This window comes from Roseimicrobium gellanilyticum (genome assembly GCF_003315205.1).
In the GTDB taxonomy this organism is placed as follows: Bacteria; Verrucomicrobiota; Verrucomicrobiia; order Verrucomicrobiales; family Verrucomicrobiaceae; genus Roseimicrobium; species Roseimicrobium gellanilyticum.
Map to the genome: position 1 here is coordinate 115,343 of NZ_QNRR01000001.1, position 56,369 is coordinate 171,711.

Annotated in this window: 52 protein-coding genes (2 of these 52 running past the window's edge); 21 read left to right on the plus strand and 31 right to left on the minus strand. The window is 60.1% G+C overall.

The annotated features are described in order from the left end of the window. From DES53_RS00445 to DES53_RS00460, 4 genes are all read left to right on the plus strand, one after another. Nucleotides 1-8 carry the end of an ABC transporter permease gene (locus DES53_RS00445; RefSeq protein WP_113956240.1) on the plus strand. The gene continues 988 nt to the left of window position 1, outside the view, so 8 of the gene's 996 nt are visible here — the last part of the coding sequence; its start codon lies off the left edge, out of view; the stop codon is at nt 6-8. A 132-nt stretch (nt 9-140) separates the two neighbouring features. Continuing rightward, nucleotides 141-437 carry a hypothetical protein gene (locus DES53_RS00450; RefSeq protein ID WP_113956241.1) on the plus strand — a complete coding sequence of 99 codons (297 nt, stop codon included), beginning with the start codon at nt 141-143 and terminating at the stop codon, nt 435-437. 250 nt (nt 438-687) lie between these two features. After that, complete coding sequence (locus DES53_RS00455) at nt 688-1,899, plus strand: MFS transporter (RefSeq protein ID WP_170156753.1); 1,212 nt, start codon at nt 688-690, stop codon at nt 1,897-1,899. Between the two features lie 55 nt (nt 1,900-1,954). Further along, a complete protein-coding gene (locus DES53_RS00460; protein WP_113956243.1) occupies nt 1,955-2,794 on the plus strand; it encodes an SGNH/GDSL hydrolase family protein in 840 nt (279 codons plus the stop codon). Between the two features lie 26 nt (nt 2,795-2,820). Here the strand turns inward: DES53_RS00460 and DES53_RS00465 are convergent, their stop codons facing one another. After that, nucleotides 2,821-3,723 carry an ROK family protein gene (locus tag DES53_RS00465; RefSeq protein WP_113956244.1) on the minus strand — a complete coding sequence of 301 codons (903 nt, stop codon included), beginning with the start codon at nt 3,721-3,723 and terminating at the stop codon, nt 2,821-2,823. Further along, a complete protein-coding gene (gene metF, locus DES53_RS00470) occupies nt 3,720-4,652 on the minus strand; it encodes a methylenetetrahydrofolate reductase [NAD(P)H] (protein WP_113956245.1) in 933 nt (310 codons plus the stop codon). The genes DES53_RS00465 and metF overlap by 4 nt, the downstream gene beginning before the upstream one ends. A gap of 129 nt (nt 4,653-4,781) precedes the next feature. Between metF and DES53_RS00475 the strand changes: the two genes are divergently transcribed. Then, nucleotides 4,782-6,773 (plus strand): ABC-F family ATP-binding cassette domain-containing protein, encoded by a 1,992-nt coding sequence (locus tag DES53_RS00475; RefSeq protein WP_113956246.1) that lies wholly within the window; start codon nt 4,782-4,784, stop codon nt 6,771-6,773. A gap of 101 nt (nt 6,774-6,874) precedes the next feature. Beyond that, the gene (locus tag DES53_RS00480) at nt 6,875-7,168 is read left to right on the plus strand and encodes a hypothetical protein (RefSeq protein WP_113956247.1); all 294 of its coding nucleotides are present in this window, start codon (nt 6,875-6,877) and stop codon (nt 7,166-7,168) included. Nucleotides 7,169-7,376: 208 nt separating this feature from the next. On the opposite strand, the gene DES53_RS00485 is transcribed toward DES53_RS00480, so the two are convergent. The 10 genes from DES53_RS00485 to kdpF form a co-directional block, all read right to left on the minus strand. Continuing rightward, nucleotides 7,377-8,756: an amidohydrolase gene (locus tag DES53_RS00485; protein ID WP_113956248.1), complete on the minus strand. Its 1,380-nt coding sequence runs from the start codon at nt 8,754-8,756 to the stop codon at nt 7,377-7,379. A 213-nt stretch (nt 8,757-8,969) separates the two neighbouring features. Then, nucleotides 8,970-9,140 (minus strand): hypothetical protein, encoded by a 171-nt coding sequence (locus tag DES53_RS32690; protein WP_170156754.1) that lies wholly within the window; start codon nt 9,138-9,140, stop codon nt 8,970-8,972. Nucleotides 9,141-9,174: 34 nt separating this feature from the next. Then, the gene (locus DES53_RS32345; protein ID WP_147263108.1) at nt 9,175-9,411 is read right to left on the minus strand and encodes a hypothetical protein; all 237 of its coding nucleotides are present in this window, start codon (nt 9,409-9,411) and stop codon (nt 9,175-9,177) included. Between the two features lie 303 nt (nt 9,412-9,714). Then, the gene (locus DES53_RS00490; RefSeq protein WP_113956249.1) at nt 9,715-10,392 is read right to left on the minus strand and encodes a response regulator; all 678 of its coding nucleotides are present in this window, start codon (nt 10,390-10,392) and stop codon (nt 9,715-9,717) included. Nucleotides 10,393-10,430: 38 nt separating this feature from the next. Then, nucleotides 10,431-13,100, minus strand: coding sequence for a sensor histidine kinase (locus DES53_RS00495; protein WP_113956250.1), 2,670 nt, complete (start codon nt 13,098-13,100; stop codon nt 10,431-10,433). Between the two features lie 139 nt (nt 13,101-13,239). Next, nucleotides 13,240-13,674, minus strand: a complete 435-nt coding sequence (locus DES53_RS00500) for a potassium-transporting ATPase subunit C (protein WP_170156755.1) — start codon at nt 13,672-13,674, stop codon at nt 13,240-13,242. Nucleotides 13,675-13,678: 4 nt separating this feature from the next. Beyond that, nucleotides 13,679-14,278 (minus strand): K(+)-transporting ATPase subunit C, encoded by a 600-nt coding sequence (kdpC, locus tag DES53_RS00505; RefSeq protein ID WP_425468374.1) that lies wholly within the window; start codon nt 14,276-14,278, stop codon nt 13,679-13,681. Between the two features lie 34 nt (nt 14,279-14,312). Beyond that, nucleotides 14,313-16,334: a potassium-transporting ATPase subunit KdpB gene (kdpB, locus tag DES53_RS00510; RefSeq protein ID WP_113956253.1), complete on the minus strand. Its 2,022-nt coding sequence runs from the start codon at nt 16,332-16,334 to the stop codon at nt 14,313-14,315. 36 nt (nt 16,335-16,370) lie between these two features. Next, complete coding sequence (kdpA, locus tag DES53_RS00515; RefSeq protein ID WP_113956254.1) at nt 16,371-18,182, minus strand: potassium-transporting ATPase subunit KdpA; 1,812 nt, start codon at nt 18,180-18,182, stop codon at nt 16,371-16,373. 18 nt (nt 18,183-18,200) lie between these two features. After that, entirely contained in the window at nt 18,201-18,284 is an 84-nt protein-coding gene (gene kdpF, locus DES53_RS33990; RefSeq protein ID WP_113956255.1) for a K(+)-transporting ATPase subunit F, read from the minus strand. 448 nt (nt 18,285-18,732) lie between these two features. On the opposite strand from kdpF, the gene DES53_RS00525 reads away from it, so the two are divergent. Further along, entirely contained in the window at nt 18,733-19,197 is a 465-nt protein-coding gene (locus DES53_RS00525) for a flavodoxin domain-containing protein (RefSeq protein ID WP_170156756.1), read from the plus strand. A 38-nt stretch (nt 19,198-19,235) separates the two neighbouring features. Then, nucleotides 19,236-20,309 (plus strand): ChuX/HutX family heme-like substrate-binding protein, encoded by a 1,074-nt coding sequence (locus DES53_RS00530; RefSeq protein WP_113956257.1) that lies wholly within the window; start codon nt 19,236-19,238, stop codon nt 20,307-20,309. 3 nt (nt 20,310-20,312) lie between these two features. Here DES53_RS00530 and DES53_RS00535 read toward each other — a convergent pair whose 3' ends face one another. The 8 genes from DES53_RS00535 to typA all read right to left on the minus strand — a co-directional run bounded on the left by DES53_RS00535 (nt 20,313) and on the right by typA (nt 27,235). After that, nucleotides 20,313-20,882, minus strand: a complete 570-nt coding sequence (locus DES53_RS00535) for a hypothetical protein (RefSeq protein WP_113956258.1) — start codon at nt 20,880-20,882, stop codon at nt 20,313-20,315. A 99-nt stretch (nt 20,883-20,981) separates the two neighbouring features. Continuing rightward, nucleotides 20,982-22,298 (minus strand): RNA polymerase sigma factor, encoded by a 1,317-nt coding sequence (locus DES53_RS00540; protein WP_113956259.1) that lies wholly within the window; start codon nt 22,296-22,298, stop codon nt 20,982-20,984. A 30-nt stretch (nt 22,299-22,328) separates the two neighbouring features. Then, on the minus strand, nt 22,329-22,757 hold the full coding sequence (locus DES53_RS00545) for a YciI family protein (protein ID WP_113956260.1): 429 nt from the start codon (nt 22,755-22,757) through the stop codon (nt 22,329-22,331). 145 nt (nt 22,758-22,902) lie between these two features. Next, the gene (locus DES53_RS00550) at nt 22,903-23,355 is read right to left on the minus strand and encodes a YybH family protein (RefSeq protein WP_113956261.1); all 453 of its coding nucleotides are present in this window, start codon (nt 23,353-23,355) and stop codon (nt 22,903-22,905) included. 87 nt (nt 23,356-23,442) lie between these two features. After that, nucleotides 23,443-23,760: a hypothetical protein gene (locus DES53_RS00555; protein WP_147263109.1), complete on the minus strand. Its 318-nt coding sequence runs from the start codon at nt 23,758-23,760 to the stop codon at nt 23,443-23,445. Further along, complete coding sequence (locus tag DES53_RS00560; protein ID WP_113957141.1) at nt 23,757-24,584, minus strand: DUF899 domain-containing protein; 828 nt, start codon at nt 24,582-24,584, stop codon at nt 23,757-23,759. The genes DES53_RS00555 and DES53_RS00560 overlap by 4 nt, the downstream gene beginning before the upstream one ends. A 263-nt stretch (nt 24,585-24,847) precedes the next feature. Next, nucleotides 24,848-25,294 (minus strand): DUF5069 domain-containing protein, encoded by a 447-nt coding sequence (locus DES53_RS00565; protein WP_113956263.1) that lies wholly within the window; start codon nt 25,292-25,294, stop codon nt 24,848-24,850. 102 nt (nt 25,295-25,396) lie between these two features. After that, entirely contained in the window at nt 25,397-27,235 is a 1,839-nt protein-coding gene (gene typA / locus DES53_RS00570) for a translational GTPase TypA (RefSeq protein WP_113956264.1), read from the minus strand. Between the two features lie 611 nt (nt 27,236-27,846). Between typA and DES53_RS32350 the strand changes: the two genes are divergently transcribed. The 4 genes from DES53_RS32350 to DES53_RS00585 all read left to right on the plus strand — a co-directional run bounded on the left by DES53_RS32350 (nt 27,847) and on the right by DES53_RS00585 (nt 31,352). Continuing rightward, nucleotides 27,847-27,984 (plus strand): TonB-dependent receptor, encoded by a 138-nt coding sequence (locus tag DES53_RS32350; protein WP_147263111.1) that lies wholly within the window; start codon nt 27,847-27,849, stop codon nt 27,982-27,984. Then, a complete protein-coding gene (locus DES53_RS00575) occupies nt 27,981-28,160 on the plus strand; it encodes a TonB-dependent receptor (RefSeq protein ID WP_113956265.1) in 180 nt (59 codons plus the stop codon). The genes DES53_RS32350 and DES53_RS00575 overlap by 4 nt, the downstream gene beginning before the upstream one ends. A 456-nt stretch (nt 28,161-28,616) precedes the next feature. Then, nucleotides 28,617-30,002, plus strand: coding sequence for an MFS transporter (locus DES53_RS00580; RefSeq protein WP_113956266.1), 1,386 nt, complete (start codon nt 28,617-28,619; stop codon nt 30,000-30,002). Between the two features lie 126 nt (nt 30,003-30,128). Next, complete coding sequence (locus DES53_RS00585; RefSeq protein WP_211325400.1) at nt 30,129-31,352, plus strand: sialate O-acetylesterase; 1,224 nt, start codon at nt 30,129-30,131, stop codon at nt 31,350-31,352. A 108-nt stretch (nt 31,353-31,460) separates the two neighbouring features. On the opposite strand, the gene DES53_RS00590 is transcribed toward DES53_RS00585, so the two are convergent. Continuing rightward, on the minus strand, nt 31,461-32,690 hold the full coding sequence (locus tag DES53_RS00590; protein WP_113956267.1) for an aspartate kinase: 1,230 nt from the start codon (nt 32,688-32,690) through the stop codon (nt 31,461-31,463). A gap of 405 nt (nt 32,691-33,095) precedes the next feature. Here DES53_RS00590 and DES53_RS00600 point away from each other — a divergent pair, with 405 nt between their 5' ends. Continuing rightward, nucleotides 33,096-33,524, plus strand: a complete 429-nt coding sequence (locus DES53_RS00600) for an NlpC/P60 family protein (RefSeq protein WP_245958060.1) — start codon at nt 33,096-33,098, stop codon at nt 33,522-33,524. 136 nt (nt 33,525-33,660) lie between these two features. On the opposite strand, the gene DES53_RS00605 is transcribed toward DES53_RS00600, so the two are convergent. Continuing rightward, nucleotides 33,661-34,233, minus strand: coding sequence for a c-type cytochrome domain-containing protein (locus DES53_RS00605; RefSeq protein ID WP_113956269.1), 573 nt, complete (start codon nt 34,231-34,233; stop codon nt 33,661-33,663). Nucleotides 34,234-34,465: 232 nt separating this feature from the next. On the opposite strand from DES53_RS00605, the gene DES53_RS00610 reads away from it, so the two are divergent. From DES53_RS00610 to DES53_RS00625, 4 genes are all read left to right on the plus strand, one after another. After that, the gene (locus tag DES53_RS00610; RefSeq protein WP_113956270.1) at nt 34,466-36,208 is read left to right on the plus strand and encodes a polyprenyl synthetase family protein; all 1,743 of its coding nucleotides are present in this window, start codon (nt 34,466-34,468) and stop codon (nt 36,206-36,208) included. A 76-nt stretch (nt 36,209-36,284) separates the two neighbouring features. Continuing rightward, nucleotides 36,285-37,715: an NADase-type glycan-binding domain-containing protein gene (locus DES53_RS00615; RefSeq protein ID WP_147263113.1), complete on the plus strand. Its 1,431-nt coding sequence runs from the start codon at nt 36,285-36,287 to the stop codon at nt 37,713-37,715. A 62-nt stretch (nt 37,716-37,777) separates the two neighbouring features. Then, nucleotides 37,778-39,145, plus strand: a complete 1,368-nt coding sequence (locus DES53_RS00620; protein ID WP_113956272.1) for an NADase-type glycan-binding domain-containing protein — start codon at nt 37,778-37,780, stop codon at nt 39,143-39,145. A gap of 74 nt (nt 39,146-39,219) precedes the next feature. Continuing rightward, nucleotides 39,220-41,766 (plus strand): CapA family protein, encoded by a 2,547-nt coding sequence (locus DES53_RS00625; RefSeq protein ID WP_211325401.1) that lies wholly within the window; start codon nt 39,220-39,222, stop codon nt 41,764-41,766. 86 nt (nt 41,767-41,852) lie between these two features. Here DES53_RS00625 and DES53_RS00630 read toward each other — a convergent pair whose 3' ends face one another. From DES53_RS00630 to DES53_RS00640, 3 genes are all read right to left on the minus strand, one after another. Beyond that, on the minus strand, nt 41,853-42,785 hold the full coding sequence (locus DES53_RS00630; protein WP_170156758.1) for an archaemetzincin: 933 nt from the start codon (nt 42,783-42,785) through the stop codon (nt 41,853-41,855). Nucleotides 42,786-42,908: 123 nt separating this feature from the next. Continuing rightward, on the minus strand, nt 42,909-43,838 hold the full coding sequence (locus DES53_RS00635; protein ID WP_113956275.1) for a hypothetical protein: 930 nt from the start codon (nt 43,836-43,838) through the stop codon (nt 42,909-42,911). 134 nt (nt 43,839-43,972) lie between these two features. Then, complete coding sequence (locus DES53_RS00640; protein WP_113956276.1) at nt 43,973-45,043, minus strand: sugar phosphate isomerase/epimerase family protein; 1,071 nt, start codon at nt 45,041-45,043, stop codon at nt 43,973-43,975. Between the two features lie 66 nt (nt 45,044-45,109). On the opposite strand from DES53_RS00640, the gene DES53_RS00645 reads away from it, so the two are divergent. Next, the gene (locus DES53_RS00645; RefSeq protein ID WP_113956277.1) at nt 45,110-46,252 is read left to right on the plus strand and encodes a sialidase family protein; all 1,143 of its coding nucleotides are present in this window, start codon (nt 45,110-45,112) and stop codon (nt 46,250-46,252) included. 152 nt (nt 46,253-46,404) lie between these two features. Here the strand turns inward: DES53_RS00645 and DES53_RS00650 are convergent, their stop codons facing one another. From DES53_RS00650 to DES53_RS00670, 5 genes are all read right to left on the minus strand, one after another. Then, complete coding sequence (locus DES53_RS00650; protein WP_113956278.1) at nt 46,405-47,448, minus strand: peptidylprolyl isomerase; 1,044 nt, start codon at nt 47,446-47,448, stop codon at nt 46,405-46,407. 3 nt (nt 47,449-47,451) lie between these two features. Beyond that, complete coding sequence (gene mfd, locus DES53_RS00655) at nt 47,452-50,793, minus strand: transcription-repair coupling factor (RefSeq protein WP_113956279.1); 3,342 nt, start codon at nt 50,791-50,793, stop codon at nt 47,452-47,454. A gap of 372 nt (nt 50,794-51,165) precedes the next feature. Further along, nucleotides 51,166-51,912, minus strand: coding sequence for an RNA polymerase sigma factor (locus DES53_RS00660; RefSeq protein WP_113956280.1), 747 nt, complete (start codon nt 51,910-51,912; stop codon nt 51,166-51,168). A gap of 21 nt (nt 51,913-51,933) precedes the next feature. Then, nucleotides 51,934-52,476 (minus strand): hypothetical protein, encoded by a 543-nt coding sequence (locus tag DES53_RS00665; protein WP_113956281.1) that lies wholly within the window; start codon nt 52,474-52,476, stop codon nt 51,934-51,936. 28 nt (nt 52,477-52,504) lie between these two features. Next, the gene (locus DES53_RS00670) at nt 52,505-54,058 is read right to left on the minus strand and encodes a serine/threonine-protein kinase (protein WP_113956282.1); all 1,554 of its coding nucleotides are present in this window, start codon (nt 54,056-54,058) and stop codon (nt 52,505-52,507) included. Nucleotides 54,059-54,126: 68 nt separating this feature from the next. Here DES53_RS00670 and DES53_RS32700 point away from each other — a divergent pair, with 68 nt between their 5' ends. Further along, nucleotides 54,127-54,603 (plus strand): hypothetical protein, encoded by a 477-nt coding sequence (locus DES53_RS32700; protein WP_170156759.1) that lies wholly within the window; start codon nt 54,127-54,129, stop codon nt 54,601-54,603. Here DES53_RS32700 and DES53_RS00680 read toward each other — a convergent pair. Beyond that, nucleotides 54,597-55,133, minus strand: coding sequence for a hypothetical protein (locus tag DES53_RS00680; protein WP_113956284.1), 537 nt, complete (start codon nt 55,131-55,133; stop codon nt 54,597-54,599). The genes DES53_RS32700 and DES53_RS00680 overlap by 7 nt on opposite strands. Before the next feature lie 117 nt (nt 55,134-55,250). Here DES53_RS00680 and DES53_RS00685 point away from each other — a divergent pair, with 117 nt between their 5' ends. Next, complete coding sequence (locus DES53_RS00685; protein ID WP_113956285.1) at nt 55,251-55,736, plus strand: glycine cleavage system H family protein; 486 nt, start codon at nt 55,251-55,253, stop codon at nt 55,734-55,736. Nucleotides 55,737-55,842: 106 nt separating this feature from the next. Then, nucleotides 55,843-56,369, plus strand: the start of a protein-coding gene (locus DES53_RS00690) for a radical SAM protein (protein WP_113956286.1). It continues 679 nt past the right edge of the window; the window shows 527 of its 1,206 coding nt (coding positions 1-527); it begins with the start codon at nt 55,843-55,845; its stop codon lies beyond the right edge, outside the window.

Below are 56,369 nucleotides of genomic sequence, written 5' to 3' on the forward strand. Positions count from 1 at the left end.
ACGATTAGCCCGGATCCGCATTCTGTGCATTGACACAATGCACTGGCCACTCCACGTTGACGTCCGTCGCAGATCCTATGGCTTCGAAAGCAAAATCCCGACGGACCAAGCTCCAGGCTCGCAAGTGCACAGCTACTCGCATGTGCTCCATCAGCTCCACCGGTGTGGTGTTTCTGAATGCCAGGGCACTCGATGTCTCTTCTGAGATCACCCTCAGCGTCCAGACGAACATTCTTGGCAATGAGCAGGAGTGGACCGTCCACGGCTGGGTGGTGGAGTGCGTGCCCGCGGAGGAGCAGCGGGGGACTTTCAAGGTCACCTTGCTATTCTCCAATCTGCCGAAGGAGCTCCAGCAACTCCTGGCCCTTGCCGAAGGCTGCCACGGGGCCAGCGCTTGCAAGCGTGTGCCGGGTGCGGAGTTGTTTGGGCTGAATTGAGAGCGTTGGCGTCAATTCAAATCGTTGCAGCCCTGGGAGCGCTGGCCTCTGGCCGGCGTCTTTGAAGCTTATACGCCGCAAGCAGGCGGCAGCGAAAATACGCCGACGGGACGTCAGCGCTCCCAGGGCTGCATCCGGCGCATGAGCCGTCATGGTAGTTCTGTGCCGCATCCCGACGGTTTGGTGCTGACCTGGGGCGTACGGACCCTGCGAGTGAATGGACACGGGCGCGGCGGCGTATTCGTGCTCCATGCAAACCGCTCTCAAGGCAAAGCTGTCCTCTTTCATGTTCCTCCAGTACTTCATCTGGGGTTCATGGTATGCGAGCATGGGAACCTACCTGGCGAATACCCTCAAGTTCGGTGGTGAGCAAATCGGTGCGGCGTATGGAGCTTTTGCCATCGGAGCGATGATCTCGCCCTTCTTTGTGGGACTCATCGCTGACCGTTACTTTGCCTCTGAGAAATTGCTCGGCATCTTGGGCATTCTTGGCGGGGTGGTCCTGTGCTGGCTTCCCAGTCTCACTACATTTGGCAGCTTCTATCCCGCGCTGATTCTGTATTGCGCGCTTTTTGTGCCCACCCTCGCTCTGGGCAATTCACTTTCACTCACACATCTTGCCGATGCGCGTACCGACTTTCCGAGGGTAAAAACACTTTCTGCCGTTGGTTGGATCGCAGGTGGTGTGACTCTCAGCTTGCTGAAGGGGGAACAGTCGCCGTTGCAGTTTTACCTCGCCGGCTCGGTCTCGATGGCATTTGGCATCTTCTCCCTCTTCCTGCCGCATACTCCCCCAACGAAGACAGGGGCAAATGTGAGCATGGCTGAAATCCTTGGGCTGGATGCGCTGGCCCTGCTGAAGAAGCCAGCCTTCGCCATCTTCGTCGTGTGCATGTTTCTCATCTGCATCCCGCTCTATTTCTACTTTGTCATGCTGGGCATCTATCTCACGGAACTGAAGTGGGAAAGCATGGCGGCGAAGATGACGCTCGCCCAGGTGTCGGATGTCATTTTCCTGTTCCTGCTCCCGGTATTCCTGAAAAAGTTTGGATACAAGAAGACCATCTTCATCGGCATCCTCGCGTGGGCACTCCGTTATCTTGCCCTTTCTGGCAGCGTGGGTGGTGCTGGCGCCCAGGTGGCGCTTATCTTTGCGGCGATCCTTCTGCACGGAGTTTGTTATGATTTCCTTTTCATCGCAGGGCAACTCTATGTCGACGACGAGGCCGGGGAACGTATTCGTGGTGCGGCCCAGGGGTTCATCGCTTTCATCCTTTGGGGTGTGGGCGCTTTTGTAGGCACGTTGCTCGCAGGCAAGGTGATGGCGGCAAACAAACTCGCCACTGCGCAAGGGACCATTGCTCACGACTGGCAGGCCATCTGGCTGACTCCGGCTCTGGGCGCGTGCGCGGTGCTTGTTGTCTTTTTGATTTTCTTCCGCGAGCCCAAGTCGCGCACCTGATTCTCCGTCTGACTCTCCATCTCCAACACGAATTCCGTTCTTTGACCTCTTTCTTATGAAGTTGCTTCCTCTTCTCGCTGCCCTCACGGTTTCAGCCCTGCTCACCCCCCTCCACGCCGAGCATAACGGCAAGCTTCAGGTCCTGCTCCTGGGGGATAGCACCACGGAAGCGCGCATTCCAAAGCAACACCAGCCCAAGGGACCTCACTTCGAGGACATCATCCGCATCCTGATGGCTGGGGAGAAGGACATGCCGCCCTGCAACGTCATCAACTCAGGGGTGAGCGGTGAGTTCATCCGCCGGTTGCTGGATTCAAAACGTTATGAGCGTGACGTCCAGAAGCTTCCCGGCCTGGACTACATCTTCATCCGCTACGGCATCAACGACCAGAACAAGCGCGAGAACTTCACCGAGAATTTCACCAAGGACTATCAGGAGCTCCTCGCGCTCCTGAAGAAGGATCACCCCAAGGCGCAGATCATCATCATGACGATCATTCCCTATGGCAATCTGGAGAAGAACCAGCAGGTGAATGCCCTCAATGAAAAGGTCGCCAAGGACGCAGGACTCCCTCTCTTCGACATCTTTCCTCGTTACCTGGCAGAGCTGAAGAAGGGCGAGAACATGCTGAACTACCGCCGCATCTCTCTGGACAAGATCCCGCCGCAGTACCTCGATATCGTGAAGCCGTTCACCTTTGAAAATCCGCCTCGCGTGGAAGTCCTGGACAACCAGCTCGACGCCATCCTCGGCCACATTCCCGCCTGGTATGCCGACCGACATCCCAATGCAGCGGGCTACAACGTGATTGCCGATGAGACGGCGAAGTATCTCACGAAGATGATTCGCGAGAAGAAGGGCGCAGCAGCTCCGGCAACAGCAAAAGCTCCGTGAGCGGAGCCTTTTCAAATTGTGCGGACTTATCTCCCCTTCGCCTGCTTCGCCAGCACCATGGCACCGAGCATCCCGGCTTGGTCGCCCAAGCCCGGTGGCACGATGTAGTTATCAATGTCCTGCAGCACCTCATTGGTCTGCACGTAGCCATTGAGCATGCGCTGCACCTCCTCGCGAATCATCGGGAAGAGCTGGGCCTGGTGCATCACACCACCCCCGAGGATGATGCGTTGCGGGGACAGCGTGAGGATGAGATTGGAAAGAGCCAGCGCCATGAGCGTGGAGAATTCTCCCCAGCACTCGTGATCTGCGGGGAACGTCTCCGCAGGGGCCCCCCAGCGAGCGGCGATGGCGGGGCCGCTGATGAGTCCCTCCAGGCAATCGCCGTGGAAAGGGCAGATGCCATCCGGGTTCGGCGCATCTGACTGGATGGCGGGAATGAACAAGTGGCCAATCTCCGGGTGCAGCGAGCCGTGCAGCGGCCTGCCATTCACCAGCACGCCACCACCGATGCCAGTGCCCACGGTAATGTAGATAAGCGGGTCGCAGCCTTCGCCATTGCCCCAGGTGTATTCGCCCAGAGCGGCAGCATTCACATCCGTGTCGAAGCCCACCGGCGCGTGGAAGAGCTCTCCCATGGAGCTCAGCAGGTCCGTATATTTCCAGCCTTCCTTCGGAGTCGTGGTGATGTAGCCGTAGGTGTCACTCTGGCGGTTTAGGTCGATGGGACCGAAGGAGCCCACCCCAATCCCTGCGATACGGCCAAGCTTGGAGGCGTTCTGGAGAAACTCCATCACGTCATGAAGCGTATCTGTGGGGGTGGTGGTGGCGATGCGGACGGAGGCGCGGATGTCATCCGGACCGGTGCCCACGGCGCAGTTGAACTTGGTGCCTCCAGCTTCGATGGCTGCGAACAGATCCGACTTCATGAGGGGCGGGGGTGTGACTGGAATGAATGGGAGTCCTTCAGCCCGAGTTCCGCATAGATTTCCCTCGTAGCCTTGCTCTTGTTTAGCGTATAGAAGTGGATTCCGTCCACCTGATGATCGAGCAAATCGGCGCACTGCTCGGTGGCATAGTGCACGCCAACGCGCTGCACGGCGTCCTCGTCGTTGCCACAGCGGGCGATGGCGCGGAGCAGCTTTGCAGGGAAGCGAGCTCCACCGGCCAATTCGGCCATGCGCTTCATCCCACCGGCGCTGGTGATGGGCATGATCCCTGCCAGGATGGGCACGTGGATGCCGGCCAGGCGGCAGCGATCGCGGAAGTCAAAGAAGTCACGATTGTCGAAAAAGAGCTGCGTGCAGATGTAGTCCGCACCGGCATCCACCTTCGCCTTCAGGTAATCCATCTCCATGAGGCGATTCGGCGTGGAGGGGTGGCCTTCGGGGAAGCCGGCCACACCGATACCAAAGCCACGGCCATCCGGATGCGCGCCATTGCTGCCAAAGCGGCGGATGAAGCGTACAAGGTCCGAGGCGTGTTGGAAGGCGTCCTTCGCCTTTTCGTAGTTGGGCAGGTTGCGCGGCGGGTCGCCACCCAGTGCGAGGATGTTGCTTACCCCGGCTTGCGCATAGCGCTCCAGGATGCTCGCGATGTCCTCCTCATTGTGGCACACGCAGGTCAGGTGCGGTACCGGGTCCAGTGAGGTGGTCTGCTTGATGCGCACGACAAGGTCATGAGTCAGGTCCCGGGTGGTGCCACCTGCGCCATAGGTCACGCTGACGAAGGCGGGTTTGTACACCTCCAGCTCGCGGATGGCTTCAAACAGGGTCTCGGCACCCTCGGGGGTCTTCGGCGGGAAGAATTCAAAGGAGAAGGTCGGCTTGCGCTCGTTGAAGATGTCACAAATGTGCATGAGAAGTGGCCACTGTAGGGACTGCCGCGCTGGTGGCAACAAGGATGCGCAAAACCCTCTGTGAGGTTCGGTGGAGTCTTCGCCTTGCACTTGCGGGCTTTGCGCGCATGCTCCCCGCCCCCCACTCCCATGCTCGCTGCTGAAAATCTCGGTATCTCCTTTGGCCCGCGCCGCCTCTTTGGCGGGCTGAACTTCACCCTGCGTGCGGGAGAGCGCGTGGCTCTGGCTGGTCCGAACGGCGCCGGCAAGTCCACCCTGCTGAAGATCATTGCCGGTGTCGAGCAGAACGACGAAGGACGTCTCATCAAGGCAAAGGCGGTGGAGGTGGGCTACCTGCCACAGGAGGGCGTGGAAGTCCATGGCCGCACGCTGATGGCCGAGGCGGAGACTGCCTTCGAAGGAGCCCTGAAACTTCAGCGTGAACTGGAAGAGACCGGTGAACTGCTGGGCCAACTCGCCCACGACACCCCTGAGTACGCGGATGCGCTGGAGGTCTTTGGGGATCTGCAGCTCCGCCTGGAGCATCACGACGTCTCCACCATGAAGCCACGCATCGAGCGCGTGCTGACCGGCTTGGGCTTCTCCCATGAGGATATGGGCCGTCTCACGGATGAGTTCAGCGGCGGCTGGCAGATGCGCATTGCCCTGGCGAAGCTCCTGCTCGCCGAGCCCAGTGTGCTGCTCCTGGACGAACCGACCAACCATCTGGACATTGAGAGCGTGGTCTGGCTGGAGGACTACATGAAGTCCTACCACGGCGCCGTGCTGCTCATCAGCCACGACCGCCAGTTTCTGGACAACCTGACGAACCGCACGCTCGCCTTTGAGAATGCGAAGGTGAATCTCTACTCGGGGAACTACTCCTTCTTCGTGAGGGAGAGCGCGGCACGGCGTGAGCAACTGGAGCGTGCCAAGAAGAATCAGGACCGTGAGATCGCGAAGACGCAGGCCTTCATTGACCGCTTCCGCGCACAGGCTACGAAGGCCTCCCAGGCGCAGAGCCGCATCAAGATGCTCGACAAGATCGAGCGCATCGAGCTCGAAGATACAGAGGACGAGATTGGCTTCAGCTTTCCCCAGCCGCCGCCCAGCGGGCACACGGTGGTGCGTATGGAGGGCATTTCGAAAAGCTACGATGGCGTGAAGCTGATCCTGAAGCCCTTCGACTTTGAAATCACGAAGGGAGATCGCATTGCCATCGTGGGCGTGAATGGCGCGGGCAAGACCACTTTCAGCAAGATCGCAGCCGGCGTGGAGCAGGCCACGGGTGGCACCCGTGAACTGGGGCATCACGTGCGCATCGGCTACTATTCGCAGGATCACGCGGACTCGCTGGATGGCACGAAGACCGTGCTGGAGACCATCGAGAAGAATGCCACCGGACTTTCCGAGGCACAGCTCCGCACACTGCTGGGGTGCTTCCTCTTCCGCGGGGATGATGCCTTCAAATCCGTGAAGGTGCTCAGTGGTGGTGAGCGTGGCCGGCTTTCGCTCGCCAACATGCTGCTGACTCCGGCGAATTTCCTGGTGCTGGATGAACCGACCAATCACCTGGACATGCGCTCGCAAAGCGTGCTGCAACAGGCGCTGACGGAGTACACCGGCACATACATGATCGTTTCCCACAATCGCGCCTTCCTGGATCCGATTGTGAACAAGACGCTGGAATTCCGCGTGGGTGAGCCGCCACGGCTGTACCTTGGGAACCTGAGCTACTACCTCGAAAAGAAAGCCGAGGAAAAGGCCCGCCTGCAGCAGGCTGCCGCAGTGATGAACACCTCTGCGGCCGCCACGCTGCGAGCCGGAGACGGCGAGGTGACGAATGCGAAGGAGCGTCGACGCCTGGAAGCCCAGCGCCGCCAGGAGAAGACCCGCATCCTGAAACCTCTTCAGGACCAGCTCGAAGTCGTTGAGACCACCATCTCCAATCTTGAAGCGGAAAAGGCGGCCCTCACCGCGAAGATGAGCAGTGAGGGCTTCGGCGAGGATGCTGGCGTGGTGGTGGAGACCACTTCAAAATTCGCCGATGTCGAGGCCGCTCTGGAGCGGGCCTTCAGCCAATGGGCCACTGTGAGCGAGGACATTGAGCGCGCTGAGAAACAATTCGGGGACGAGCCCTGAGTGACTGTGCCAGCCTTGCCAAGACGACAGAACTGGTGCATCTCCTCTTTTGCGGTCTCTCTGCACCACACACCCTTTTCACCCATCACTCCACGCTTCACATGAAAGTCCGCCTCCACTCCCAGCAGCATGAGTGGCGATCCCGCGACGAGGAGAACCAGGTGGTGATCATCCGCGCTGAGTGGGATTCGCTGAAGTGGAACTTCATCTACACCACAAAGAAGGATCCTGAGTGGCACGATCTCACGGAGCCATTGCTGCACCACTACGAGGAACTGCGCGAAATCCTTTTCAATAAGTATCAGCGTCGTCGCCTGCCCTGGCGCTTCGTCGAAGAGCTCGATGCGCACATTGCGAAGATGCGCAGTGAAGAGGGTATGCAGGAGTCGGAGTAGGGCCGAAGGGGGGGCGTGCAAGGCTGCCTCGCCGCGACCAGCGGTCGCAGCCACAGTAGCGCCAAAGCTACTACTGACACGTGACAGCCTGAGCTCAACTCAAGCTGTGGCTGCGACCGCTGGTCGCGGTGACAGCGCACGAATTCCTAGTCTTAGCTGCTCTGCTGCTTTCGCTGCTTTGTGACAAATCGCCTTCCGCAGACGGTGTCTACTTCGCCAGCGCCGCCTGCACTGCGGTGGTGAGTGCGCCCACGCCATATTGGAGACTACCGTCCGATTCCGGCTTGTAGAAGGGTGAATGCAGGCTGGGCAGAGGCGGACCCCCGTGCTCCGCCTCAGAAGCGCGGGGTGGGGCAATGGTGCCAAGCCAGAACATGCAGATGGGAATCTTGTCCTCCGTCATGCCGTAGCGGCTGAAATCTTCGCCTCCCATGGTGGCGCGCCGGCTTTTTACCGAGGGCTCGCCATAGCGTTCTTTCAGTGCCGCTCCGATGCGTTTGGTGAGTGCGGGGTCATTCTGCACCACGGGCGTGAAGCGCTCCGCTTCTTTGATGATGGGAAGATGGGTGTCCGGCAGGCCGGCGGTGCGGGCCATGCCTTCCGCGATGCGGCGAATGGCAGCGAGGGTTTTACCACGGACCTCGGTGTTGAAGGTGCGAATCGTTAGTTGCAGCTTCACTTCATCCGGAATGATGTTGTGCTTCGTGCCGCCATGGATGCTCCCGACGGTGATTACCACGGCTTCGCGTGGATCGATCTCGCGGCTGTCGATCATTTGAAGAGCCACGATGATCTGCGCGGCGAGTACCACGGGATCCTTCGTGGTGTGAGGCGCGCTGCCGTGGCCACCCACACCGCGCACGGTGATGTCCACGCTGTCCACGTTTGCAGTGGCAGGGCCCTCTGTGAGGCCGAAGGTGCCGACCGCCATGTCGCTGTTGCAGTGGAGCGCCACGCAGGCATCAGGCTTGGGGAAGCGTGTGTAGAGGCCGTCTTCCAGCATGGGAGCGGAGCCGCCGCCTTTTTCTTCTGCGGGTTGGCCGATGAAAACCAGGGTGCCATTCCATTCCTTTTTATTTTCGGCGAACCAGCGTGCCGTGCCTGTCCAGCAGGCCATATGCATGTCATGGCCACAGGCGTGCATGACCGGCACATCTGTGCCGTCCGTGTCCTTCACACGAACTTTACTCGCAAAAGGCAGGCCGGTCATTTCGCGAACCGGCAGGGCATCCATGTCTGTGCGCACCAGCACCGTGCGACCTTCACCATTTTTCAAGACGCCCACGACGCCCCATCCGCCGACTTTTTCCGTCACCGTGAAGCCTGCTTCTCGGAGCTCCTTTGCGAGACGCTGGCTGGTCTTCTCTTCGTGGAAGGAGAGCTCGGGCGCTGCGTGAAGATCTTCGTAGAGCTTCTTTAACCGCGCATGCTCTTCATCGGAAAGCTTTGTCGACAGGACAATCTGCGCCACTCCCGGCTTCGAGTTCGCACAAGGCAGGCAGAAGGAAAAGCCAAGGAGTGCCGCCCCGAAAACGGGGAAGACCAGGCGCGAAGAAGAAACGCGCTGCGAAGACTGGGTGGATGACATGGCAGGTCTGGGAGTAGACCGACCCGGGGGCGGGGCCAGCGAGCTTTTTCCATGCTGACGCCTCGCTGGCTGCTTGTGAAGGAGAAAAATCTGCTGCGCAAAAAATAGGGGCTGCCGACCGAGCTCGTCGGAAATCCGTTCGTCCGTCCGCGAATTTACCCAAGGATTCGCGGACGGACGGACGCGCGCAATAGGCCGCCGGGGGCTGGCGGGTCAGGTGGCCCGTTTTCCGGTGAGCTGGCCGAAAATCCAAAGCACGACAAAGATGATGGCTGCAATCCAAAGCAAGTGAAGGAGCACACTCGTGATGGCGAGGGCGACCTTTAACACGAGCCACAGCACCATGAGGGCGAGTGCCAGCCAGATGAAGGTAGAGGAGTGCATGAGGAGGAAGGCAGTTGGAAGTGGAGATGGGTGGTCAGTTCGTGCGCCGCTGGAATTGCGTGCGCCACCCCAGCCACCCCAGGAGAAAAATCCAGCCGAGGAGTGCTGAGGGACCAAGGAGCTTCGGCGTGTGCCCTCCATGGTAGGCATTAAGCCAGGCAGCGGAGACCAGCACGACATTCGCGACCCACGCCATGATGAGCGACAGCCGCACGAAAGAGAGAAGATGGGAAATCCCGATGCTGGGTACCTCGTGTTTGGGGGACATCATGACGGGCCTCTTTTGTTACCCGCCATCCGACGCCTCACGAGGAAGGCGTCGGATGGAGAGCGGGGGGTTTGGCGGTTGGTTTTTTGGAAGGCTGCCGAAGCAGCCTTGCGACATAGGGTGCTGGATGAATGCCAAGTGGCGAAGATCTGTGTAAAGTTCTCTTTTTCAGCAAGCTGCGTCGCAAGGCGTTTTGCGATCCCAGTTTTTCTTCCGTGCAAAAGGCCCTCGGTCATGCATTGCGGTATGCAGGAAGCAAGGCCGGGACAACGGGGTGGGGTGGGAGCGCGACCTCCCTCACGCCACTCAGGCACTCGGGGCGGACATCCTGTATCCGATGCCCGGCTCGTTTTGGATCTGGGGCGCTGCCGGATCTGGTTGAAGTTTTTTTCGAAGCAGATTCACATACACACGCAGGGAGTGTGCGTGGGTGTCCGCGCTTGGCCCCCACACTGCTTTCAGAAGCTGCTTTTGTGTGACGATGCGACCGGAGTGGGTGGCAAGTTGGGTGGCGAGCGCGTACTCGGTGGGTGTCAGCTTGAGTTCGTGGCCAGCGAGTGTCACCTGATGTGAAGACAAATCGATGCGCAAGCTGCCACAATCGAGCACAGGAGATTCCTGCACGCTGCTGGAGCGTCGCTGGATGGCTTGCAGCCGCGCGAGCAGTTCCGCAGTGCTGAAAGGTTTGGTCACGTAGTCGTCGGCGCCGAGTTCGAAGGCCCGCACCTTCACCTGCTCCTGATCGCGCACGGAAAGGATCAGGACAGGCACTTCGCTCCACTCGCGCAGCCTCTGTAAAACTTGCGTGCCATCCATGTCCGGCAGGCCGAGGTCGAGGAGGACGACATCGGGTCGATGAAACGCGGCTTCTTGCAGGCCGAGTTGACCTGCCTCCGCTTCGCGCACTTCGTATCCACGCGATTCCAAAGCCAGGCGTAGCAGCCTCCGGATTTGGATTTCATCGTCGATGATGAGGGCGAGCATGTGTGATGGTGAGAATGAGTCACTAACGGCGAGAGGACTCAAGCAGGAAGCGAGGGCTCCAGCATCTGAGAGTGCGCTTGTGTGGAAACAGCAAGCTCCATGACAAAGACAGCGCCGCCTTCCGGATGATTGTGCGCCGTAAGATCGCCGCCCTGTGCACGCATGAGTCCGCGAGCGATGGCCAGGCCGAGCCCGGTGCCACCTGCGGGTGAGCCGGGTGCACGATAGAACTTCTCAAAAACCTTCGACTCGGCACCCTCTGGCAGGCCCGGGCCATGATCCCGCACAGTGATGCGCAGCACGTTTTCGCGGATGCGTGCATCGATTTCGATGACGGTTCGTGTCGGCGTGTAGATGGCGGCGTTGTGCAGGATGTTCGACAAGACCTGCGATAGCAGAACGCTATCCGCGTGAATGAGCGTCAGCTCCTCAGGTGCGGAGATTTTTACAGGATGTCCGGTGAGCACATCGGACACGGACGACTTTGCTTCATCGAGAATCTCGGAGACTTCGCACCAGTCGCGGCGTGGCTCCACCACGGAGGATTCGATCCGCGTGATGTGCAGCAAATGGTCCACCACACGCTGCAGGCGGGCCGCTGCGGTGTTCATTTCGCGCACGTAGGGATTGCTCGGCTGGTTGAGACCTTCCAGCGCCGCGTGCATGACGGCGAGCGGTGTTTTGAGCTCATGCGAGACGCTGTCGAGCAGCGTGCGGCGCAGCTTTTCGGAACGCTCCAGCACCTCCGCGTGACTGGCTGCCTGGATGAAGTGTTCTTTCTCCAGCACGAGGGCAAGCTGGAGGGCAAAAGCCTCCACGGTCTGGCGTGTGGTGAAGTCCAGTGATGCCTGCTCCGGGAGCGCAAGCCCCAGGACACCCATCATGGACGTGGCGGTTTGAAGTGGGAACCATGTGGCGCCTGACTGTGGAAGCGTGGTGGTGAAGCGGCCAGCGGGCTGGCGATTCTCATAGCTCCAGGCAATCACGCCCCACTCCTTGTCGGTGGGAGTGAAGGAGCTTGCCTTATGCGCGGCTTTCGGCAGCGAATGATCCAGCTCGCGCACGATGAGGGCGGTTTGCGCGCCGAGCAGTTCGTCGATGGTCGTCAATGCCGCCTTGAGTCCTGCTTGTGTTTCCACGGTGAGCGCGGCGCTTTGAGTCACGCGTAGTAGCGCAGAAGTCTGGCGCAGTCGGCGTCTCTCCGCTTCCTCGCGCTGGCGCAGTCGCGAGGTGAGGTGACCCATGCTGATCGCCACAATGAAGAACATGACAAACATGAGCAGGTCATGCGGTTGCTCAATGTGCAGCGTGAAGTGCGGTGGGATGAAGAAATAATCCCACGACAGGGCGCACAAACCAGCCATGACCAGTACAGGTCCACGACTGAGCCGCAGCGATGCAATGACAATCGCCAGCAGGAACAACAGCGCAGAGAAGACGTAGCCGGTGAGCGGCAATGCCATCCAACTGAGCAGGCCAGCCGCCGCGGTGAGCGCACCTGCCCATGCATATTCCGCCACGGGGATGCGGCGATTGTCATCGGAAAGCGCGGACTCTGCGGTGACGGATGGTCCCGGAGCAAAGGGCCGCACCACACACACATCAATGTCTCCACTGTCGGCGATGAGCTTGTCCGCAAGCGACTGTCGCAGAATGCTGACGCGTTCTGGTTTCCCCACGACGATCTGGGTCACGTTCCGCTCGCGCGCGATGCGCAGCAGTGACTCCGAAACATTTTCCCCCGTGGTGGAAATGATTTCCGCTCCGAGTCGTCGTGCGAGTCCGAGGGCGCGTGTGAGGCGGTCTTGTTCCGCGGCGCTGAGTTTCCTGGATGTCTCGACCCAACTCACCACCCAAGGGCAGCCAAGGCGATTGGCCGCACGGCGGGTCCAGCGAATGAGACTTTCCGCATAGGGGCTGGGTCCAATGCCGACCATGAGGCGTGCATGGGTTTTCCAAGGACTGGTAACACGGCGCTGGCGGCGGATGTCCTCCAGGCTGCGATCCACCTGCTCCGCGGTGAAACGCAGGGCGAGTTCGCGCAGGGCAGTAAGATTGCCTTTCTGGAAGAAGTTGGTGGAGGCCCACTCGGCCCGCTCGCCCATGTACACCTTGCCCTCGGCCATGCGCTGCAGGAGCTTCTCCACACTCAGGTCAATGAGCTGAATCTCCTGCGCGCGATCAAGGATGGAGTCAGGCACGGTTTCCTGGATGTTCACCCCGCTGATCTGGCGCACGGTGTCCACCTGGCTCTCGATGTGCTGCACATTCAACGTGGTGCAGACATCGATGCCGGCGTCGAGTAGCTCAAAGACGTCCTGGTAGCGCTTCGCGTGGCGTGAACCGGGCGCATTGGTGTGCGCCAGTTCATCTACGAGGAGCAGGTCGGGGCGCTGTTGCAGCGCCGCATCCAGATCGAACTCTTCAAGAGTGTGGCCTCGATGCTCCAGTTTTTGTTTTGGCAGGATGGGCAACCCCTGAAGCAGGGCTGCGGTCTCATGGCGACCGTGGGTTTCCACAATGCCGACCAGCACATTCAGGCCCTCCTTCTGCCGCTGGCGCGCCGCCTCCAGCATGGCGTAGGTCTTGCCCACGCCGGGGCACATGCCGAGGAAGAGGTAGAGTCTCCCCGTGCGCTCGGCATGCTCCTCCCGCTGCACCTGAGCGAGCAGGGCATCGGGATCGGGGCGTATGTCGTCTTGGGACATTGAGGATATTGATGGATATGTTACCACGTCTGGCGAGGGACTACTTCGTGCAGGCCCTGGGAGCGCTGGCCTCTGGCCGGCGAATTCATATGCACCGTTGGTTCCACGCCGGCCAGAGGCCAGCGCTCCCAGGGCTCAATCACTTCAGTTCATCGAGGGCAAGGTTGAGCTTCAGCGCGTTCAGACGTTCGGTGCCCACCATGCGGGAAGGGCTGGGCTCGGTAAGTTCCTTGATGAGGTTTTCCAATTGTTCACGCTTTGCTGCATCGAGATGGCGCTCGCCGACAACACGGTCCAACTGGATGCGAGCCTGCGCAGGAGTGATGTAGGGGCTGGGCAGTTCAGCCGAGGGTTCACCCAGTTGGAAGTACCCGGGGCCGCTGAGCTTTGCTTCGAGCAACTCTTGAGCGGCCGCCTTTTCATCTGGAATGGGCACCTCGGTGGCGCTGCTCATGCGAAGGAACTGCGCTGTGAGGGCAAAGAAGAGGAACAAGGCGACGAAGGCACCTCCATAGATGCCCAGGAGGCGCAATGGCACCTGCGATGACGACGATGGATGGCTTGAGGTTTTCATAAAATTAGGGGGATGGAACTGAGACTGGAGGAAGTGCATCCAGGGCCGTGTTGAGCTGGAGGACATTCACGCCGGCTTCACCCAGGATGCCGAGATCAGGTGAGGTGGTGTGCTCGCGGATGAGGGAACGTACGGCTTCCACATCCATCTGGCGGATGCGGGCCACGCGAGGCGCCTGCAGTTGCGCATTCGCGATGCTGATATGCGGATCCAGACCACTGCCAGAGGCTGTCACAGCATCGGCAGGGACTGGTGCGTCGATAGCGAGGCCGTTGGTCACGCGATAGGCTGCGATGCGATCTTTGACGGCATCATGCAATTTCTGGGACGTGGGCCCCAGGTTGGAACCGCTGGAACTGGCGGCATCGTAGCCGTTCGCGCCAGCAGCGGAGGGGCGTGGGTGGAAGTACTGCTCCCCAGTGAATCCCTGAGCCAGCAGGGCTGACCCGCGGATGGTGCCGTCCTTGTCCTTGATCAGGCTGCCGTTCGCCTTGTCGGCAAACAGCGTCTGGGCAGCGCCAGTGACGATCAGGGGATAGACACCGCAGCAAACGGCTGCGAGCACGAGGGTGGAGACGAAGGCCCCTCGCAGTTCAGAGAAGATTGCTTTCATGGTATGATACAAAGTGATGTGAAAGTTAGGCGAGATGGAGGGTGGTGATGAGGACGTCGATGGCCTTGATGCCGATGAAGGGCACGACCAGGCCGCCGAGGCCGTAGATGAGCAGATTGCGCCGCAGCACTGCCACCGCACCCACGGGGCGGTAGGCCACGCCACGCAAAGCGAGCGGGATGAGCGCCACGATGATGAGCGCATTGAAGATCACCGCGCTGAGGATGGCGCTCTGCGGCGAGGCCAGGCCCATGATGTTCAGCGCCGAGATGGCGGGGAAGGTGACCATGAGCATCGCGGGGATGATGGCGAAGTACTTCGCCACGTCGTTGGCAATGCTGAAGGTAGTCAGTGAGCCGCGCGTCATCAGGAGCTGCTTCCCGATCTCCACGATCTCGATGAGTTTGGTGGGATTGCTGTCCAGGTCGACCATGTTGCCCGCTTCACGAGCGGCTTGGGTGCCGGTATTCATGGCGACACCCACGTCTGCCTGGGCAAGAGCCGGGGCATCATTGGTGCCATCACCGGTCATGGCGACGAGGTGTCCGTTCGACTGTTCGCTGCGGATGCGCTTGAGCTTGTCCTCGGGAGTGGCCTGGGCCATGAAGTCATCCACGCCTGCTTCCGCGGCAATGGCGGCGGCGGTCATGGGGTTGTCCCCGGTGATCATCACGGTACGGATGCCCATCTTGCGAAGCTGGGCGAAGCGTTCCTTGATGCCGCCTTTCACCACGTCTTTGAGTTCCACCACGCCGAGCACCTGGCTGCCATCGGCGACCACCAGCGGGGTGCGGCCCGCACGGGAGGCTGACTCCACCGCCTTTTCAATTTCGATGGGATAGGCACCGCCTTTCGAAAGCACGTACTGCTTGATGGAGTCCGCCGCACCCTTGCGGACGCTCCGGCCATCCATGTCCACACCGCTCATGCGGGTTTGAGCTGTGAAGGGGATGAACGTGGCGTGCGGTTCCTGGAGCTCACGTCCGCGGATATTGAATTTCTCCTTGGCGAGCACCACGATGCTGCGACCTTCCGGCGTTTCATCCGCCAAGGACGCGAGCTGGGCGGCGTCAGCGAGCTGTTGTTCCGTCACGCCAGGGGCAGGGCGGAAGTCCGAGGCCATGCGATTGCCGATGGTGATGGTACCGGTCTTGTCGAGCAGCAGCACATCGATGTCGCCCGCGGCTTCCACCGCGCGGCCACTGGTAGCCATGACATTGCGGCGGATGAGTCGGTCAATGCCGCTGATGCCGATGGCGCTCAGCAGACCACCAATGGTAGTCGGGATGAGGCACACCAGCAGCGCGATGAGCACAGGGATGGAGAAGGCCGTAGCCGCATACGTGCCGAAGGGCTTCAGCGTGACGCACACCATGAGGAACACCAGCGTGAGAGCGGAGAGCAAGATGGTGAGGGCGATTTCGTTGGGCGTCTTCTGGCGCTTGGCGCCTTCCACCATGGAGATCATCCGGTCGAGGAAGGTGTTTCCCTTTTCCGAGGTAATGCGGATCACAATGCGGTCGCTGATGACACGCGTGCCACCCGTTACGGCGCTGCGGTCACCACCGCTTTCGCGGATTACCGGAGCGGATTCACCGGTGATGGCTGCTTCATCGACACTGGCAATGCCTTCGATGACTTCACCGTCGGCAGGAATGACGTCGCCGGTTTCACACACGACGATGTCACCCTTTTCCAGCGAAGGTGCGGTCACCTGTTCTTCACGACCATTGCGCAGGCGGCGGGCAATGGTGTCCTTACGCGCTTTGCGCAAACTATCGGCCTGGGCCTTGCCACGGCCTTCTGCCATAGCCTCCGCGAAGTTCGCAAAGAGTACAGTGAACCACAACCACACCGCGAGCTGCAGGATGAAGCCGCGATCTGTGGGCGAGGTGAAGACACTGACGGTAGTGAGGACCGCACCGACGAGGGTCACGAACATCACCGGGTTTTTGATCATGAGACGCGGGTCGAGCTTCTTGAACGACTCGCCAATGGCGGGACGCAGGATGCTGGCGTCGAACAGGGATGGAGCTTTGTGGGACATGGAATGAAAAGATTTTCAGTTCGCAATGCAGTGCGTTTAGAAGAGGGCACCCTGGGCGTTGAGGAAGTGCTCGACGATGGGGCCGAGGGCGAGCGCGGGCAGGAAGTTCAGCGCGCCGATGAGAAGGACCGTGCCAATGAGCAGGACCACGAACATGCCGCCGGACACAGGGAAGGTACCCGCGCTGGGAGGTGAGATCTTCTTCTGCACGAGTGAGCCGGCGATGGCCATGATGGGCACGATCATGAAGAAGCGGCCAATGAGCATTGCGAGACCCAGCGTGATGTTGTAGTGCGGGTTCCCGCTCGCGGGTGTCGCAGTCAGGCCGGCGAAAGCGCTGCCGTTGTTCGCAGTCGCGGAGCTGTAGGCGTAGAGGATTTCGCTGAATCCATGGGGGCCAGCATTGTTCAGGCCGGCCAGTCCCCATTCGCTCACCGAGGCCCATGCGGTGAAGCACAGGATGGAGAGCGTGAGCACCAGCAGCGTGAGCATGGCCATCTTCACCTCATAGGCCTGGATCTTCTTGCCCAGGTACTCCGGCGTGCGGCCCACCATGAGACCTGCGATGAAGACTGCGAGCACCACGAAGACCAGCATGCCGTACAGACCGGCGCCAACACCGCCGATGACCACTTCACCCAGTTCCATCATGAACAAGGGAATGAGACCGCCGATTGCCGTGAAGGAGTCATGCATGGCATTCACCGCACCGCAGGACGCCGCAGTCGTAACCGTGGCGAACAGGGAGGAGTTGAAGATGCCGAAGCGAACTTCCTTGCCTTCCATGTTGCCATCCGCGGCGACGATGCCGAGTCCCTGGTGAATGGGGTTACCTTTTGCTTCCGCCCACGAGCAGACCAGCACACCGGCGACGAAGAGTGCCATCATGGCTGCCCACACGGACCAGCCATGTGCCTGGTTCCCGGTCATGCGACCGAGGTAGTAGGTGAGTGCGCTGCCAATCGCGAAGATGGACAGCATCTGAATGAGGTTCGACAGCGGCGTGGGATTCTCAAAGGGCTGTGCCGCGTTTGCATTGGTGTATCCACCACCGTTCGTACCCAGCATCTTGATGGCGACCTGTGAGGCCATGGGGCCATGCACGATGGTCTGCTCTTCAATCACCTGCTTTTCGGTGACTGGCTGGCCGTCCGCTCCGGTGATGGTGTTGCCCGCGTCATCCTTCTTCTCCACCGTGATGCTCACAGGCTCCACGAGCTTCGCCTTGTCATACGGCTTGAAGTTCTGGATCATGCCCTGCGACACCAGGAAGATGGCAAACAAGGTGCAGATGGGCAGCAGCAGGTAGTAGGTGATGCGCACCAGGTCGACCCAGAAGTTGCCCAGCGTTTTGGCAGACTGGCGTGAAATACCACGCACGAGCGCCGCAGCGATCGCGATGCCGGTGGCGGCGGAGACGAAGTTGTGGAACGTCAGGCCCACCATCTGCGAGAGGTAGGACATGGTCCCTTCACCGCCGTAACTCTGCCAGTTGGTGTTCGTGGTGAAGCTCACGGCTGTGTTGAAGGCCAGTGCATGTCCCACCGCGGAGAGTCCCTGCGGATTGAGTGGCAGCACATCCTGCAGGCGCAGGATGGCATACGTGAACACCAAGCCCACGAGGCTGAAGAGCAGCATGGAGACGGTGTAGCGTTTCCAGTCCTGTTCGGCGTCGGGCTTCACACCCATGAGGCCGTAGGTGACGCGTTCCAACGGACGAAGAACTGGATCCAGCCACGTACGGCCGTTGGGGTCGAGCACACGGGTGAGATAGATACCGAGGGGTTTGGTGATAAGGGCCAGCAGTGCGATGAAAAGGGCGAACTGCAGCCAGTCAGAGGCATTCATGGGAGGGAAAAGCGAAGGTCAGAACTTCTCCGGGCGAATCATGGCCACGAAGAGATAGAGAAAGAGGAGGAGGGCGATGAGCCCGACGAGGATGGTTTCCATGGCGGTCAGGGCAGGGGTTAGAGCTTTTCGCAGAAGCGGAGGTAGAGGCCGCTGACGACGAAGAAGGCCACGGCGATGCCGATGTAGAGGAGGTCACTCATGGGGCACCTCCCGGGTGTTTTTAGGGTGGGTTGTCATGAGCCCACCGTGTGCCTCAAGGGGATTTCCAGCGAATCAAAGGCCGGTCCAAGGGTGTCAAGAAAGTGTCAATGAGGGAGGCCGGTTGATGGTCTCTAGTTGATGGTTGATAGCCTGAGATTGTGGGGATGTAGAACGGCATAGGCGATTCGGTTGGTAAAATGTGCACAAAGTGAACGAGTTACATGTTTTTGCGGTTCCGTTGAACCCATGCTTGCCGTTGCTGTTCGATATTGAGAATCAGTTGCAACTAAGGTCCGCGTCGCTAGACATGCGCCCACTTGATTTCGGCCCCACCACTTTCACTCCCATGAAATCCTCCATTCTCGTCATCTTTGGCAGCGTCACCGGCAACTCGGAATACTGTGCGGACAAGACCGCCAAGGAACTGCGTGAGAAGGGACATGAAGTCGTCTCAGAAAACATGGCCGATGCCGATCCGATGATGCTCAAGGAGCATGAGACCGTGCTCATCATTACCAGCACGTATGGTGACGGTGAGCCGCCGGATGGCGCGGAAGACTTCTACAATGCCGTGGTGAAGAAGGGCGGTCTCGACCTGAGCCACGCGCAGTTCTCCGTGCTGGCACTGGGGGACACGGGTTACGACCAGTTCTGCAAATGCGGCATCGACTTTGACGCAGCTCTGGAGACCCAGGGCGCGCAACGCATCCATCCCATCGTGCTTGCCGACACCGACTACGATGCCCCGTTTGATGAGTGGAAGAAGGGTGTCTTCGCCGCCATTGCGGAGCGCCGCGCGGTCACTGCATAAGGCAGGACCACTTCACTTCCATCACTCGCACCTGACACATGGATTCCCGTCTCGAAGGGCCGCTGCCCCGCATCGCTTATAGTTTCAAGCAGGGCACCTTCGACTTGAAGCGCCTCGCACCGCATCTCTGGTTTGAGGCAGATGATGGCTGGTCCACCGCAGTGCGCTTGGGTGGGCATCTGCCGTCCTTGTTCCGCCGCATCGAGCATCTGGGTGTGGTGCTGGCCAGTGCGCAGTCCGGACCGCTCTCCACGGCGGATACCTGGGAGCGTCCATCGTTTCAGTGGGTCTCGCACACAGGTGAGTTCGTGGAACCCAGCAGTGGTGCCGAGGTGCGGCTTGCTTCGCTGAAATCCGTGATAGCCGTGGTGCAGGAGGTCGAAGACCAACAGGTGGCGAGCCTCCAGTTTTTTGATGCCTCAGGCGATGGTGGTTTGAAGCTCATGCTCACGAACTGGTCGGACCTCGACTACTTTGAAGCACTTGTCAGCATTCATGGGCGTCCGCGTGAGGAGGACAACTCCAAGCAAGGACTCCTGGGGGGCAAAGAGCCCGGTGTGCCGAATCGCAATACCCTGCCCTTCGAAGAACGCGACGAGGAAGACGCCGCCGTATTCTCCGGCTTCACTCCTGAGATGGTGCTTCCCATCTGGTCCGGACTGTCCCGCACGCTGCCGGACTCACAATTTCCAGGCGTGCCCGGTCTGCTGCGACGTGATGCCCTGGCTCTCGCAGGCAATCGACACGCGTGGCAGGTATCAAAGGATACTGTGCTGCGCGCCATGGAGGACATGGTCACACGTGGCGTCGCTCTTGGTGGCGCGGTGCGCAATGGACTGAGCTACCTGCCCATGGCCTTCCGTCCCAAGCACTGGAACCAGTGCGGCTGCGGGCAGACCTTCTTCGGCGAGTGCACGCAGTTCACCCTGCGACGCTGCTGCGGCAGGACGTGGGAAGCATGGGCCGTGCGCCACATGAATGCCAGGGGCACTGATGAGGTGGTGTGCCTTGAATTCTACAACGGACAGCGCCGTTTCTGCGGCGGGCTGGGATTGAGTTCCGGTGCCACCAGCGGAGACCATGCATGCTGGCGTGGCTGGTTGGAGAAATAGGACTCAGGGCTCCACGGTCGCGCTATCGGGTGGCGGAATGAGATGCGCGTGCCCTGTGTGAAATTTGGGAAAGCGCAGGGAGTTGGGGTTGCGCTTGTAGTACCACCAGCCGAGCCAGTCATCGACCTGGGCTCTCAGTGCGGAGAGCCAAAAATAGCGCACGTTGATACCTGGGGAGCGGATGCCTCCATCAGCATGGCCGCGAGAATCCCAGGTGCCTGACCTCGCACGAATGAACTTGCCAGGCGGAATGACGATGTAGGGATCCTCAATGGGCGCCGAGTGCTGCAGCACCACCGATGCTGGATCGGCATCGCCAACCAACTCAAGATAGCCATAGTAGAAACGGATGGGGAAGTATCCCTTGTTTGCGACCAGCACATCGATGGTGCCCTGCGGATTCGTGGTTCCGGTGGAGGGCTCTCCTTCTCCGGAGGTTGGGTTTGGCCAGAACGCGGAAGCCTGAAACTCCAGCGAATCTTCCGGCCGCCATGATAGCACGAGGTAAGTGAGCGGGATGGCAAGGAGGATGAGGAAAAGCGCAATCGTGATGCGCCTGGCGCGACGAGTCATGGGAGGTAGGTGCGACGATACGACAGCGGGCCGCTCGCTCGTGCTCAATGATGGGCGTGCACTTTACAAAGAGCTTACCAATAAGTGCGGCACCTGGTGCTACCCCCGCGACCGCGGCGCGTGCGCTGAGCCTCCGGTGTCACCACATTCGCGAAGGCGTCCTTCCAGGAAAGACTGCTCAGACGTCACATCTGTGAGGCGCAATGCCTTTCGGAAATGGATGGCTGCGGCGCGTTTGTTGCCAAGCTGGGATTCGAAATCGCCCAGCACCGCATAGACAAGATGGTAGGACTCCAGATGATCGCGATGCCGCATGGATTCCACCGCTGCGATGCCGGCCTTCGCGCCTTCCACCTGAGCCACGGCCACGGCGCGGTTCAGTGCGACCACGGGTGAGGGGGTGAGTTCCATCCAGCGATCATACAGCGAAAGGATACTGCGCCAGTCCGTGGCATCGTAGCTGGGCGCCATGGTGTGGCATGCGGCGATGCCGGCCTGCAGATGGTATTCGCTCAGTGCTTCGCCCATACTGGCCTTGGAGAGGTGCAGCATGCCGCGCGCGATGTGCTCACGGTTCCATTCGGCGCGATTCTGGTCGCGCAGGCGCAGCATGTTGCCATCCCCATCCACGCGTGTGGAGAAGCGCGCCGCATTCAGCAGCATGAGCGCGATCAAGGCATGCGTGCGCGGTTGGTCTGCCACCGAGTGTTCCGCAAGTTGCGTGGCAAGCTGGATGGCCTCGTGGCATAGCTCCTCGCGAACCAGGTTGTCGCCACTGGAGGCCTTGTAGCCTTCGTTGAAGAGCAGGTAGAGGATGTGCAACACGCCATCCAGACGTGGAGGAAGGTCCGGTCCACTGGGAATCTCGAACGGGATCCCCATTTCCTGAATGCGCTGGCGGGCACGTGTGAGGCGTTTTGCTGTGGCTGCTTCCGTGGTGAGAAAGGCCTTCGCGATTTCAATCGGAGTGAAACCGCACAGTGTTTTTAGGGCGAGAGCAATCTGCGACTCCTGCGGGATGTCCGGGTGACAGCAGGCAAACATCAGGCGCAGGCGGTGCACCTTGATCTCATCTTCGAACATGGGGCCTTCAGCATCATCCGGCGTGGAGGTGGACTGCTCCATGTGGAGCACGATTTTCTCCTCCTTGTCTCCGAATGACTTTTCCCGGCGCACCACATCCAGCGCGAGATTGCGCGCGGTCTGCATCAGCCACGCCGTGGGATTTTGCGGGACGCCGTAGTAGGGCCACACCTGCAGGGCCCGGGCCATGGCCTCCTGGACCACATCCTCCGCGAGCTGCAGGCGATTGATGCCAAAAATACCTGTGAGCATGGCCACGAGCCGTCCTGCTTCATGGCGGAAGAGGTGCTCGGTGAGGCGGGGCACATCGTGCTTCGCCGTCGGATTGGGCATGGCCGTGGGATCGCTCACGTAGGGCGCGTGTTACGACACCTGGGACAGCGCAGCCGCATCGGCTAGGCGCTTGCCCACGATTTGCATGGTGGGACACTGCTGAATCACGGGACGCACCTCCACGGACGAACCCCAATCAATCAGCGGGCATTCCTTGGCGATGCCGATGGCTTCCTCGATGGTCTCCACCGTGAGCAGCAGGTACCCACCCACTGCCTCTTTCGATTCTGCAAAGGGCCCATCCGAGACAGTGCGCTCCTTGTTACCTACGATCTTGCCATCGTGGCTCAGGGGCTGGGCGAGCTTGAGCTTGCCAGCAAGAGCGAGGCTGGATACCCACTCGGTGAATTTGCCCATGGCCTCCTGCATTTCATGAAGGGGCAAGCGCTGATCAAGCTGCGTGCCGCGGAGAAGCAGAAGGTACTCAGGCAGGGCGGATGGAGTCGCGTTGACGCTCATGGGGGCAGTGAAGGTGAAGGACTGGGGATGGTTACCTGGACCGGGATACAAACACCCGGAGCGGTGGGGCGAGTGCGAATGATAGCCGGAGCAGTCGTCCGGGGACAAACACTTTGATGCGAGAGATTTGCGCTGGGCAGCAAGGCTAGGGTTTCAAATCGAGTGCGGCCTTGTAGGGAGGCTCCATGTAAAAGGGGACGGAGCTATGTTCATGGACAATGCGCCACACGCCATCCATCTTTCGCCAGCCAAGGGTCATGCGCATCCAGACGTCCGTGTCAGGCTCTCCCGTGCGCTTGCCCTGGAGGTGATTCAGACTGTGGGAGAAGGCGATGTCCCCTGACACGTGCACCTGGAGCTCTTTCAGTTCCAGCCCGATGGGGCCGGGCCAGGTGGCGAACCATTCTGCCGTGTTCCGTGCGAAGGTCATGACGCCCTCGGTCACTAGCGGAGGAGCCGCGTCATACATCACCACATCGGGTGCGTAGAATTTCTGCAGCGTGGCAAGGTTCTTCGTATGCACCGCCTCTGCCCAGCAGTGGGTGAGTTCCTTCAGCTCCGCTTCGCTGTCGATGGAAGATGGTGGTTCCGCAATCATGGGACGTTTCGGTTAGGGTTAGAATTGGGCCTGTTTATCCAGTTCCTGAATCGAGCGGGGTTCTTGCATTTGGTGCATGCCCTTCGCTCAGGAGCGTGGTCTGGTACGATTGAGGCACAGACGGTGCAGCGTACGAATCGTGAGCCACGACAGCGAGGTAATGCACAGCGTGATGAGCATGAGCCGCACGTTCGCGGCCGTGGGCAGTGAAATCCCCAGCCCGGTGGCCATGGCAATATAGGCCGCCATGCACGCCGGGCACTTCGGCATCAACACGAGCAGGGCGCTGGGGAGGAGCCAGCCGGTGAGATTCACACGACGGCGCGCCGGAATGCTCATTCGATTGCTTGAGCTCTTGGTGGAAGCCGCACGGCAGCAGCAGGAGGTGGAGGCGCTGGCATTCATGACACGGATTCCTCCTTGGTTGAGCTCTGGTTTTGGTGGCAGCAGCAGCCGGACGAACTCGCTCCTGTGGGCTGGTACCTGTCGTGGTGTTTCACCCAATCCATGAGATTGAGATTGGGCCCGTTCTCATTGCGCCCCTTGGGGGTGAGATCCAGGAAGTTGTACGCACCAACCAGCTGCTCCTGCCCGCGGCTGAAGGTGGAGTAGGTGTGATACACTGTATTTGCCGGGTCCCTGTAGAAGACGCTGACACCGGGAGACTCCTCCTCTTCCGTATCCGACCACGCATAGTTATAGAAGGCGCGGCCCTCGGCGATTTGCTTGGGCGGGAAGGAAACATTGAAGTCGTAGTTGAAGTCGCTGCCATGGGACGAAACCCATTTGAACTGCCAGCGCATGCGCTTCTTGAAAGCGGCTATTTCCGGATAGGTGGCGCGCGATACTGCCACCACGGTGACGTCATGCGGTTCCAGGTGCAGGCGGGCGCAGTCGATGTGGTCCGCGAGGAAGGAGCATCCCGTGCATCCTTCCTTCCAGCCGGGACCCATCATGAAGTGCTGGATGATGAGCTGGCTGCGCCCCTCGAAAAGGTCACTCAAGGACTCCGGGCCATTGGGACCTTCGAAGGTGTACGCCTTGTCCATGCGTACCCAGGGCAGGGCACGGCGCTGGGCGCAGAGCGCGTCATAGCGGCGTGTATGCTCCTTTTCCTTCTGGAGCAGTTCCTTGCGGGCTTCCGTCCATGCCTCGCGGGAGACGACTTGATGTTCCGCGAGCAGGGGATCTTGCTGCGGTGAAGACAGTGTGTTGGAAGGGGTGTTCATGGCCTGCGTGGTCCTCATTGGCTTCAGGGAGAAGCGCGATTTCAATGGGATGACGAACAGGCCCGCGACTACAGGACATGGGTGCGGAAGTTTTTGTGGGAAAACTTGGCGGCAGTGTGGCTGGTCCCGAATCGTGCGGGATGCATGAGGATGAGGGTGCTATGAAAGAAAGCTGAAGGCAGAGTCAGGAGACGCGCCAAGATGGGGGCACTCCTGCCCCCATCTTGGGACCAGCCGACAACGCTTTGAAATGAGCGGAACAACTACGCCATCTGTCTCGGCGGATGCCCTTCGTCCTTGTCGATAAAGTCAAACATGGTTTCCACACCGCAATCTGTGCCGAAGCCAGCCTCATTGAGCCGGAATACCAGCCGGTCCTTTGCTTCATCCCGCCAACCGCGCTTCGTCATGAAGGCATTCCAGATCAGGATTTCTTCCTCATTGGGTTTCCGTCCATTGGCAAAGGACCAATCAAGAAGCTCATCGTCGCTGCCGCCCGCGAGTGTCCGCTCCCGAAGGGCATCATAATTGACTTTCAAAAAGCGCACGCAGCGACCGTCGAAAGTGCCGCGTTGGTCACCCAGCTGTTCCGTGTAGTCAGGAGGAAGTTTTCCCTCCGCATGAAGGCGAATCTTATCCAGCATGCGGCCAAAATGGACGATGCCACCAACCATATCATGGGGACTGCGGAGACCAGGAACGTGTGCCATGCAGAGCCATACGGATGTCGCTGGGGCACGGCTCACACAAAAAACTGGCGGCCCCTTTCGGAAACCGCCAGTTCGTAAAATGAATCTTGATGTGCTCTCGGCTTAGACCGCTTCCAGCTCGGCTTCCAGGCGCTTCCTCTCCTTGTTGCGCTGGTTGGAGTCCAGCGTGCGCTTGCGCAGGCGGATGCTCTTCGGCGTGGCTTCCACGAGTTCATCGGGGGCGATGTACTCAATGGCGCGCTCCAGGCTGAAGCGGACCGGAGGCGTGAGTTGGATGCCCTTGTCCGAGCCGGCCGCACGGAAGTTCGTGAGCTGCTTGGAGCGGGTGGGGTTCACCGGCAGGTCATCCGTGCGGGGATTCTCGCCGACCAGCATGCCATCGTACACAGGCTCGCCTGCGCCGATGAAGAGCTTGCCACGCACCTGGATGGTATCCAGTGCGTAGGAGGTGGCTTCACCGGACTCGGTGCTCACCAGCGTGCCGGTGCTGCGCGTCTGCATGGGGCCGGCGTGCGGGGCGTATTCGCGGAAGAGGTGCGAGTGGATGCCGTGACCGCTGGAGAGGTTCATGAGCTCGAATTCGAATCCGATGAGACCACGCGTCGGGGCGCAGGCAGTGATGCTCGTGCGTCCATTGTGCGCGGACATGTCTTCAATCTGGCCCTTGCGCTCAGAAATGCTCTTCATCACGCCACCGAGGTAGTCATCCGGCACGTCCACGTAGAGGGTTTCGAAAGGTTCGCAAAGCTCATCATTGATGCGCTTCGTGATGACCATGGGGCGCGATACGAGCACTTCGAAGCCTTCGCGGCGCATCTGCTCCACAAGCACGGCGATCTGCATCGCACCACGCGCGCTCACATTGAAGATACCGGCAAGGTCGGTGTCTGCGACACCGATGGTCACGTTCATCTTCTGCTCGCGGTCCAGACGCTCACGAATCTTGCGGGAGGTGACGTGGTCGCCTTCGCGTCCGGCCAGAGGGCCGTCGTTCACTGCGAACTGCATCACAATCGTGGGCGGGTCAATCGCCACGAAGGGAAGAGCCTCCACATCTGGGCTGCCGCCGACGGTCTGGCCGATGTCCACATCTTCAAATCCGGAAATACCCACGATGTCACCGGCGGTGCCTTCCACCGTATCGCTCACGGCCAGGGTGGTGTACTGGAACACCTTGGTCACCTTGATGGCCTTGGCGGGGTCGCCGGGGTTCTTGCCGAGCAGGAAGACGCGATCGCCCATCTTCACCTTGCCACGGGTCACCTTGCCGATGGCCACACGACCGACGAAGTTGTCCCAGTCGATGTTGCTCACCAGCATTTCGAAGGTGCCTTCGAGTTCTGCCTTCGGAGCGGGGATGTGCTCCTGAATCTTGTCGAGCAGGAAGCTCATGTCCTTGTGCTCACCTTCGGGGGAGTCGCTCACCCAGCCGGCGCGGGCGCTGCCGTAGACGAAGGGGGCGTTGAACTGCTCTTCCGTGGCGTCCAGTTCGAGGAAAAGCTCGAGCACCTTGTCGTGCACCTTTCCGGGTTCCACGTTCGGGCGATCCATCTTGTTGATGAGCACGATGGGCTTCAGACCCTGCTGGAGTGCCTTCTTTAGTACGAATCGGGTCTGGGCCTGGGGGCCTTCATAGGCGTCTACCACCAGCATCACCCCGTCCACCATCTTCATCACGCGCTCCACTTCCCCACCGAAGTCCGCGTGGCCTGGGGTATCTACAATGTTGATGATGTGGTCATTGTAGTGCACCGAGGTGTTCTTGGCCTTGATGGTGATGCCCTTTTCACGTTCCAGGTCCATGGAATCCATGGCGCGCTCAGCGATTTGCTGGTTTTCACGGAAGTTTCCGCTGGCACGCAGAAGCTGGTCGACCAGGGTCGTTTTGCCGTGGTCAACGTGGGCGATGATGGCGAGATTGCGGATCTTGTCGGGCGTCATGGGGTGGGAAAGGGGGCAGGCAACCTAGAGGAGATTCTGAAAATCGCAACTTCCGTGCAAAGGGGTGACGGAATCGACACGGATTCTTGGGGGGGAAATCCGGCGAAACACCTTGTGAGGAGCTCCAATGCGCCCCTTCCCGTGTCATCCATCTATTTCGCGGGGCGGGTGCCGGAGAATGGTGACTTGAGGCGGCACCGCTCTTGCCCAAGCCTGTAACCATCCGGGCTCAATTCCGAAAGGGTGTATGGAATCCACTTCCGTCATGGACGTGGTATTGGTGCAGAGCCCTGTCGTCGCTGCTGGTGAGCGGCGGCAGGGCGTTGGACTTGATCTGAGATCCCCCTTTCCCAAGCGCTTCTACCAGTTGGAAATGGCATTGCGGCTCTCCTTCCCGGCTTTTCCCACTGTCAGCCTCAAGGTCTCGCTCTGGCCCCGCTCATCCCCCCCGTACGGATCAAGGAAAACTCCGGCAAGCAGCACCACGAAGAGGAATGGGTGCACGTCACGCCCATCGATGTGAAGTTGAATGAGGACGTGCTGGTGTATGGCCGCACGACGTACGCCTTCAAGCCCGGTGGCTTCAGCGCCTATGTGGACGAACCCGCTACGTGGAGTTCAATGAAGAGGAGATCTGGGCTTCCGAAATTGGCGTGAAGGTCGTGTGGTTCGGTGGCAAGGCCATGACCAAGTTCGCTGCATTCTACAATGACATCGAAGATTACCAGGTGGAGCGCAGCATCGAGTGACCGACCATGTTGCGTCCAACGTCGCGGTGGGCTGGCGCGCCAGGAACTGGAGCATCGCCCTGTATGCCACGAATCTGACCGAGGAGGAGTACTACACCAACATGAACACCGATGTGCGCACGGGAGCTCCGGGAGCCCCGCGTGAGTTCGGCGTCCGCGTCGGCGTGAAGTTTTAGTCCTGATGCGCTGACGCGCCCCGGTTGAACAATCCGTCTTGGTGGGCGGTACCTGTGCCCCACGTTGTCCCCATCTCGCAGGGTGGGAGGGCGACGTGGGGCACTCTTTTGTATGCAGATCAGCAGTGTGACGGCAGTGAAATGGATGTCACCGCAATCGCGGATCATTCTGAGGAGGTTGGACTTTCCAGTCCGACAGTGAGCGTTAGGGCTTCTGCCCTGACGGTAAGCTCATGGTAGATCTTGTTCTGTAGCTGTCGGGCCGGAAGGCCCAACGCCCACTGTCAGGGCAGAAGCCCTAACCTCCGTTGTTGAGAATGCGCCTATCACGTTCAAGGCCCGAGGTGGTTTACAAATTAGCCCGACCTAAGAAATCTTCGGGCATTAAAGAAATGCGTGGTCGGGGGGCAACTTCTGCCTTGTCAGCCCGTAAGGCTCTTGCCACACTCCGCGCCCATGAGCCAGACCTCGACTCCCATAGACCCGACGCTCCCCTGGTGGAAGCAGCTTACGTCCTACCATTGGTTCGTCTTTGCCATGGCATCGCTGGCGTGGCTCTTCGACTGCTTGGATCAACAGTTGTTCCTTCTCGCACGGCAATCCGCCATGAAGGCGCTGCTGCCGCCGGGCTGGGACCCAAATGAGTATGGCGGTTACGCGACTTCGATTTTCGTGGCAGGTTGGGCCACCGGGGGTCTGATTTTCGGGGCGGTGGGTGACCGCATCGGTCGTGCGAAGACACTGACGCTCACGGTCCTTATTTATTCCTTGTGCACCGGTCTCTCCGCCTTCTCTCAGGGTTGGATCGACTTTGCCATCTATCGATTCCTTACCGGCCTCGGTGTCGGTGGTGTGTTTGGTCTCGCCGTCGCGCTGGTGGCGGACACGCTTCCGGATACGGCACGCACCGGCGCACTTGGCACTCTGCAGGCCCTGTCTGCTGTGGGGAACGTCACCGCAGGTCTGGTCAGCATGTACATGGGTCACCTTGAGTCCACCCAAGCCATCACCCCCGGCTCTGCGTGGAAATACATGTTCTTGGTGGGTGCTGTGCCAGCCTTCCTTTGTGTGTTCATCCAGGTGCGTCTGAAAGAACCTGAGAAATGGGTCAAGGCGCGCGAGGCTGGCAAAGTTGCCGGGGTGAAGTTTGGCTCCTATTCTTCCCTCCTTGGTGACTCTCGCTGGAGAAAGAATGCGCTGCTGGGCATGGTGCTTTGCGTTTCCGGTGTGATTGGTCTCTGGGGCATCGGTTTCTTTGCTCCCGAACTCGTGGGTGGTGTGATTGAAAAGTCACTCGTGGAGCAGGGGATTCCGGCTGCGGAAATCGCCGGCCAGAAGACCAAGTGGATTGGCATCAATTCCATTGTGCAGAACATCGGCGCCTTCTTTGGGATGCTGATTTTCACGCAGCTGGCACAGGGCTTGGGTCGCAAGAAGGCTTTCACCATCGCCTTCCTGGCCGCTCTCGTCGCCACCGTGGCCTTCTTCAGGCTCTTCGACGGCAAGGGTGATATCTGGATGAGTGCCATCATGGGTGGCTGCCAGCTTGCCCTGTTCGCGGGCTTTGCCATTTACCTCCCCGAGTTGTTCCCCACCAGTCTGCGCAGTACCGGCACCAGCTTCTGCTACAACGTGGGTCGCTTTGTGGCGGCAAGCGGTCCCTTCACCTTGGGATATCTACAGAAGGCTCTTCGTGAAGGCGCCACCACGTCGGAAGCGAAGATTGCGGCTTTCCGTGATGCTTGCACCTACATGAGCGTCATCTTCCTGCTGGGCCTTGTAGCCCTGGCGTTCATGCCGGAAACGAAGGGAAGGCCGATGCCCGAAGACACCGTCAAGTAGCACGAAATTCTGAGAGAAGGGCGGAGTCGCAAAACTCCGCACTTCTTCTTTGTGAGATGTGAGACGTAAGATGTGGGCTGCTGGGGCCTTTGATGCAGGCGGTGCCGTTTTCAGGCTCGATCCACCATGCAATCATTCCCCTCATTCGCTGCACTCCCCTTGAGCCTCGCCCTGATCTCGCTGGCAATGTTGGTTTCCCCAGCTGCCGCGGCTCCCGCCCCCAAGCCGCTCAAAATCTACATCCTCGCGGGGCAGTCCAACATGGAAGGCCACGCCAAGGTCGAGACCTTCGACTACATCGGCGATGACCCCGCCACGGCACCCTTGCTCAAGCAAATGCGTGGTGCAGATGGCAAGCCGACTGTCTGTGAACACGTGTGGATCTCATACTTCACCGGTACGGGCGAGGCGAATGGCGAGGGATTCGGCAAGCTCACGGCGGGCTATGGCTCACGGCAGAAGCCGGATCAAGATGGGGGCAAGATTGGACCGGAGTTCACCTTCGGCCTCACCCTGGACGCAGAACTCGACCAGCCCATCCTCCTCATCAAGACAGCTTGGGGAGGCAAGTCGCTCTACTATGACTTCAGGCCACCGAGCGCAGGCGTCTATCAGCGCACGGCGAAGGACATCGAGAAGGGACAGAATCCCGAGGCACAGTGCGGGCACTATTACCGGCTCATGGTGGATCACGTGCGGCGGGTGCTCTCTGACATCAAGCGCGTCTGCCCCGTTTATGACGAAGCGCAGGGTTTTGAACTGGCCGGCTTTGTGTGGCTGCAGGGCTGGAACGACATGGTGAATCGCGATGTCTACCCGATCCCCAAAAAGGAAGACAAGACACCCCGCTACGCCGACTACAGCCGCTGGCTGTCGAATTTCATTCGGGATGTGCGCAAGGATTTCAAGGCCCCGCGTCTTCCGTTCGTCATCGGAGTGATGGGAGTCGAAGGCTCCAAGCCCAACGAGCACGTTGCTGCCTTTCGCGAAGCCATGGCCGCTCCCGCCGCGCTCCCGGAGTTTCAGGGGAATGTCTTCGCGGTATCTACGGCGCCCTTCTGGTCCATGGAACTCGGTGCCATTGCGGACAAGAAGGATCAGGGGCGTCAGATGCGCTACTATCTGGATTCAAAGCACAAGGATCACGCCAATGCTGATGGCCACATGACCGAAGAGCAGAAGCGTGAATTTGTGAAGGAATACGAAGCCAAGGTGATCTCGCCTGCTGAGGTGGCCCTCTGGAACTGTGGTGCCTCAAATGCCGGATACCACTACCTCGGGTGCGCCAAGACATTCGCCTTGATGGGCCAGGCCTTCGCCGAGATCTTACTAAAGGCAGGGAAGCGATGAACACGGCCTTCTGGGCCTGGCGACACGTCGTGTCAAAATGAAGAGGGCGGAGTCGTTAGACCCCGCCCTCTTGCGTAAAAGGAAATGGATGGCTGCTGTCTGGCAGGCCTACGCCTTGTCCAGCCCAAACGCCGTGTGCACCACCTTGGCGGCCTGCTCGATCTCGGATTCATTCACCGTGACCGCCGTCTTGATCTCGCTGGTGGAGATCATCTGGATGTTGATGCCTGCATTGGAGAGCGCGCCGAACATGCGGGCGGCCACACCACTGTGACTGCGCATGCCGATGCCCACGATGCTGAGCTTGGCGATGCCGGCCTGGCTGCGGAAGCTGGCGTGCGGTCCGAGCTCTGCGAGCACCTTGCGAAGTTCGGCCTCGGCTTTGGGAAGATCCGCAGCGCTGCAGGTGAAGCTGATGTCTGTCTCGGCTTCCCAGCTCACGTTCTGCACAATCATGTCCACCACGATGTTCGCCTTATTGATGGCGCCGAAGATACGTGAGGCAATGCCGGGGCGGTCAGGCACGTCATCAATGGTGATCTTCGCCTGGTTGCGTTCGATGCTGACGCCGCGAACGACGACGGACTCCATGCCGGGTTCTTCTTCTTTCACCAGGGTGCCTGGGTTGTTGTTCATACTATTGCGGACTTCAAAACGGACTCCAAACTTTTTCGCAAACTCGACCGAGCGGCTCTGCATGACCTTGCTGCCGCTGCTGGCCATCTCCAGCATCTCGTCGTAGCTGATGACATCGATCTTCTGCGCGACGGGAACCACACGTGGGTCGCAGGTGTAGACGCCGTCCACATCCGTGAAGATCTGGCATAGGTCTGCCTTGATTGCCCCTGCCATGGCGATGGCCGTGAGGTCCGAACCACCGCGACCGAGGGTGGTGATGAGGCCATCGCGGGTCTGGCCCTGGAAGCCGGCGAGGATCACGATGTGACCTGCATCCAGCATCTCATGCACCTCCGTGGGAGTGATGTCCGCGATGCGCGCCTTTGTATGCACCCCATCCGTCTGGATACCAGCCTGAGCACCGGTCAGGGAAACGGCCTTGCCGCCGAGGGCGTTGATCGCCATCGCCGTGAGCGCAATCGTCTGCTGCTCGCCGGTGGCCAGGAGCACGTCGATTTCGCGCTCGGTGGGCGGATGCTCAGGCGAGGAGACCTCGTGCGCGAGTTTCAGAAGATTGTCGGTGACACCAGACATGGCCGAGACCACGGCGACGACCTGGTTGCCTGCCTGCTGCGTCTCGAGGACACGGCGTGCGACGTTCTTGATGCGTTCTGGCGTGCCGACCGAAGTGCCGCCGTATTTCTGGACAATGAGTGCCATGCGCGAGGAGGAGCGAAAGGGGCGCGAAGAATGGCACGGTTTGGCTAAGGCGCAAGCACGACGAAGGGAACCGTGCGAGGACAGGAGAGACGATGCCTCGCGGACGCCATCGGGCATTTTGAAATGGTACGTGGAGCTCTTGTTGTGGGTGGGACTCGGCGGAGCCTGTGTGGCCGCGGAATGAATAGAATTTTACCTATTCGCGCCCTAATGATCGGATAAATTTTATAATAATCAGAGCCAGTAATGCGCCAAAGGTCGAATATCAGCCAAAGTTTTAAAAAAGCCGCGAATACCTTGGCGGCCATCGGACTGGTATTGTGGGTGTTGGGCGGTTCGGAACTTTCCGCCCAGAGCCGCCAAATGCTAAGTGCCTCTGCGGTTTCGGGAGCCTATCGGCCCGCGATGGCCGGGGTGCCTCAGTATCTGCATTACAATGGAAGACACGCCGCTGCCCCGGCCGGTCTTCCCCCTGCCATCTACAGGGCTGTGGCTGCGGCGAATGAACTCCAGGGGAAACCTTACAAATGGGGTGGGGGGCATCGGGTGCTCTACGATCGTGGGTATGACTGTTCCGGGTCCGTGTCGTATGTCCTGTTCAAGGCGGGGTTGATTCGTGGTCCCATGACCTCAAGGGAATTCCGCAGCATCGGCAGACCCGGCCCAGGCCGCTGGCTGAACCTTTATGTCAGTGGAGACCATGTGTTTGTCTCCATCTGCGGGCTGCGTTTTGACACCAGTGATTACGGCTCGAACCGGGGGGACGGTCCGAAGTGGCGGCCCACCGCGAGAAAGTTCCCGGGTTTTGAGATCCGCCACCTGCCCGGTCTCTGACCTGCTTCCAGTTTTTGTGCCGGATAAGAGTGATGTGATGTGTGCGATGTGCTGAGTTGTAGTTGCTAGATAAAAGACGGGCCTGACACCGGTAGTGTCAGGCCCGTTCTTTTTTTTATTCGTCAGCGTGATTGGCTCAGGGAGCCTTTGCGGCGGCCTGGCTTTCTGGGGAGAGCTTGGAAATGGGCAGGGTAAAGACCTGGCCATCGGCGCGCTCGAGGATGACGTTCTCCCCTTCGAGGCGGAGCTTCTTGGCTTGGATGGTGCGGCCGTCGGCGCTGGTCCAGGTGGTCATCGCTGCGGCGGGTGCGGCCGGGGCTGCGGGAGCAGTCGGCGCAGCAACGGGAGCGGTCCCACCTTTGGTGAAGCTGGCGCCTGCGGCGATCCAGCTCTTGATGATGGCGATGTCCTTGTCCGGCATCATCTTTTCCGGAGGCATGTGGTCGCTGTCATCTGCCGGGGAAGTGAGGCAGGTGAAGAAGCTGCTGCCATCGGGATTGCCCGGGATGATCATCTTCCCAGCGCCGACGCCTTCCCCGAGGCGCTTCAGGTTGTCGAGCACCAGATCGCCTTTTTCCTTCTTCTCCGCCTCGGAGTGGCACTTGTAGCAGTGCTGCTTCAGAACGGGAACGACCTGCGAGGCGAAGTCAGCAGCGAAGGAGAAGCTGGCCGGAGCGAGGGCCAGGGCGGTGAGCAGAAGTTTGTTCATGGATGCGGGTGAGATACAGTGGAACGCATGGCCCTAGACATGACTTAGCGGGAAAATGCAAGTGGGGCATCGTGGCTTCAGGAATCGGGGTGATTGATCCCGCTTTGCATAATCTGTTGTCGGGCTGGCTGCTTTTCTGCAAGACTTTGAGCATTGCCCAGCGTTTGAGTTTGCTCACATTCCGCGATTTTCCTGATTGCGGATTGAATCTGAGGTTCGTAGATCCCCTAGCATGTCCACCGTCGCCGTTCGTTCTGCCCAGCTTCCGCCGTCCATTCCCCTGACGGTGCGGAGGTTTCGCCAGCCGAAAAAAACACTGCCGCAGACGAAGATCGAGCGCGACAACGTGCTTGCCAAGGTCCGTGCCTACGTCGAGGCGCACACCCTGGTACCGCCCATGCCGCTGGAGGAACTCCGTGTACATGCGGAGACCGTCATTGCGGAGAACAATTTCAACCCGGTGTGGATTGACTACATCGGCGTGCTGCTGGGGAATGAAGCCTGGCGTGAAACGCTGGCCACCATCCCATACGAGCGCCGCCTTCTGCTGATGCCGAAGTGCCTGCGGGTGGAGAGCAAGTGCCCGGCACCCTTCGATGAGTTCGGTTTGCTCTGCAAGCAGTGCGGCCTGTGCACCATCCAGGACTTCCAGAACGAAGCGGAAAAGCTCGGCTATGCGGTGCTGGTGGCGGAAGGCTCCGCTATCGTGATGAGCCTGATTCAGACCGGCAAGATCGAGGCCATTGTCGGCATTTCTTGCCTGCCGGTGCTGGAGCGCACCTTCCCGTATGTGGAGGCTGCCGCCATTCCTGCCGTGGCAGTGCCGCTCCTGCAGGACGACTGCATCGACACCACCGTGGATATCGATTGGGTGTGGGACTACATCCACCTCACCAGCGATGACAAGACCCGCCGCCTGAACCTCAATGCGCTGCATGAAGAAGTGCGCGGCTGGTTCACCCGTGAATCCCTGGACGCCCTCCTTGGCAAGCCCACCGACAAGACTGAAGAAATCGCGCGCGACTGGCTCGCCCGCGCTGGCAACCGCTGGCGCCCCTTCCTCACCGTGGCGGCCCATCAGGCCCTGCGTGACGACCCCGAAGGCCCGCTCAGCGATGCGCTCAAGAAGGCAGCCATCGCCGTGGAGTGCTTCCACAAGGCCTCGCTCGTGCATGACGACATCGAGGACAACGACGCTGAGCGCTATGGCGAGGCCACCCTCCACGCGGAGCACGGCATGCCCGTTGCGCTGAACGTAGGCGACCTGCTCATCGGCGAGGGCTATCGCCTGCTGGTGGACAACAACGTTTCCGGCTCTCTCCGCAGCGCCATGATCAAGGTGGCCGCTGAAGGCCAGCGTGAACTCTGCCGTGGCCAGGGTGCTGAGCTGCTCTGGAACAACAATCCCGTGGCCCTTACCAGCGCCCAAGTGCTGGAAATTTTCCGCAGCAAGACCGCTCCTGCCTTCGAGGTGGCGCTCAAGATTGGCGCCGCTCTGGCTGGCAAGCTGGACGACACGGCCGATGCGCTGCACGACTACAGCGAGGCCCTCGGCATCGCCTATCAGATCCACGACGACCTTGATGACCTGGGTGACGACTCCGTGGCGGACAATATCGCCGCCATGCGTCCGAGCATTGTGCTCGCCCTCCTCCGCGAACGCGGCAAGGGCGAGATCAAGGAGACGATGGAGAAGCTCTGGAACGGCGAGCTGCCCACCATGCCGGACAAGGCCACCATCCGCGACTGGGCCCAGTCCAGCACCGCGCATGAGAAGGCCATGCTCCTGCTGGAGAGCTACAAGGAGCAGGCCATCCGCTCCCTCCAGGCCGTGGACAACGCCAATCTCAAGGGCCTGCTGCGCCGCGTGATCGGGAAGATCTTCAACGATCTTGAGATCAAAGGCTGGTGCCGCGAGTTCGAGGTGAAGAACGCGACCGCCCAGGCCAAGGAAGCCGGTGCGGTGGCGGCGTAAGCTGGAGTCGTCGCCGCGAGTTTTTGCCACCGGATTTCCCTTGGCGACAACGGGCCGGTGCCGTTAGGTGTGCCGCATGCACTGGAAGCGTTTGCGTGTGACGGGTTCTTTAGTTGTGATCGTCCTGCTCGTGATGGCAGGCGTGTGTCCCTTGTGGGCGAATGGTGGCGGCTATGTGAAGGGATTGGTATCCAGCGGCGCCTTCAAGCCCCTCGGTATCGAACAGGTGGAAATGTTGACGGAGAAGTTGGACATCGATCTGCACATTGAGTACGCCGACGTCAGCATCGAGTACGTGCTGCACAATCCGGGACCGAAAGTGACCGTCGAGGCGGGATTTCCCTCGGCAGTGGCGGTCTATCCGTATGGGGAGGTAGACGAGCCCATGATGACCATGAAGCAGGTGGCCGCGAAGCTGCCACTGGAGAACTTTGAGCTCAAAGCGGATGGCAGGCCGGTGAAGGTCACGATTCAGTCGGACGACCTCAAGCTGGAGTCCGTGGAGCAGTTCCCCCGAATTTCCACGGACGGTGAAGGCGGCGGCATCACCGTGAAAGCCTGGCATGTCTTCAAGCTGGACTTTGAGAAGGGCCAGACGCGGCGTGTGACTGTGAGGTACCGCAATCCGTATTTTTCCACCTATGACTATGTGTCTGATGATATGCGCCTCGGTCCGATGACACTGACCTATCTGTTCTCCAGCGCTGCTGCGTGGGCGGGTCCCATCAAGCACGGCACGGTGACCGTTCGCTCCGTGACTGCTGACATGAGCAAGCTGGAGTTCAGCCATCCCAAACGCTTCATGAAGGATGGAGATGTGTGGCGCTGGCAATTCACGGACTTCGAGCCCACACTGGAGGACGATCTGGTCATCACCCTGCGCCCGGGCGGATTTGGACAGGCAGTGATCACGGAGAACACGACCACCGGTGAGACCGAGTGGAACCACACCTCCTACATGGGCTGGGGAGCGAAGATGAGTTTCGAGGAGGACTCAAAGATGGGCGGTCAGTGGGAGCTGCGCCGTCAGGACTTCAAGGCTACGGCATCCTCCACGCTCACTCCTGGCAAGGAGTTCCGCTACGATGCACAACTGCTCGCTGAGGACGATCCCGATACTGGCAGCTCGGCATGGGTAGAAGGGGTAAAAGGCGATGGCCTCGGTGAGTCCGTGACTCTCACCCTCGACAAGCCTGCGAAGGTCCGCCGCATCGGGCTGGTGAATGGCTATGCGAAGAATGAAGACATCTACCGGAAGAATAACCGCGTTTCGAGGTTCGATGTCAGTGTGAATGGCGGCGCAGCCTTCCCTGTCGATGTGCCGGATGAGAGGCTGGGTTCGGAGATGTTTTACTTCGACCTGCCGGCATCTGCTGGTGACGTGTCTACCGTGAAGCTTACCATCGCAGGCGTGTACAAGGGCTCGAAGTACCAAGATACCGCTCTATCTGACGTGGTGCTGGTGGTGCCATTGGAGAAGGAGCCGAAGATTCAGCCGGCGAGGTAGTTTTCATTTTCCGTGGCGGTTGCCACTGCGCCTGTCCGTCTTGCGATCCAGCTTGCCTGCTTATGCGTGTCCTGCCCATTGCACTGCTCGTGAGTCTGCTCACGTTCGCTGGTAGCAGTCCCTTGTTCGCCAACGGTGGTGGCTACACCAAAGGGCTGGCTTCGACCGGCGCTTTCAAGCCCTTTGGGATCGAGCAGGTCGAAATGTTGTCTGAGCGCCTCGAAATCGACCTGCACATCGAGTACGCAGAGGTGCGCATTGAGTACGTGTTGCACAACCCTGGGCCGAAGGTCAAGGCTGAGGCAGGCTTTCCTTCTGCTGTTGAGAGAAAATCCGGGCTCATGGGACTTCCTGAAAGGGTGGATGAAAAACACCGGATCGAAGATCTGGCGATGACCGTGGATGGTGAGCCGGTGAGCTTGAGAGTTGAGCCTGACGACTTGTACCTGAAAAGCAGCAAGCCCCTCTCCTTCGCAGCAGAGATCCCTGCCATGACGATCAAGGCCTGGCATGTATTCGCCATCGATTTCGGCAAGGGACAGACAAGGAAGGTGACCGTGCGGTACCGCCACCCCTATGCGGACTCGCTCACCTACGTCAGCAGCAACGCCAGGTCCAACGGACCATCTCTCGCGTACATTTTCTCCAGTGCCGCTGCGTGGCAGGGGCCCATCCGCCAGGGCACGGTGATGGTACGTGCCAAGTCCGTGGATCCTGAGCGTGTGCAACTCAGCCACCCCAAGAGATTCCAGCGAGAGGGCAACACATGGACCTGGCTCTTCACCGATTTCGAGCCGACGCTGGAAGATGACATGGTGATTTCTCCGAGACCCGGCAAATACAGTCCGGAAAACGTGATTCATCAGCTTAAAGACGGAGAAGTGAATGAGGAGCGCATCTCCTATGTGCAATGGTATCTGGGGGAGAGTGAAGACCGAGGATGGGAACTACACCGCAGTGACTATGCAGCCACGGCTTCGTCGACGCTGCCACCAGATGGCTCCCGGAAATACGGTGTGGAGAATGTCGCGGACTGGAGCAAGGAAACCGCCTGGGTGGAAGGCGTGCCGGGCCAAGGCATCGGGGAGTCCATCACACTGACCTTGCCGACCCCGGCCAAGGTCCGCAGAGCAGGCATCGTGAACGGCCTTGCGGACAGCGGGGAATTATACTTTGCCAACAGCCGGGTAGCGAAGCTGGATGTCAGTGTGAATGGTGGCAAGCCGGTGCGGGTTGAGCTGCCGGATGAGATGCTTTCCAGTGAGCGTTTCTATTTTGATCTGCCAGACACCAAAGGAGAGGCGGTGAAGTCCGTGAAGCTCACCATTGCAGAGGTGTACCCGGGCACGAAGTTTGAGGACACCTGCATCTCTGATGTGGTGCTGGTGGTGCCGCTTTCGAAGAAGCCCAAGCTGCATCCGATTCGGTGAGGTCATCAGGGCGATGGTTTTGGCGCTGTATGCTGACGGCTCTTCTACTGAAGCTGTCAGGAGCCGGGAGTGGTATGTGGGCTGCTGCGCCTTCGTTGCCAGTCTATCTCGAAGAATCCCACGCGGGCAGCTTCTATTTCCTCGCACAGACATTGCCGCTGAATGAGCCGCACACGCTGGTGCTGTTTGATGCACACAGTGATGCGTCGGCGATTCCGAAGTCGGATGGTATTCGCGAAGCGATCCGGAAGGTGGCGTCCGTAGAGGAGAGGGCGGCAAGGTTGGAGAAGTGGCGGGAGACGGGCGTGATCCAGGCTTACAACTGGATGGAGCCGTTGATGCCTTCTCCCATCGCAGAAGTGGTGTGGGTGCCCATGCGCAAGCTGGACGAGGCGCAGCGGGCGAAGCTTGAGCAGGAGGCGCGTGAGTTCCTGGATGGTCACGAGGAGGCATTGCCACGTGATGCGGGAGCCTTCGCCCAGCGGTTGCGTGTCATGGACTTTGAGACGTGGCAGAAGGAATCCGCCGCGTGGCCAAGTGACAAGCGGATCGTAGCGAGCATTGATCTGGATTACTTTGCCGCGAGCACAGATGAGAACCTTGCGAGTGAGGTGGCGGAAGTCGCTGCAGCGGTGGCGCGGCTGCGCGGACTCGAGGCGCTATGCTGGGCTCTCTCCACACCCTGGCTGAAGTCGCAGGCACAGACGGATGCCTTGATGTGTGCGGCGCTGGAGCAGAGCTGGTCCATCACCAATGCCGCGGTGCAATGGGAGCCGTTTGTGAAGGCGGGACCAGATCGCTCCATGATGGCGAAGTTGCGGCAGCGGCGGGGCGAGCAGATTCCGGAGTTCAAACTCGATGAGGCATCGTTGAAACTGCGGACCTTGATCCTGCAACGTTGGAAACCTGAGCAAACGCGAGTGGAGCGTGAGCGACTGGAGAGGATGATGAACGGCTGGCGTGGTGACAGCTTTCTTCCCGCAATATCCATGAGTGACCGTGCTCGCGAGCCGGATGGCAGCTATCGCCTCGAAGCATCACAATCCGCCAGCATCGTCATGGAGCCACCGCCCACGGGAGCGCGCGTGCGCTGGTGGGCGCTTCGAGCGAGTTCGGATGTGTATCGAGTCACGGATGTGGACTTTGGATTCGCGAGCGATGCTCCGCGATGGATTCAGCAACGACGGGTGCTGCTTGCAGAAGGTCCCGTGATGAAGGCGCTGGATGTGAAACACCTCGCTCCCGTGCTCGATGCAGCATACCACTGCGGTACAGCCCAGATCTTTGCGGAAGTGATACGTGATGGTGAGTCGCGCTACTCCAATGTCCTCACTCTTCGGGTTCGTGCATCTGGCAGCACCGGATTGCGTGCAGCGTGGAGCGAGCAGTTCAGTTTGCCCTACATCTTTGGGTCCACCTGGATTGCGGAAGGAAGGCGATCCGGTCCGGAGACAGGTTGGGGTGCGGACTGTGCAAACTTCACTTCCGCGGGATATCGCGCCGAAGGCTGGCGCGTGCCGTGGGGAAGTCCCAGGGACATGCGCGACTGGCTGGAGCCATGGCAGGGGCCGGTGCGTGCGGATGATGGGTGCCTCATCCACTTTGGCTCCCACGTGGCCGCGCTGTGGGAAGATCGCGAGCCCTTGGGCAGGTTCGACGATTCCGACCTTGTCGTGCATCAACTGGAGGGCGTCCCATCCGTGGTGAGTTTCGCAGAGATCAAGAAGGGAAGGCGCGCTCCCGAGATCCTGCGCATGAAACGACCCAAGCGCGAAGTGCGACTCTTGCTCGGTGGCGACGTGATGCTGGGCAGGAAGGTGGGGGAGGCCATTGGCCAGGGGCGGAACCCCATGAGTGCCATTACTGAGCAAATCTCTGCCGCAGATCTTGCCGTGGTGAATCTGGAATGTGCCGTATTGTCGGAAGCAGCAGCAAAAGATCCAAGGGCTCCACTCGCCGCTCCCGCGAAGGCGGTCACACTCCTGCGAGACTCTGGTGTGGACCTCGTGAGCCTGGCAAACAACCACAGCATGGATCGCGGGAGCGCGGGACTGGACGATACTCTGCGCGCACTCGAGACCTCCAGATTGAAGCAATCAGGTGCAGGCAAAGACCCTGTTGATGCTGGCAAGGCCGCCATTGTGGAAGTGAAAGGGAGGCGTTTCGCTTTCATTTCCGTTTTTGATGACCCTCAACCGTCAAGGGCACCGAGAGGGCAACCGCAGATCTTCACCACCGCTGAACCTGAGCGCATCATCGATGCCATTGCGGAGGCTCGCACTCAGGCGGACGTGGTCATTGTTCTTCCTCATTGGGGCCGTGAGCATGCGCCGGGACCTTCTGCGGAGCAGCGTGCCCTCGCGGCGTCATGGATGCAGGCGGGCGCGAATCTCGTGGTGGGTTCTGGCCCTCATGTGGTGCAGCCTCTTGAGCATCTCCTTGGCGGCAGTGTGGCATGGTCGCTGGGGAATCTTGTGTTCGATGGCCCAGGCCCTTCGCGGGAGTGGCATCGTGGCGCCTTATTGGAAGTCACCTGGGATGCCGACACCATGCGCATGGTGCGCGCGAGGATGATACCTGTGGAGATTGGGAATGATGGGATGGTGATGCTGGCTCAATGATTTGCTGCTCTATCCGCCTGCTTCACGAGACGCTTCGTGGGACGCATCATGTCACTACCATTGCGCGGCAGTCCATTTCACAAGACTCAATGAGATGTGCCCAGCCGCTGCAGTCGCTTTTGCACCCACGCTGCCTCATCGGTGAAACCGTGTTTTTCGTGGAAGGTCAGCAGCTTCCGATAGCGGGCGACGAGGTCGAACTTCGCGCTGGAGTGGAGTTTGCGAAGGCAGACGGGGCAGGCGTGCATGGGACGGGAGTCGGACTCGCCCAGATGATTGGATCCGCACATGATGCACTCAAACCAGGTGCAGTGCGTGATGCCAAACATGTGTCCGGTCTCATGCACGAGGACGTGGCAACTGCGGCGCAGCATGCGGCGTCGTGTTTCGTCATTCCACTCTTCTCCGTTGAACTCGGGTGAGTAGCGCTTGAAGCTGAACACTCCCACACGATCGGCATAGGTCGCCTGGCCGAAGACGAAATTCCACGACTCCTCGGGATAGAGATCCTCCATGGTGATGCCGATGACGCAGAAGGCATCCTTGGGCACATGACCGAGCATGGCCTTCAAGATGTCGGTGGAGAGATACTGCACCAACTCTTCATCTCGTGTACCGTCTCGCGTGCGGCGGGTGATGGCTTTGTTGGACTCCAGAGGAATGCCCGGAAGCATTTTGACCGGCAGGCCGAAGTAGGCACCGGCGAACTCCTGCAGGTCCGTCAATGCTGGCCCTTTGCCCTCGATGAACGCGCCGAGCGGGAGCACGTAGATCGTATTGGCAATCGAGGACGGGATGTTGCGTGGCGTACGCTGAAAGCTCTCGAAGGTCTGGCGGCGCTCCTTGTGTTGGGCCAGCCAGTCTGCCGGCTTGGGGGCTCGGATAGTCTGGAAATCATCCGTGATCTCGAATGCTCGCTGCTCCACCAGGGGGAGCTTGTCCAGCGGGCCCACCGCTGCGAGTTGCTGCTCACGTGTGGGAATACGGAACAAAGCCGGGGCACTCTGTCCGTGGGACACGTGTGGCAACCACCAAGCCCCAAGAGATGCTCCCAGCAATCTGCGAAGCGCATCCCTCCGCGCGCACTGCACTTGATGGCTGGAACTCCGACGCGATGTGAAGTCCTGCTGCATCTTGCCCCGTTACTTCGCGTTCTTCTTGGCCAGATGGTCTTTCACTGCCTGCGCCAGCTCCGGGTTGTTGGAGAGGTAGCCGGCAGGCACCTTGTCGATGGCATAGGTTTCCGTCGTGCCCACGCGGGTGATCGTCACCTGCTCTCCTGCGATGGTATAGGAAAAGGTGCTGTAGGTGCCGGCGCTCGCTACGTTTGCCGCGGCGACGGAACCTGCGGAAGACCCGAGGTCCGCGGCCTTGTATCCCAGAATGGAAGCCAGACGGGGATTGGTCTTGGCCAGGGGCTTGCGTGTCTCGTCGGGAAGTTTCTGCAGATCCGCGAGCGGTACGTTGGCGAATCCACCGTCGTGCATGAGCTTCACCAGATCGCCATTCACGGCGGAGAGCCGCACGTTCTTGTACATCTTCCCGGAGAGGACCATCTGCGCGACGTAGTCCGCCTTGGTATCTGTAACCTTCTTTGCGTAGTCCTCTTTGCTGAGCCATCCACCGTTGATGACTACATAACCCTGTTGATGCTTTTGCAGCGCGGTGGTGAGCGTCGCCTTGAGCCCCTGCATGAGAGTGGCGCTCTTGGGATACTTCTGCGCGGCGGCATCGGCATCCTGTGCAATCTTTTCCAGCGCGTCCCAGTCGGCCTCTGTCACCAGGGTGAGCGCGGCATAGTCCGGGTAGGGGACCACGGCCCGCAAGTTTGGCGGCTGCATCTGCCGGCTCTGGCCATTGGCGAACTTGAATGTGCTCGTCATGCCGAAGGTCTCCACAGAGACGAATTCATTGGCCACGGCGAACTTGTCGCTGTCGCCCTCGTTACTGGTGAAGACTACGATGCCGCCTTTGCTTGGAATGGTCGCAGCGTCGCATAAGGGGGCGGCCGCGAGAAGGGCGGTCGCTATCAGCGCAGCGCGGTGCAGAAGCTTCGAAATGTGGGATTTCATGGGAAAGAACGTGGCAAGTTGGGGGGGAGCAGGCACGCGGCGGTGTAATACGGCGACACCACCTCCATCCATCAAACCAATTTCGCAGGGACAGACAACTTATTTCCGCTTCTGTCCCCGCGCACAGCCATCGACTATGAGCGCACGCCTGCGCCATAGCTGCGCAGTGCCGCCACACTGCGCTCGAATTCACCCTTCTGGTACTTGATGTCCGCTTCCTTGTCCGGAGCCTTGAATGGTGGGATGGGCTTGCCCTTCTTGGCCAGCGCGAGGAAGGCCGCCAGATCATCCGCAGGCATCTTGTCGTATCCGAGTTCCTTGATGAATTCGGATTTTTGATAGGGGATGGGTTTGGCGAAGCCGGAGATGGTTTCAATGTTCAGAGGCACTCCGGGGCACAGCTCCGTGAAGCGCTTGGTGTAGGCCTTGAAATCCACAATGCCCTCACCAATGGCGGTCCATTGCACCACGGCCTCTTCCTTTTCATTGAGCCAGATCATGGAGTCGCGCACACTGGAGCAGTTCACGTAAGGCCCGAGCACTTCCAGATGCCGCAGTGGATCTTCCATGACCCAGGTGGCGTTGCCGGGGTCGATGTTGGCTCCGACCCAGTCTTTGCCAGAGGCTTCGATGAGCGCCTTCAATTCATGGGACTGCATGTCGCCTGCGTGATTCTCGATGGAAATCTTGATGCCGGCGTCCGTCGCCTGGCTTTTGCAGGCGGCGAAGACCTTGAGCAGCGACTCGATGTGGCGCTGGATGCCTCCGTCGCCTTTGCGATCATCATTGCCGCCCAGATAGCAGCGGGCCACCGGTGAGCCGAGCGCCTTGGCGACACGAATGCAGAGGGAGAGATGCTCCTCTGCCGTGCCGAAGGTGCTCTTGAACCGTGCCGAAGTGGGGCATACGCTGCTGGTGCCCACGTAGAGGGCAATGCCTGCCTTGTCCGCCTGTTCCTTCAGGCCCTTGAGATAGGCGTCTTCAAAACTCTCAAAGGGCAACAGCTCGGAGAGGAAGAGCGTGTCCACTTTCTGACTGCCGGCATACTCGATGAACTGCGGTGCCTTCCATCCGGTGGCACGCACTGCGAAATGGTCGAGCCCGATGCGCACCTTTGCGGGGGCCGCCTGGGCGAAGGTGGTGGAGGTGGCAGCAGAAGCTGCGAGGGCTGCACTGGTGGACTGAAGGAAGCGGCGGCGATTCATGTGGAGGTGTATGTTGAGGAGGAACGGGCTGGGCGGGCAATCTTTTTCTCAGGGGCTGGCTGCGCGATGAAAAATCCACGCGATGGCGCCAGTAGTGGTCTGATGAAAGCTGCCTTCCTTGCGCTTCTTTTGGTGGCCGCCTGCCAGGTGCAGGCGGAGAATGTGGTGGTACGGAACATCGAACCCAGCAAGGAGCATCCGCGCAACTCGGAAGGTTCCTTCGCCACGCTGGCATCAGGGCGCATCATCTTCTGCTACACCCAGTTCTATGGCGGTGCTGCGGACGAGAGCCCGGCACGTATTGTGCAGATCCACTCCGATGATCACGGGCGCACCTGGAGTGAGCCGAAGGTGGTGGTGGAGAATACGGCAGGGAACAATGTGATGAGTGTCTCCCTGCTGCGTCTGCAGGATGGCCGACTGGCCATGTTTTACTGCATCAAGAACAGCTGGCTGGATTGCCGCCCGCACATGCGTGTCTCGACCGATGATGCAGCGACGTGGTCAGAGCCGAAATTGCTGCTTCAGGCACCGGGATATTTTGTGCTGAACAACGACCGCGTGATTCAGACGTCGAAGGGCCGCATCATCCTGCCGCTGGGATATCACCGTTCGCGGCTGAGTGATCCGCACAGCAGCAAGTCCTTCGACGCCCGGGCGATCACGATGTGGATCTATTCAGACGATGCAGGGCAGACCTGGCAGGAGGCGGCGAACTGGTGGGCCATCCCCGTGGCGAGCGGCTCCGGTCTGCAGGAGCCGGGGGTGGTGGAGCTTCCGGATGGCTCGATCATGGGCTGGAGCCGGACCGACCAGGGTGCGCAGTATGGGTTCACTTCTACCGATGGTGGCCGCACATGGTCCCCACCCGTGCCTACGGAGATGAAGTCGCCCACGTCGCCCTCAAGCATCCGGGTGCTGCCCGGTACCACCGATCTGCTCGCCATCTACAACGACCACTCGGGCAAGTTCGCATTTCCCGCAAAAAAGCGCACCCCGCTGAATGCCTGCATCTCCAAGGACGGCGGCAAGACCTGGCCGGTAAGGAAGCTGCTGGAAGAGGATCCCGATGGCTGGTACTGCTACACGGCCATCCACTTCACCAAGGACAACGCGGTGCTGCTGGCGTATTGCGCTGGGGATTCGAAGGTGGGTGGTCTGAACCGTCTACGCATGCGCCGAGTGTCGCTGGATTGGCTGAGGGAGTAGGAAGCTGCGGAGGTCGTGGTATTGGGTGCGTCAGGAATGTTGTCACGAAACGACTTGGAAAGGCCGCGCCCCGGTTCTCGGGCATCCAACAAAAAAGCGCCACGGATGTGGCGCTTTTTTTGTGATTTTTGGAGTGACTAATGAAGTCTCGCTCAGGGCTGCTGCTGTTCCGCAGCCTTGCTCTCCTTGTTCAGCCACTGGTAGAAATTCTTCCGCACGGTTTCGGGCTGGATGATGGCCTTGGAGGCGAGGCCGGAGAGCCAGCGGTTCACCGCTTCGCGGCCCATCTCGGCGGAGATGACCTTTTCAATCTGCGGGCGCACCTTTTCCAGCGGCTCCTGATTGCCGGGCTGCTTCGCTTCGCAGTAGATGATCATGTAGTTCGGGCCGACTTCGGTCACCGGGCTGATGGCGCCCGTCTTGAGGGCGAATGCCGCGTCCGCGATTTCCCTGCTCAGGCCAGCGCGCTCCTGCAGGCCCCAGTCGCCGCCCATTTCCTGGCGGCTATCCTGGGAGTAGGTGCGGGCCATGGTGGCGAAGTCCGCGCCGCCGGAGATCTTCGTGCGGATTTCCTGGGCCAGCTTCTTTTGGGATTCGGTGCTCGCTGAGGCATCACCCACGGGGTACTTCGGGATCGTGATGGTGCTGAATTTGATGTAATCCTTGTCGCGGAATTTCTCGGCGTTCTTGGTGTAGAAGCTCTGCACCTGTGCGGGAGTGGGAGGCGGCAGGTTCGCGGTCTGGCGGGAGCGGAGCACGGAGACCACCATCATCTTCTCGCGCTGTTCGCGGAATTTCTTGATGGTCATGCCGGTCTTGGCCAGGTCATGCAGGAACTTTTCGCGGTCGCCGTTGTAGCTTTCGCGGATGATGTTGTTGATGTCGTCATCCACGTACTGGGCCTTGATGCTGCCACCCAGCTTCTCGAACTCGCTCAGCACGAGCTGGCGTTCGATCAGGGCGTACAGGGCACTCTCCCGCAGCTCTCCCAGGCGGGCGGCTGCCACGCGGGGGTCCTTGATGGTCATCTGGATGAGCTGCTCCTGCATCTGCACGGCTTCGCGGACCTCGGAGGTCGTGATGACTTTGCCGTTCACCGTGGCCGCGATCCCATAGGTCGCGCCGAAACTGGAGCTTGTGCTGGCGTGCACAAGCAACGCGGTTGCGGCAATCAATATGGAGCGGCTGATCTTCATGTGTTAAAAACTTCTCAGGAGGTGGAGAGATTCGCGCAATAGTAGGGGCGGGTCTGGGGCTGTCAAACGGGGAAACTTGCCTCCAACCAACACGTAGCCGCCCTTGCGCGTGAGCATCAGTTTTCCCTCTTTTATCTCGATGGCACTGATACCTTTGGCGGCAGCCGAGAGCTTCATGGCGGCGCAGACGAGTAGGTTCTCCACGGCGTCGGGAGGGCGACCGTACTGGTCCCGCCAGGATTCCTCCAGCGTGTCCAACTCCTTGCGGGTGAGTACTTCGCCGAGCATGCGGTAGGCGGTGATGCGGCTGCGGGCGTCTTCCATGTAAGTCTGGGGGATGAAGGCGGGGATGCGCCGCTCCCGGTCCGGGACCAGCTTTTGGCGGTCTGCGGGGCGGTGGGCTGTGGCGGCGGTCACGCGCTTGCGGGGTGCAGCTTCGGGATCAGTGGACTCCAGCCACTCGGCCTCGCTCATGCACAGGAAGTCCACATGCAGGGTCACCTCCATGGGGGGCGGGGTGCGGCGGCCTTGCATCTTGGCCGTCGCCGCCTTCAGCATCTGGCAGTACAAATCAAACCCGACCGCCACGATATGGCCGCTTTGTTCGGTGCCGAGGAGGTTCCCCGCGCCGCGGATTTCCAGGTCGCGCATGGCAATCTTGAAGCCACTGCCGAGCGCCGTGTACTGCTTGATGGCATTGACCCGCTTCCGGGCGTCGCCCCCGGTCATGAGGTCCCGAGGCAGCATGAGGTAGGCATGGGCTCGCTCGCCGCCACGACCCACCCGCCCACGAAGCTGGTACAGGTCCGCAAGCCCGAAGCGATCCGCCCGGTCGATGATAATGGTATTCGCATTGGGGATATCCACCCCGCTTTCGATGATGGTGGTGCAGAGCAGCACATCCGCGTCGCCATTCACAAAGGTCTGCATCACATCCTCCAGCAACTCGGAGTCCATCTGGCCGTGGCCCACGATGACTCGCGCCTCGGTGCACAGTGCCTCGAGCTTGGCTTTCATCTTCTCCATGTCCATGACACGGTTGTGCAGGAAGAAGACCTGGCCGCCGCGCTGGATTTCCGCATTGATGGCATCGCGGATCACGCGTTCGTCATAGCCGGCCACCGTCGTCTGCACCGGGATGCGATTGGGCGGTGCCGTATCGAGCGTGGACATGTCGCGCATGCCCATGAGGCCGAGGTAGAGCGTGCGCGGGATGGGAGTCGCGCTGAGGGTCAGCACGTCGACGAGCTTGAAGAGGTCCTTGAACTTCTCCTTGTGCTTCACGCCGAAGCGTTGCTCTTCATCGATGACCGCGAGGCCGAGTTCCTTGAAGCGCACATCCTTGGAGATCACGCGATGCGTGCCGACCACGATGTCCACCGTGCCTTCCTTGATACCGGCGAGGATTTCCTTCTCGCGCTTCTTCGGGGTGAGGCGGCTGAGCATCTCTACCGTGACCGGGTAGTCGCTCATGCGCTCGCGGAAGGTCTGCCAGTGCTGCTGAGCAAGCACGGTCGTAGGTACAAGCACGGCCACCTGCTTGCCCCCCATCACCGCCTTGAACGCTGCACGAATGGCCACCTCCGTCTTGCCGAATCCCACGTCGCCGCATAGCAGGCGATCCATGGGTTTCTCCAATTCCATGTCGCGTTTGATTTCCGCGATGCTGCGAAGCTGGTCCGGTGTTTCGCGATAGAGGAAGGACTGCTCAAACTCCACCTGCCACTTCGTGTCGGGCGGGTGCGCGAAGCCCTTGAGCGATTGCCGCTGTGCCGCGGTGGAGAGCATGCGCGCGGCGAATTCTTCCACGCTGCGCTCCGCATTGGCTCGTGTCTTCCCCCAGCGGGCGTCGCCGAGTTTGTTGAGAGTGGGAGCTTTGCCTCCTACGCCCACGTAGCGTGAGACGAGGTGTGCCTGGCTCAGTGGCACGAAGACCTTCGCCTGATCCGCATAGCGGATGACCATGACTTCTTCGCGCTTTACGCCCTCGCGCACTTCGATGCCGGCGAACTTGCCGATGCCGTAGTCGAGGTGCACGACGAGGTCGCCCTCCTTCATGTCCCGCATCTGGTCGCGCGCCTGGCGGAGGACCTGGGCTTCATCCAGTTTTGATCCACGCACGCGGCGGGTGTGCAGATGGCGGCCGAAGATTTCTGCGCCGGTCAGTACCGCGAGCGAAGCTGCAGGAGCTGTGAAGCCGCGATGCAGCATCCCCAGCGCCAGCTCCATGCGCTGGGCGGCGAGCCATTGTGGCCCCACGAGTTCCTCGAAGCGTTCACGCTCGCCAGGGTTGTGGAAGAACATCACCACACGCCACTTCTCGCGGTGCCACTCCTCCACCTGTTTTGTGAACTGGATGCGCCGCGCCTCCTGCACTACGAAGTCGCCGGCATGAAAGATGCCCAGCGGATTTTCGAAGATGGCCGCGGAGTAGTCCTCCGTGGAGTTGGCATCGTCAGGCGGTGCACCTGCGGTGATGGTGATGCGTTTCGAAATGATGTCCGGCACCTTCTCCGCGTCGTCTTCACCGGGCTCGATGAAAAGCACGGCGTCATCCTTGGAGAAGAGACTGGAGAGTTCCGTGGTGGCGCTTGAGGCATCCACCTGCTGCATGAGAAGCTGGGCTCGCCTGAACCGCTGTACCGATGCCTGCGTGTGAATGTCGAAGGCGCGCAGAGATTCGATTTCGTCATCGTAGAATTCGATGCGCAGTGGTTCCTCTCCCTGCCATGAGAACACGTCCACGATGCCTCCGCGGCGTGCGAACTGCCCGCGTTCCGCGACCGTGGGCACGCGCTCGTAGCCGGAGGATTCGAGTTCTTGCAGCAGGGTCTCCACTCCAATCTTCATGCCAAGCTCAAGACTCTTCTTGAAAGAGTCCAAGTCCTTGGGTGAGGGCACCTGCTCGTCAAGGCTGTCGGTGCACAGGACCAGGATGCGCGAGGCTGGCTCATCAGCGCTGCCAACTGCGCCGGAAAATCGGGTGATGACAGAGATGCGCTCCGCCTGCGTGTCCGGATCGCTCAGGCCATTGGGGCCGTCGCCTTGCGGAGCGCGCGGGTAAAACATGGCAGGAGCGCCCCACGCCTGGAGATCCGCGTGGATTTGCTCCTGCGTGCGCGCCTCACGGCACAGGACCCAGGTGCGGCGCGGATGGGTGGCCTTGAGCGCCAAGGCAGTGGCGAAGCCGGAGGCCTCGCGGCAGACATGGCCGAGGGTGGTCGAGCCGGTCTTCTGGTATTGCTTCCACAGCCCTTTGAAAGCCTTTGAGCCGAATGCCGCCTCCACCAGGCTGGGCGCCAGGTGTGCGGTTTCGGTGGTTGGCTCTGAGTGTGGTTCCGACATGTGTAGACGACAATGCACCCCGACCACCGGGGAAGGCGGGCGTGGTGTCATGCACTAGCTAGCATCGCTGCTGCGCCGTACCCTGTGCTCCAAAAGGGGCGGGGACAAGCGGTTTGTAGCGTGCAGGAAGCAGCGTGAGTTATACGGGTGAAGTGCTTCGGCGGGTGCTTCAGCACACTCAATGACAGCCACACCCTAGCGGCCCTGGTAGGGAGCTGGACTCGCTGAAGTCCCGTCATCACCTTGCAGCCGACAAAATGCCATGGTGAGGCTCCGCATCCTCACGGCCGACCACCGGCACTAAGGCTAGTGCCGCTCCTTGATCCGCAGGTGCCTCCTCGCTGAATGGCTGTCGTTAACCCAAAAGATTTCTCACCCTCCCTGCTGCCGCAATGCAGCGAGCAGGTGCTGCATCTCCAAGTCCACATCCGCGCCTGCCGCCAGGGTCTGTGCAATCTCGCGCCGCAGTTGTTCGCGAAAGCGCTGTCGCAGGCGATGCACGGCTACGCGGAGGGCGCCGTCCTGCAGGCCAAACGTTGAGGCGGCAGCGGCTTCTTCATCGCTGACTTTCGAGCTTATCAGCCACGGCTTCAGTGCCTGGAAGTGGGGTGCTTTTCCATCTTCAGCGAATGCCTTTTCCAGAGACTCCAAAGCTCGCTCCAAGACATGAAGAGCCCATTGACGATCGAACTCCACATCAGGTGGTGGTGTTGAGGCGTCTTCGATGCCTGCGGGGTGTAGAGCATCTGAATTGCTTCCTTGCGGTGCATCCAGGGTCACATGCTCCACGCCGCCACCGCGTTTCAGGCGCTTGCCGTGATCGCGCATGTCACAGAGGAAATGCTTCACTGCGCCAAGGAGGAAGGAGCGAAACTTTCCATGCTCAGGCGCGGCCCCGCCAATCTGCGGTTTGGCCAGCAACCTCGCAAAGAACTCCTGCGTGAGATCGCGAGCCTCATCCGCGTTGTTGCACCAGCCGCACACGAAGCGGTGTACTGGGGTGTAGTATGCCTCACACAGCTCGCTCAAGGCCGCCGTCGCCTCCGCTGTATGCCCCTGGGCGCGCTGCACCAGGGTCCAGCGGGTCTCGGCGAAGTGATGCGTCATCGCGAGAAGCATGGCAGAACCCACTGCGAATGATCAAGACTCAGGCACATACACGGCCGAGAGTCCCTTCGCCTTGGCAAAAGAAATCTGATCAACCCACACCGTGCCGGGGCCTTCGATGACCACGTTCACCAGGGCGCGGTTCACGGTGAAGTCACCATTGATCATCATGGGCAGGCGGATTTCCTTCCAGTCTGAGTCTCCGAGGAGAAGCTGCTCCAAGCCCTTGGAGAAGGCGCGTTTTCCGTCCGCTACCTCACACCACATTTCGAGATAGGCCCGCTGCTTCACACCGGAGCACTTCACTTTCACGGTGCACCAGAGCGTGTTGTCCTTGGACACGGAGAGGTTCTTCTGATCCGCCACGGTCACGACCGCGTTGTGGGCTGCTTCCACTTTGATGGAGCCGTTGCCGTCAGCGGTGGTCTCCTTGTCGATGCTGATGGAGGTCTTTACTTGTGCGATATCATGGCAGGAAAATCTGCCGAGAATGTCGCCTGCGTGGAGCGGTGCCACAGCCATGGCGCTGACGAGGATGCAACGGCACAGTGTGGAGGAGAAGTTCAATGGCTTCATGATGACTCAAGGAGTGTGTCTTTGATCATTAGGGATTGGGTTCATGAGAGATCAGAATCTCATCCACCCACAGCGTGCCGGAGCCGTTCACCACGGCATTCACCCAGAGGCGTGCTATTTGAGCCCCGGGTGGCAAGTCGACATTCGTCCAAATCGGCTGCCACTCCGCAGTGCCACCCACCATTTGAGCCGGCAGTTTGGAGGTGAGCAGGGATCCGTTGGTGGTTTCGATGTGCATTTCCAGATAGGCGCCCTCGGGAGTGTCCTTGCACTTCAGCATGGCACCGCACTGGATAAGACCTCCAGAGGTGACCTGGGCTCCATTGAGTTCTGCCACCGTGATGACTGCCCCCTTGGTTGACTCAATGCGGATCGAGCCACCCGCTTCTGGGGAACTTCGCACTACGGGATCCACGGACACGGCGGTGCCCACGTGCGAAAGCGTATCGCACATCTGAAATGCGACTACCGGGTAGCGGGCAGCCTTGTGCCCCGCGAAGTACCAGAGTGCTGGCAGAGCCAGGCCCACGGCACAAAATACGAAGACACCTACAAGAATCCAAGCCAGGACGCCGCACCCCCGGTTGAGCCCTGAGGCACCTGCTTTCTTGCGCTCTTGGGATACAGGACTGGTGCACACATGCTCCAGCCCCGTCTTCACCTCACCAGCGGACTGGTAGCGTTTTTCACGGTGCTTCTCCAACGTGCGAAACACCACGCCATCCAGGCGTGGGTCCACGCCACTGGTCTCGCTCGGTGCGGGGAATCTTCCCAGGGGAAGTCCGCCGGTGAGCATCTCATAAAACACCACGCCGAGGCTGTAGATATCCGCGCGATGATCCACATCCTGCGGGTGCTCGATTTGCTCGGGCGCCATGTAGGCCGCCGTACCCATGTGCATGCCTGTCTGTGTGAGCATCACGGAGGGCGGCGCATCCCCTTTGCTGTGCACGAACTTGGCGAGACCGAAGTCTGCAATCTTCACCCGGCCCTCGTCATCCATGAGGATGTTTTCCGGTTTCAGATCGCGGTGCAGCACGCCGCGCTCGTGAGCGTATTGGAGGGCATCGCAGAGCTTGGGCACGATGGCAAGCGCTTCACGAGCCGTGAGCGTGCCTGCTTGCATCGCCTGGCGGAGATTCACTCCGTCCACGAACTCCATCAGCAGGTAGGGCAGGGAAGGTCGTTCCTCTACTGAGGTGGCCTCACCGAAGTCATACACCTGCACGATGTGCGGATGATTCAGGCGTGCCAGCGCCCGCGCCTCCCGGTGAAAACGCTCCACCCAGCCGGGATCCGAAGCGAGTGCGGGAGGCAGGACCTTCAGCGCCGCGATGCGGTCGAGATGCGGCTGGCGAACCTTGTAGACCCGGCCCATGCCGCCGGCGCCCAACGGTTCGAGGATCTCCAGGTGTGGGAACGCCTTTGCCAACAGCTCCGGTTCAGGCGCTGGCATGGCGGAGGCGGGCAGTGGCTCTGTCTCCATCCCCGCCGCCATCAGGCACGCCGGGCACAGTCCGCGAGGTGCATCCTGAGGCAGCGGTTGGCCGCATTTGGGGCAGAGGTCAGAGTCGGTGCTCATGGTTCTGCCAAGTACTGAGGCGTGCTCAGCGGGATGTTACACAAAAATTTCTCTCTGTGTAGAGTACGATGCGTAAATCTTGGAATCAGGGAATGGGAAGGTTGCCGAAGAGCTTGCTAGCGGTGATCCAAGTGAAAAAAGTTGATACTGCCACTGATGGAATAGCCAGGAGAATGCCGATGGCCCACCGGTTTCCAGATTCGAAATGGGGACTGTGCTGTGCCAGCCTGATACTGGCAAAAAGAACCACCAGTGCGCAGGCGGGGATGCCAGGGAGGACGGTATCCCATGGAAGGATGAAGGTGTCCGGAAAGGCATCCTTCATCACCGCCATCAAACAGCAAGCTGCTGGTCCGAGGAGTAGCGCGAGAATCCAGGCGCGCAGCCAGTTTGTGAATGGTTCCTTTTTCATGCTGGTAGCGGCTTCAGAAAGCCGGACAGCATGTATGACCAATCGGTCGAACTGTGAAATTGATACTCCGGCAGCATCCATCGACCTGCTCGATGCCGAGGGCGCTTATGAGCGGTTCGCCGTCCGTCAGTAGGTGATCGTCTTCCCACGCGAGCACACCTCGGTGTAGAACGCATTGCCCTGCCCGAGCGGCAGTCCCAGCTCCTGACACAATGCATACAGCGCCGGGGTGTCTACGTACTCAGGAAGCCCATCCGGTGTCTCCTTGAACTTGTTGCAGCCAAAGCACATCTCAAACACTCCGACGGCGCGGCCGGAGGCATCATAGAAGACAAAGGCGTGGTGCGGCTTGTAGCAGGGGGTGCGGGCTTGCTTGTCATGCGAGACGGTGAGGGCATTCATCAGGCGAACGACCTGCTCTTGGGAGAGCTTCACCCCCTTGGGATCCAGCACGCCCTTGTGCATGCGGCCATTGAGGAAGAAGGAACTGTGTTCTTCCGCCGTGTAGTCATAGCAATAGCCGCGAACTTCGGTGAAGGGGGCATGGGGCCAGCTTTTCACCTGCGTGCCGACCGCCGGCTTGGGAGGCGCGTTGACGCCGAAGTACACACAAGAGGGCAGGGTGAAGGCCAGCAGAGCGAGAAGGCAGAGGCGTGAGACCATGGGCTGTTTTCAACGGGCAGGGCGTAAAGGTCAAGAGGCACCGATCGCGATGCTCAACAACGTCGTTTGCCTTGACCCGGTGACCTTTGCTTGTTGACTCCCGCCTCTCCGCGTCCCATGCCCCTCAACTTCGTCCGCTTCAAACACGCGCGCTTCACGGCACGCTTTCCTGAGTCCTACCGCTACTCCCGCAGCCACTACTGGATGGCGCCGGTAGAAGGGGAGGAGGGATTGTGGCGTGTGGGGTTCACGAAGTTCGCCACCCGCATGCTGGGGGAACTGGTCGAGGCGAACTTCAAAGTGAACGTGGGCGACCCCATTTTCCCCGGCGATTCCATCGGCAGCGTGGAAGGGTTCAAAGCGGCCAGCGATGTCCTCTGTGTCATGGAGGGCTCCTTCGCCGGCATGAATGACGCTCTCAACGTCGACGCCTGCATCGTGAAGAGCGACCCCTACGAAGTCGGCTGGCTGTACGCGGCAAAGGGGCAGCCCGAGGAGGATTCCCTGGACGTGCACGGTTACGTGGCGCTCCTGCAGGAGACCATTCAGCGGATGGCTGACGCCGGGTACGGGCACGATGAGGACGGGGAAAAGGAATATTAGCCTTCGGGCCTGGGATTCCTGGCCCGAACGCGGTTGACCGCAGACCTTCTGCGACGACCTTTTCATGTGACTTTGGGCAATCGACTGGCGTAATCTCTGCCGGCTCATGATTTTCTCCCTCTCCAACCGCATCCTCAGCACCGTGGACCCCAAGTGCCTCGCCAAGATGGCGTGGAACTTCGGCTTCAAGGGGGCTCGCTCCGTGATGCTGTTCAAGAAGCGGATGAAACAGGGCATTCACTTCCCGCCCTTCCTATACCTCAGCATCCTGAACTCGTGCAATCTGCGCTGTCAGGGGTGCTGGGTGGACGTGGAGGCCCCGCGCAATGCCATCGACCTCGACACGCTGAATCGCACGGTCAATGACGCCCGCGAGCACGGGAACAGCTTCTTTGGCATTCTCGGAGGTGAGCCTTTTATGCATCCCGAGCTGCTCGACTTCCTTGCGCAGCATCCGGATTGCTACTTCCAGGTTTTCACCAATGGCCAGCTCATCACGGAGAAGGCCGCCCGTGCCCTGAGGCAGATTGGCAATGTCACCCCGCTCATCAGCATCGAGGGCACCAAGACCGTGAGCGACGAGCGCCGCGGCAACAAGGACGTGCTCAATCGCACTCTGCGCGGTCTGCAACA

What these genes read in the sequence shown, in the direction of transcription:
- DES53_RS00500 (WP_170156755.1), bottom strand. Translation starts at nt 13,674, where the DNA reads ATGAAAACCTCAAGCCATCCATCGTCGTCATCGCAGGTGCCATTGCGC.
- DES53_RS00660 (WP_113956280.1), bottom strand. Translation starts at nt 51,912, where the DNA reads ATGCTTCTCGCGATGACGCATCACTTCGCCGAGACCCGCTGGACCCTG.
- DES53_RS00685 (WP_113956285.1), top strand. Translation starts at nt 55,251, where the DNA reads ATGCCCCTCAACTTCGTCCGCTTCAAACACGCGCGCTTCACGGCACGC.
- DES53_RS00625 (WP_211325401.1), top strand. Translation starts at nt 39,220, where the DNA reads ATGTGGGCTGCTGCGCCTTCGTTGCCAGTCTATCTCGAAGAATCCCAC.
- DES53_RS00455 (WP_170156753.1), top strand. Translation starts at nt 688, where the DNA reads ATGCAAACCGCTCTCAAGGCAAAGCTGTCCTCTTTCATGTTCCTCCAG.
- DES53_RS00565 (WP_113956263.1), bottom strand. Translation starts at nt 25,294, where the DNA reads ATGGCACACGTTCCTGGTCTCCGCAGTCCCCATGATATGGTTGGTGGC.
- DES53_RS00610 (WP_113956270.1), top strand. Translation starts at nt 34,466, where the DNA reads ATGTCCACCGTCGCCGTTCGTTCTGCCCAGCTTCCGCCGTCCATTCCC.
- DES53_RS00585 (WP_211325400.1), top strand. Translation starts at nt 30,129, where the DNA reads ATGCAATCATTCCCCTCATTCGCTGCACTCCCCTTGAGCCTCGCCCTG.
- typA (WP_113956264.1), bottom strand. Translation starts at nt 27,235, where the DNA reads ATGACGCCCGACAAGATCCGCAATCTCGCCATCATCGCCCACGTTGAC.
- DES53_RS00635 (WP_113956275.1), bottom strand. Translation starts at nt 43,838, where the DNA reads ATGAAATCCCACATTTCGAAGCTTCTGCACCGCGCTGCGCTGATAGCG.
- kdpA (WP_113956254.1), bottom strand. Translation starts at nt 18,182, where the DNA reads ATGAATGCCTCTGACTGGCTGCAGTTCGCCCTTTTCATCGCACTGCTG.
- DES53_RS00670 (WP_113956282.1), bottom strand. Translation starts at nt 54,058, where the DNA reads ATGAGCACCGACTCTGACCTCTGCCCCAAATGCGGCCAACCGCTGCCT.
- kdpB (WP_113956253.1), bottom strand. Translation starts at nt 16,334, where the DNA reads ATGTCCCACAAAGCTCCATCCCTGTTCGACGCCAGCATCCTGCGTCCC.
- DES53_RS00550 (WP_113956261.1), bottom strand. Translation starts at nt 23,355, where the DNA reads ATGATTGCGGAACCACCATCTTCCATCGACAGCGAAGCGGAGCTGAAG.
- DES53_RS00605 (WP_113956269.1), bottom strand. Translation starts at nt 34,233, where the DNA reads ATGAACAAACTTCTGCTCACCGCCCTGGCCCTCGCTCCGGCCAGCTTC.
- DES53_RS00460 (WP_113956243.1), top strand. Translation starts at nt 1,955, where the DNA reads ATGAAGTTGCTTCCTCTTCTCGCTGCCCTCACGGTTTCAGCCCTGCTC.
- mfd (WP_113956279.1), bottom strand. Translation starts at nt 50,793, where the DNA reads ATGTCGGAACCACACTCAGAGCCAACCACCGAAACCGCACACCTGGCG.
- metF (WP_113956245.1), bottom strand. Translation starts at nt 4,652, where the DNA reads ATGCACATTTGTGACATCTTCAACGAGCGCAAGCCGACCTTCTCCTTT.
- DES53_RS00645 (WP_113956277.1), top strand. Translation starts at nt 45,110, where the DNA reads ATGAAAAATCCACGCGATGGCGCCAGTAGTGGTCTGATGAAAGCTGCC.
- DES53_RS32345 (WP_147263108.1), bottom strand. Translation starts at nt 9,411, where the DNA reads ATGATGTCCCCCAAACACGAGGTACCCAGCATCGGGATTTCCCATCTT.
- DES53_RS00680 (WP_113956284.1), bottom strand. Translation starts at nt 55,133, where the DNA reads ATGGTCTCACGCCTCTGCCTTCTCGCTCTGCTGGCCTTCACCCTGCCC.
- DES53_RS00490 (WP_113956249.1), bottom strand. Translation starts at nt 10,392, where the DNA reads ATGCTCGCCCTCATCATCGACGATGAAATCCAAATCCGGAGGCTGCTA.
- DES53_RS00620 (WP_113956272.1), top strand. Translation starts at nt 37,778, where the DNA reads ATGCGTGTCCTGCCCATTGCACTGCTCGTGAGTCTGCTCACGTTCGCT.
- DES53_RS00530 (WP_113956257.1), top strand. Translation starts at nt 19,236, where the DNA reads ATGGATTCCCGTCTCGAAGGGCCGCTGCCCCGCATCGCTTATAGTTTC.
- DES53_RS00450 (WP_113956241.1), top strand. Translation starts at nt 141, where the DNA reads ATGTGCTCCATCAGCTCCACCGGTGTGGTGTTTCTGAATGCCAGGGCA.
- DES53_RS00495 (WP_113956250.1), bottom strand. Translation starts at nt 13,100, where the DNA reads ATGTCCCAAGACGACATACGCCCCGATCCCGATGCCCTGCTCGCTCAG.
- DES53_RS00480 (WP_113956247.1), top strand. Translation starts at nt 6,875, where the DNA reads ATGAAAGTCCGCCTCCACTCCCAGCAGCATGAGTGGCGATCCCGCGAC.
- DES53_RS00650 (WP_113956278.1), bottom strand. Translation starts at nt 47,448, where the DNA reads ATGAAGATCAGCCGCTCCATATTGATTGCCGCAACCGCGTTGCTTGTG.
- DES53_RS00600 (WP_245958060.1), top strand. Translation starts at nt 33,096, where the DNA reads ATGGCCGGGGTGCCTCAGTATCTGCATTACAATGGAAGACACGCCGCT.
- kdpF (WP_113956255.1), bottom strand. Translation starts at nt 18,284, where the DNA reads ATGGAAACCATCCTCGTCGGGCTCATCGCCCTCCTCCTCTTTCTCTAT.
- DES53_RS32700 (WP_170156759.1), top strand. Translation starts at nt 54,127, where the DNA reads ATGCGTAAATCTTGGAATCAGGGAATGGGAAGGTTGCCGAAGAGCTTG.
- DES53_RS00475 (WP_113956246.1), top strand. Translation starts at nt 4,782, where the DNA reads ATGCTCGCTGCTGAAAATCTCGGTATCTCCTTTGGCCCGCGCCGCCTC.
- DES53_RS00545 (WP_113956260.1), bottom strand. Translation starts at nt 22,757, where the DNA reads ATGAGCGTCAACGCGACTCCATCCGCCCTGCCTGAGTACCTTCTGCTT.
- DES53_RS00465 (WP_113956244.1), bottom strand. Translation starts at nt 3,723, where the DNA reads ATGAAGTCGGATCTGTTCGCAGCCATCGAAGCTGGAGGCACCAAGTTC.
- DES53_RS00615 (WP_147263113.1), top strand. Translation starts at nt 36,285, where the DNA reads ATGCACTGGAAGCGTTTGCGTGTGACGGGTTCTTTAGTTGTGATCGTC.
- DES53_RS00555 (WP_147263109.1), bottom strand. Translation starts at nt 23,760, where the DNA reads ATGAATGCCAGCGCCTCCACCTCCTGCTGCTGCCGTGCGGCTTCCACC.
- DES53_RS00640 (WP_113956276.1), bottom strand. Translation starts at nt 45,043, where the DNA reads ATGAATCGCCGCCGCTTCCTTCAGTCCACCAGTGCAGCCCTCGCAGCT.
- DES53_RS00580 (WP_113956266.1), top strand. Translation starts at nt 28,617, where the DNA reads ATGAGCCAGACCTCGACTCCCATAGACCCGACGCTCCCCTGGTGGAAG.
- DES53_RS00540 (WP_113956259.1), bottom strand. Translation starts at nt 22,298, where the DNA reads ATGCCCAATCCGACGGCGAAGCACGATGTGCCCCGCCTCACCGAGCAC.
- DES53_RS00560 (WP_113957141.1), bottom strand. Translation starts at nt 24,584, where the DNA reads ATGAACACCCCTTCCAACACACTGTCTTCACCGCAGCAAGATCCCCTG.
- DES53_RS00590 (WP_113956267.1), bottom strand. Translation starts at nt 32,690, where the DNA reads ATGGCACTCATTGTCCAGAAATACGGCGGCACTTCGGTCGGCACGCCA.
- DES53_RS32690 (WP_170156754.1), bottom strand. Translation starts at nt 9,140, where the DNA reads ATGCACTCCTCTACCTTCATCTGGCTGGCACTCGCCCTCATGGTGCTG.
- DES53_RS00525 (WP_170156756.1), top strand. Translation starts at nt 18,733, where the DNA reads ATGAAATCCTCCATTCTCGTCATCTTTGGCAGCGTCACCGGCAACTCG.
- DES53_RS00535 (WP_113956258.1), bottom strand. Translation starts at nt 20,882, where the DNA reads ATGACTCGTCGCGCCAGGCGCATCACGATTGCGCTTTTCCTCATCCTC.
- DES53_RS00485 (WP_113956248.1), bottom strand. Translation starts at nt 8,756, where the DNA reads ATGTCATCCACCCAGTCTTCGCAGCGCGTTTCTTCTTCGCGCCTGGTC.
- DES53_RS00665 (WP_113956281.1), bottom strand. Translation starts at nt 52,476, where the DNA reads ATGAAGCCATTGAACTTCTCCTCCACACTGTGCCGTTGCATCCTCGTC.